Genomic DNA, 44,596 nt, shown 5'->3' with positions numbered 1-44,596 from the left:
ACCGTGGAGTAATATTAAGTGTTCGTTATTCTTACTCCTCAATTACACACGTAACATTCACAATATCAGTTACCACCACCAAACTTTGGGAGTCAAATTATAGTGAATATCAACAGTATTTATTCAATCGAATTTGTGGGTATAAAGAGGATTTTCTTACCCCTATTGGGTACAGAAAGATATCTCAAATCTTCAATGGGGAGGGGTTAAAAACACCTCGTGGAAGTATCTTTTAAGAACAATCACGTTCATTCCATCTATAAGAAGGGTAAAATTAGTGAAGAAAGAATCAATAGAGAGGATATCGTGGAGGTATCCCAACCGATTATAGAGATTCTCAACTAACTATATTCTCTGATTTCTTTTTTGTTTGGTTGTTTCTCTTCTAGTTTTTGAAGGAGAAAAACTCAAAATTTTTACTAATTGGTCTAAAAAGTTTGTTGAAACTTTTGAGGGTCTATTTTTGGAAATCATAATTCAATATAACAAAATTATTTTTAAGTAGAATGTAACAAACAAAATCCTGATATTTACAAAAAGAATGAATCTAGATGTGGGAAAGTAGTTAGGGGTCATAAATCTTACTCCACAAGATTATTCCATTACTGTTGAATAAGTTAACATGAAGCCTAATCAATCAAATAATAGTTCCAAAAAAATTCAAATTGAAAAAATGTTTGACTCAATTTCCGTTGAATATGATTTATTAAATAGAATCTTAACATTTGGGAGTGATATTAGATGGAGGAAAAAAATAGTTTCAATTGCAAGAACAAGTAATCCAAAACATATTTTAGATATAGCGACAGGCACTGCTGATATCGCATTAGAACTTTCTAAGATCAATGATTCTAAAATAACAGGTGTTGATATTTCTAGAAAAATGCTTGAGGTAGGAAGAACTAAAATTAAATTAAGAAAATTATCAAATCAAATTGTTTTAGAGTCTGGAGATGCAGAATGCCTTAATTATTCTGATGAAAGTTTTGATTTAGTAACTATTGGTTTTGGTGTGAGAAACTTTCAAAATTTAGAAAAAGGATTAAAGGAAAGCAATAGAGTCCTCAAAAAAGGTGGTGTAATAATAATTCTTGAAACATCAATTCCTCAAAATTATATTATTAAATATTTTTATTTATTATTCACTAGGTCATTCATTCCATTAATAGGGTCAGTTTTTTCTAAAGATAAATCTGCATATAATTATTTACAAAAGTCAGCAGAAAAATTTCCTAGTGGTAAAGAATTTATTTCAATATTAAAAAAATGTGATTTTCAAAATATTGATATTAAACCTTTAATGTTAGGAGCTACATCAATATATTTAGCTAATAAATAGAGATATTAATTTATGATTTCAAATGCTAATTTTTTTTATAATTTAAATTTCTATTATAAAAATAACATTCCTTTTTCTTCATTTAGATTACCCAATAAATCAATTGTTGAATGTCATTCAGCTAACAACAAAGATATATCGAGGGGAAAAAAACCTCATGGATCTGGATTTATAATGATGCCATTCAACACAAACTCTGAAGGTTATTTAATCCCCTCAGATAATATAATTTCAACAAAATTTATAAATAAAAACAAACATAAAAACCCTATCTTATCAAAAATAATAACAGAATTAGATGTTTATAAAAATGAGTATTTAAATGACGTCTCTGATGTAATTAAACAGATTTTTAATTCAGATTTAGTTAAAACAGTTTATTCTAGAGCATTTGATTTTAGCTTAAATTCTTATAATATTTTTAATTATTTCAAAAAATTATTAAATCTCTATCCTACTGATTTTTGTTATCTTTTTTATCATCCTGATGAAGGTTTCTGGATGGGAGCAACACCTGAAACTCTTTTGAAAATGCAAAATCAAAGTCTCTCCACAATGGCTTTAGCTGGAACTAAAAAACTAGACAACTCTAATTGGGGGCACAAAGAATTAAATGAACAAAAGATTGTACAAGAAGAAATCAGAGAAAACTTAGCACCATTTTGTGATGATTTAAATTTTGAAAAGACAAGATCATCCAAAGCTGGGAATATCAAACATTTAAAAACTATTATTACGGGAAAATCATACAACTCTCCTAGAGAAATAATTAAAGCACTTCACCCTACTTCTGCAACTGCAGGAATCCCCAGAAAAAAAGCCTTATCATGTATTTACTCTAAAGAAAAACATAATAGATTTTTTTACTCAGGATATTTAGGTCTAATTGATGACCAAAACTGTGACCTGTATGTAAACCTCAGGTCAGTAAATATTAAAAACAACATAGCTAGAATATTTGTAGGAGGTGGAATAACAAAAGATAGTGAACCAAAAGATGAATGGGAAGAAATTTTACAAAAGTCAACAACAATGTTAAATGTTCTTTTTGATTAATAAATTAATTCATTTCTTACATTTGTTATTTAAATTATGTATCCAAAAATCCCATCAGCACAAACTGTTATACTTACATGTCTTGAGTTAGGAATTACAAATGTGGTTATATCACCTGGGTCAAGAAATATTCCACTAGCTGTTAGCTTTGCGTCTAATAAAAAGTTTAGTTGTTTCAGTATAGTAGATGAAAGGTCAGCAGGATTTTTTGCTTTAGGTATTTCACAACAAACAAATAAGCCAACTATTGTTTTATGCACATCCGGATCAGCATTATTAAATTACTCACCCGCAGTTTCAGAATCCTTTTACAGTGAAATTCCTTTAATCATAATTTCAGCAGACCGTCCAGCTTACAAAATTAACATTGGAGATGGCCAAACAATAAATCAAAATAATGTTTTTGGCAGTAATGTTTTATGTTCAAAGTCATTACTTCAGGATGTAGTACATGAAACTGATAAAATTCTTCTTAGTAACAAACAAAACTTGATTAAGAACAGTGAATTGAAAATAAAGTCAATTGAAAAAATTCAGTCAGATACTCAAAATTTTAATGAAGAAATAATTTTTAGTTTTTTTTCAAAATCAATCCAATTTAAAAAACCAGTTCATATAAATATTCCTCTAGAAGAGCCTCTTTATGAATTTACTAAAAGGCCTTCAATCAATCTCTCAAAAAAAATAATTAAGTATAAAAATGAAGAGCCTGATATTAATGAATTTAAAATTTTAATTAAAAAATCTCTCAAAATACTAGTCCTGGTTGGCTCTTTGGCCCCAGAGACACTTTTAAAAAAAACTGTCAGTAAATTATCAAAATATGAAAAAGTTGTAGTTTTAACAGAATCAACTTCTAATTTACATGATAAATCTTTTTTTGGAAATATTGATCAAATAATTGCTCCAATTGAGATTTCCAAAAACAGAGATTTGATTTTTAGTAGTCTTAAGCCAGAAATAATTATAACAATAGGCGGAATGATTATTTCAAAAAAAATAAAAGATTTTCTTAGAAATTGTTCTCCAATAAAACATTTTCATGTTGGGTTTAGCGACGCGAAAGATACCTTTTTTAAAGGTGTTGAACATATTAAATTAGATCCTAATTTCTTTTTCAAAGAGGTAATGATTAATGATATTAGGTCCGGCTACAATAATATATGGAGAGAATTATCAAACAATAGAAAAAGTTTACATAAACATTATATTAGAAATATTCCTTTCAGTGATTTATTAGTTTTTTCTATTTTATCGTCAAAAATATCCTCAGAATACCATATTCAAGTTGCTAATAGCTCACCAATCAGATACTTGCAACTATTTGAAATGAATAACTACACAATGTATAGCAACAGAGGCACTAGTGGAATAGACGGAAGTACTTCAACTGCAGTTGGATATTCAGTTTTCAGTAAAACTCCGACCCTGTTAATAACAGGAGATTTAAGTTTTCTCTATGACACTAATGGTCTATGGAATAATTATATTAATTCAAATTTCAGAATTATAATTATAAATAACGGAGGTGGAGGAATTTTCAGAATTTTACCTGGCTTTAAAGATAATTCTGTTTTTTCAAAATTTATTGAAACTCAACATAATTTAAGTGCTAAATATTTAGCAAAAATGTATGGGTTTATTTATCAAAAGAAAAGTTCGAAAATAGGTTTAAAATTAGCTTTAAAAAGCTTTTTTAAAAAATCGAATAAACCTAAAATACTAGAAGTGAAAACCTCATCAAAACTTAGTTCAAAAATTCTTAAAAGCTATTTTAAATATTTGTCCGAATCTTAAACATTAATTTAAAAACATAAAACATTATCTTTATTGCAAATAAATTATGACAAAAATAATGTGGGAAAATATTAAAAAATACTCTGATATTAAGTTTGAGATTTATACTGGTATTGCTAAAATTACCATAAATAGACCTGAAGTATATAATGCTTTTAGGCCTGAAACTAATATTCAAATGTTAGAAGCGTTTGATATTTGCCATGAAAGAAACGACATAGATGTTGTTGTTTTAACTGGAGAAGGAGATAAGGCTTTTTGTAGTGGTGGAGACCAAAATGTAAAAGGATCTGGAGGATATATTGGAGAGGATGGTGTTCCGAGGCTAAACGTTTTGGATTTACATAAAAAAATTAGAGAAATACCCAAACCCGTAATCGCTATGGTTAATGGCTATGCAATAGGAGGTGGTCATGTTTTACACGTAGTTTGTGACCTCACAATCGCTAGTGAAAATGCTATTTTTGGTCAAACCGGACCTAAAGTTGGTAGTTTTGATGGTGGATTTGGATCTTCCTATTTAGCAAGACATGTTGGGCAAAAAAAGGCTAGAGAGATTTGGTTTCTCTGTCAACAATATTCAGCAAATGATGCTTTGGATATGGGGATGGTAAACAAAGTAGTCCCTTTAGATAAACTAGAAGAAACTGTTCTCAACTGGTGTTCAATTATGCAGGAAAGAAGTCCACTTGCGCTAAGAATGATAAAAAGAAGTTTAAATGCAGAGTTAGATGGTCAACACGGATTAATGCAACTTGCAGGTGACGCTACTTTGTTATATTACTTGACAGAAGAAGCTCAGGAAGGAAAAAATGCTTTTATTGAAAAACGAAAACCTGACTTTAAAAAATTTCCTAAATTTCCATAAAAAATAACACATAGTTGATTAATAAAAACAGTTCAAAATTTAAATTGTGGTTCTCTGCGGCTAGATTAAGAACTTTACCACTTTCTGTCTCAGGTATTTTTGTTGGTTCTTTTGCTTCATTTACTGACAATAATTTTAATTCATCTATTTTCTTTCTTGCAATAGCAACTACTATTTCATATCAGGTTTTATCAAATTTTGCAAATGACTATGGAGATGGAGTTAAAGGAACTGATATAAACAGAGTTGGTCCTAAAAGAACAGTTCAGTCAGGTTTAATTACTTCAAAAGAAATGAAAATAATAATAATTGCAACCTCTATTATTTCCTTTTTATTAACTATTTCGCTAGTGTTTACTTCTTTTAAAAACAGTCCTTTTTATTTACTCTTATTTTTAATTTTAGGACTATTAGCAATAATTGCTGCTATAAAATATACAGTTGGAAATAACCCATATGGTTATATAGGTTTTGGAGACTTATTTGTTTTTATTTTTTTTGGTTTAATTAGTGTTTTGGGCTCCAATTTTCTTTTCACCTCAAAATTAAATCTATCACTTTTATATCCTGCATTAACCATTGGTCTTTTATCTGTAGGAGTATTAAATCTAAATAACATGAGAGATATTCAAAATGATAAATTGGTGGGTAAAAAAACTATGTCGGCAAGAATGGGTTTAGACAACTCCAAGTTTTATCATTTTTTGTTAATTTCAATTTCTATAATTTTAATGGTTTCATTCTTAATTAAAGAAAAAAGTTGTTCTTTAATATTAACCCTATTAACTTTTGTTAATATAATTTGGTTAGTTTATGATCTTTATAGAGTCTATAAAATTAAAGATCCAAAGGAATTTGATTTTTTTTTAAAACCTTTAGTTCTTGCAACAGTTTTTTACTCAATTAGTTTATCTATAAACTTTGCTTATTTAATTTAAAATATGAAAGCCTTCTATTTTAAGCATGTGTTAAAATTTAAAATCCCTGGAGGTACTTCTAGAGGCGTTTTAAAGAATAAAATAAGTTGGTTTATATTAATTAGGGATGGAGAAAATTATGGAATAGGTGAATGTAGTTTAATAAATGGTTTAAGTCCAGATCCTATTTTTTCATTTGAATCCAAGTTAAAAGAGGTTTGTGAAAATATCCATCTTGGATTTAATGAATTATCAAAAAAAATACAAGAATATCCTTCAATATTATTTGGACTTGAAACAGCATATTTATCATATAATAATTCAACTCCCTTTAACCTCTTTAAATCTAATTTCATGTCTGGAAAAGAATTTATACCTATAAACGGATTGATCTGGATGGGGGAAAAATCCTTTATGAAAAACCAAATTAAAGAAAAAATTGAAAATGGTTTTACTTGTATAAAAATTAAAATTGGGGCTTTAGATTTTTCTCTAGAATTAGATCTTTTAAAGTCGATCAGATCAGAGTACTCAGATAGAGATATAGAAATCAGACTTGATGCAAATGGATCTTTTGATTTTAAAATAGCTCTAAATAAACTTGATGAACTATCAAATTTTAAAATTCACTCAATTGAACAACCCATTGAAGTAAAACAGTGGGACAAAATGGCTGTAATTTGTAAAAAATCTCCTATTGATATTGCTCTTGACGAAGAGCTAATTGGAATAAATGACATAAAGGAAAAAAAACAATTACTTTCAGAAGTTAAGCCTTCATATATAATCTTAAAACCCAGTTTAATTGGAGGTTTAAAAAAATCAGACATATGGATTGAGTTAGCAAATTCTCAAGGAATAAAATGGTGGTCAACTAGTGCTCTAGAAAGTAATATTGGTTTAAATTCCATTTCACAATGGCTTTTCAATAAAAACACGTCATTAAGACAAGGTTTAGGGACAGGGATGCTCTATTCCAATAATATTAGCTCTCCTCACTATATAGAAAATGGTTATTTAAAATATAATCCCAAGCTTCAATGGGAAACCAAATTGTTTGACAAGTATATAAATTAAATAATGTTTAAAAAAGAGTTTAATATTAATTCCAGATTTAAGTTAAATGGTAAGCATTATACTAAAAACGAACTCATAAGTTTTTGCAAAAACAAGTCTTCTAAAAACAATGAAGTTTATAGTTTTATTATCGACTTGCTAAGTAATAAGAGGACAATTAAAGTTCAAACATCTGGATCTACAGGTAATCCTAAAACTTACTCTATAAAAAAAAGTAAAATGATTTCTTCAGCAAAAAAAACAAAAAAGTTTTTTAATCTCAAGCAAGGAGACAAGGCTTTATTATGCTTGCCTATTAGTTTTATTGCAGGGAAAATGATGGTAGTTAGAGCCTTGACAATAGGGCTTGATTTAGTTATAAAAAAACCTTGTGACAAACCTCTAGAAAAATTAAATCAAAATTTTGATTTTGCGGCAATGACTGTTCATCAATTAAATAATTCAATTAAAAATATTAATAAAATTAAATGCTTAATTGTTGGAGGAAGCCCTGTAAATGAAAGTTTAAAAGAAAAAATTACTTATAAAACCAAGGGGGTTTATGAAACTTATGGAATGACTGAAACATTGAGTCATGTTGCACTCAAAAATTTAAGTAAAGGTGAAAAAGAATTTAGTTCATTGCCGGGAGTAGAATTCAGTTCAAGAAATGGGGTTTTAGTAATTAACGCTTCATATATTTCAAAAAGACCTATTATAACAAATGATATAGTCGAATTGATCTCTGAGACAAGATTTGTTTGGATTGGAAGAAAAGATTATGTTATTAATTCTGGTGGAATTAAAACTAATCCAGAAATAATTGAAAAAAAGTTAAATCCATTTTATTCAAGTAAATTTATAATATGTGGGATTCCTCATGAAAAACTTGGTGAACAAATAGTTTTAGTTTTTGAAAATAAAATACCTTCAAATCACACCTTATGTTTTAATGAATTGGGGCTATATGAAAAGCCTAAAGAAGTCTTTTGTTTAAAATCTTTCAAATATCTTAATGGAAAAATTGAAAGAAAATATATTCAAAATGAAATTATAAAAATGAAAAATGAAAAAAGTAATTAATTTAAAAAATAAGCTAAATCTGTTTTCAGATTATTGGTCGCCTAGGGTAATTGCTGAAATGAACGATTATCAATTTAAACTTGTTAAGATTAAGGGAGATTTCATCCCCCATAAACACGATAACACAGATGAAGTGTTTATTGTTTTAGAAGGAGTTTTAAAAATTGAATTTAATGACAAGATAATAGAAATAAATAGCGGAGAAATGATAGTCGTTCCTAAAAATGAAATACATAAACCATATTCAGATAAAGAATGTAAAATAATGCTAATTGAACCTAAAAACATAGTTAACACTGGAGATGCTGGAGGAAGTCTTACTGCACTAAACAATCAATGGATATAACTTTAATCTGAAAACTTAAAAAATCATGCTTGGAATAGAACCCAATTTCTAGTAGCTGAAAGAATCAAATAAATCAGTATAATTAAAGGAAAACCAGCGCCTTGATATAAATAAATAATTAATACTGAAATTAAAAAAAGAATTAATGGAAAAATAAAAGCCTTAATTCCTAATTTAAAGTTTGTTTTTAAAGAAAACAATCTCCAACTACTATTCATCATAAAAACAGATAATAGAATCAAGAAAATTAAAAAATAAGCTGATTTAAAAAAAGAGGCAATAAAAGAAAATGATGGATGAGCAATCATTAATGGAAGACTACAGAAAAATAATGCATTTGCTGGAGTTGGTAATCCAAAAAAGTCTAGGGATTTGGTTTTAAGTAAATTGAATTTTGCTAATCTAAATGCTGCACCAACTGGGAGAAGAAAAGCTATCAATGCTAAGGGAGCAATTGAAAAAACAATAGCTTCAGAAAAGAAATTTAATTTAAAATCAGTAACAAGAACTCCACTTCTTATAAACAGCTGGTAAACTACAATTCCAGGAGTGAAACCACTTGTGATAACATCAGCAAGAGAGTCAAGCTGTAAGCCTAAATCACTGGTCACATTTAATACCCTAGCAATCATTCCATCAAATAAATCAAAAGTTATTCCCAACAAAACAGTCCAAAAAGCAGCTTCAAATTGATTTAGACCAGCAAAAACACATGCCAAACAACCGCATAAGAGGTTGGCACTTGTAATTAAATTAGGGATTTGCTTTATAACTTTTTGCATTTAACAGTAAAAAAACAAATATTTATGGTAATTAGAGCTAAAAAGTATAAAAAAAATTAACTTTCACTTTTATATGATTAAAATAAAAAGTCCCTGGTCTCTTTCTCTTATTTCAGCACTACTTTTTTTAGTTGGCTGGCCTGTATGGGGGCATCCAGTTTTATTGTTTTTCATATTTATTCCTTTGTTTTTTATAGAAAAAAAGATCAATTTAAGTTCTGATAGAAATAAAGCTTTAAAAATATGGGCGTTTAGCTATTTAACCTTTTTACTATGGAATCTAGTCTCAACATGGTGGCTTATTAATGCTTCATTTTCAGGAATGCTAATAGCAAATATTTTTAATTCACTGTTTTTTAGTATCCTTTTTTTATCATTTCACTGGAGTAAAAAAAGACTTCCTATTAGAGGAGCATATGTTTTTTTTATAAGTATTTGGATCTCTTTTGAAAAACTACACCTAAGCTGGGATATTTCATGGCCTTGGCTGACACTAGGTAATGGATTTTCAGAACAGATATATTGGATTCAATGGTATGAATTTACAGGTGTTTTTGGTGGATCATTATGGATTTTAATTATAAACATCGGTCTTTTCGAAGTGTTTAAAAAAATACAAGTTGATTATAAATTTACTGATGTCTTAAAAAAATCTATAAAGTGGATTTTTTCAATTGTAATACCTATTTTAATTTCATTAATAATTTATATTAACATTGATGAATCCCAAGAAAAAATTAAAGTACTGTCAATACAACCAAATATAGATCCTTACGAGGAAAAATACCTTTATTCAAATATTCAGTTTCTTGAAATGCTTATTGAACAAATTAAAGATTACAAAGACCAAGAAATCGACTACATAATTTCACCAGAAACTTATTTTGCTAATGGTTTTGGAGAAAGGCTTAATAACTTTGAGCAAAGTCAATTAAATATTGAAATCAAAAAGAAATTAATTGGATTTGAAAAAACACAACTTATATCTGGAATTCAATTTTATAACACTTACTCTAATTTAAAACGCACCAAAACTTCAAATAAAATTAAACAAAATCTATGGGCTGATTTTTATAACTCCGCAATTTCAGTGTCAATTAATGAAGCAACTGAGTTCTATCATAAATCAAAGTTGGTTGTGGGAGTTGAAAATCTTCCTTATAGTGATTTAATAATGCCAATCTTTGGAAAATTTATGATTGACTTGGGAGGAACAGTGTCAAATAGAGTTGTTCAAAACAATAGATCAATTTTTCAACATCCATATAAAGAAATAAAAGCTGCTCCGGTAATTTGTTATGAGTCAATTTATGGAGATTTCAGCACTGAATATGTTCGTTTAGGCGCTGATTTTTTTGCAGTCATATCCAATGATGCCTGGTGGGGGGAAACTCCTGGTCATGAACAATTATTAAGTATAACTAGGTTAAGAGCGATAGAGAATAGGAGAGCAATTGCAAGAAGCGCAAATACTGGGATCTCTGCGTTAGTAAATGAAAAAGGTGAATATGTTAAAACTCTTAAATATGGATCTAAAGGAGCTATTTTAGGAGAAATACCAATAGTTAAAAAAATAACATTTTATACTAAATATGGAGATTTTATAGCCAGAATATGCATTTTAACATTAATTCTATATTTTTTAATGGCCATAAGTGGTAGGTATAAATCTAAGTAATGATCAATTTCTTTAATTATATAAAGTTTTGTTATAAATCAACCTCCAATCACGGTGTTCATTCACCTTTTGTTTATGATTTAATTACGTTTTGTTTTTTCAATAAAAAGTGGAAAAAAGAAAGAAATTTTTTTTGTATAAAAAAACACCTACAGAGTAATTCAATATTTTTTATTGAGGGTTTGAAAAAATATTTATTGAATTACAATAAGAATAATCTATCAGATCAATTTTTTTTGAAAGTACAGTCAAAGGATAATCTTATTGAATTAATAAATAAATTAAATATAAAATATTCTCAATTTGTTTTATTCATTGATAATAGTCATTGTTTAAAACCTATAATTAAAACTATAGAAAACATAAAGATGTATATAGTAATTGATTTTTATTTCTGGGCTATTATCGTAAAAAAGCAAGGAAATCAATCACAAAATTATAAAATAAGAGTTTTCTAGTGAAAGCATTAAAAAGAGATTTTAAATTAAATATTTTGTAAAAAGATCATTAAAAAGTTGTTCAGTTTAATAAAGATTCTATTTTTGCAAAAAAATATTATCAATGTATTGGACTTTAGAACTTGCATCTTATTTAAGTGATGCCCCGTGGCCAGCGACAAAAGACGAATTAATAGACTTTTCTATTCGTACAGGAGCACCTCTTGAAGTTGTTGAAAATCTCCAGTCTGTGGAAGATGAAGGTGACATATACGAGTCTATACAAGAAATATGGCCGGATTTCCCAACAGAGGACGATTATCTTTGGAATGAAGATGAGTATTAATATTCATTTCAAATCACAAAAAAGTCTCGTTTGAGGCTTTTTTTTTGTGTATATTTGAGTGTTAAAAATTAAATTTTAATGAGTTTTTTAAATCGTATTTTAAAAACATTTTTGGGTGATAAAGCTCAAAAAGATGTATCAATTATTCAACCTTTAGTCCTGGAAATAAATCAAATTCAAAAAGAATTTGAGAATATTAGTAATGACGAGCTAAGAAGTAAAACTTCTAGCTTAAAAAGGAAAATTAAAGACGGCAGGTCTCAAATTGACAAAGAAATTCATGATATAGAAATTGATATTGAAACTACTAAAAGTTATGAAACGAAAGAACAATTGTATTTAAAAATTGATTCTTTAGAGGAAAAGGCATATGAAGACATTCAAAATATTCTTAATATTATTCTTCCAGAAGCTTTTGCAATTATAAAGGAAACAGCAAGAAGATTTAAACTAAACTCTTCACTTGAAGTTTCAGCCAAAAATTTTGATCTTATTTTATCTTCAAAACACGACTATGTTGAACTAAAAGATGATAAAGCCATTTGGAAAAATCATTGGGATGCTGCAGGAAAACCTATCACTTGGGACATGGTTCATTATGATGTTCAACTCATTGGAGGCATAGCCCTTCACCAGGGAAAAATTGCTGAAATGCAGACTGGAGAAGGAAAAACCCTTGTAGCTACGCTTCCTATGTTTCTTAATGCTTTAACTGGAAAAGGAGTTCACTTGGTTACAGTAAATGATTATTTAGCAAAAAGAGATAGTGCTTGGATGGCTCCAATTTTTCAGTTTCATGGACTTACAATTGACTGTATAGACTACCATAAACCTAACAGTCCTGAAAGACGTCAGGCATATTTGGCAGATATAACTTATGGAACAAATAATGAATTTGGATTTGATTATTTGAGGGATAATATGGCTCATACACCGCAGGATTTAGTTCAGCGAAAACATCATTTTTCAATTGTAGATGAAGTTGATTCTGTATTAGTTGATGACGCTAGAACTCCTCTAATTATTTCTGGTCCAACTCCAGAAGGAGATCGACATGAGTTCAATCAACTAAAACCTCAAGTTTCAGACCTAGTATTAAAACAAAAAAATCTTTTAAATGATCTTCTCGATGAAGCAAAAAATAAAATAAAAGAAGGAGATAGGGAAGAAGGAGGGAAATTATTATATAGGGTTTTCAGAGGGCTTCCTAAAAACAAAGCTCTTATTAAATTTTTGAGTGAAGAAGGAATTAAGCAGTTACTGCAGAAAAATGAAAATTTTTATATGCAAGACAATAATCGCAACATGCATTTAATTGATGAAGATTTATTTTTTGTAATTGATGAAAAAAACAATCAAATTGATCTTACAGAAAAAGGTACAGAATTACTTTCAAGTAAAAGTAATGACCCAAATCTTTTTGTTCTACCAGATATTGGTTCAGAGATAGCAAATATTGAATCTAAGGGGATAAAGCCTGAAGATGAAGCAAAAGAAAAAGAAATGCTTTTTAAAGATTTCAATATAAAAAGTGAAAGAATTCATTCAATGAATCAATTATTAAAAGCATATACATTATTCGAAAAAGATATAGAATATGTAGTAATGGATAACAAGGTTATGATAGTTGACGAGCAAACAGGAAGAATAATGGACGGAAGAAGGTATTCAGATGGACTTCACCAGTCTATTGAAGCTAAAGAGAATGTAAAAATTGAAGCTGCAACTCAAACTTTTGCAACAGTCACGCTTCAAAATTATTTTAGAATGTATCAGAAATTATCTGGAATGACTGGTACTGCTGTTACTGAAGCTGGAGAATTTTGGGAAATCTATAAATTAGATGTCATTGAAATACCAACAAATCGTCCAATAGTCAGAAATGATGATAATGATTTGATCTACAAAACAAAACGAGAAAAGTATAATGCTGTAATTGAAGAAGTAACAAAACTAGCAAACAATGGAAGACCTGTACTTATAGGAACAACGTCAGTAGAAATTTCTGAATTGCTGAGTAAAACTTTAACAATAAGAAAAATAAAACACAACGTCCTAAATGCGAAGTTACATAAGAAAGAAGCTGATATCGTTGCTGAGGCAGGAAATCCAGGAATAGTAACTATTGCAACAAATATGGCTGGAAGAGGAACTGATATTAAACTCTCTGAAATCGTAAAGGAATCTGGAGGTTTGGCAATAATTGGAACAGAAAGACATGATTCAAGAAGAGTTGATAGACAATTAAGAGGTCGATCAGGAAGACAAGGAGATCCTGGAAGCTCTCAGTTTTTTGTTTCACTTGAAGATAACCTCATGAGGTTGTTTGGATCTGAAAGAGTTGCTAAAGTTATGGATAGAATGGGTCTTGAAGATGGTGAAGTTATTCAGCATTCGATGATGACAAAATCTATTGAGAGAGCACAAAAAAAAGTTGAAGAAAATAATTTTGGCATAAGAAAAAGGTTACTTGAATATGATGATGTAATGAATTCTCAGAGGGAAGTGATATATAAACGAAGAAAAAATGCATTAAGTGGAGATAGGTTAAAGCTAGACATAGCTAATATGCTTTATGACACTTGTGAAGATATCATTATTAGAAATAAAACCTCAAATGATTATAAAAACTTTGAATTTGAGGTTATAAGTAATTTTTCTATTACTGCTTCAACTGATTTGGAACAATTTGAAAATTCTAGTGAAGAGATTTTAATTAATGAATTATATCAGTTTTTATTAAAGTATTATGATGATAAAACCAATTCAAATGCAAAATTAGCCTATAAAGTAATCAAAAACGTATATGAGCGCCCTGGAAATAAATTTGAAAGAATTGTTGTCCCATTTTCAGATGGTGTTAAATCAATAAATGTTGTAACTGATTTAAAAAAAGCATATGATTCGAGTGGTAAAAAATTAGTTGATGATTTTGAACGTAATATTTCTCTGGCATTTATAGATGATGTATGGAAGACACATCTTAGAAAAATGGATGAACTAAAACAATCAGTACAACTAGCAGTTCATGAACAAAAAGATCCGCTATTGATTTACAAATTTGAATCTTTTGAATTATTTAAAGAGATGATAAACTTATTAAACAGAGATACTTTGTCATTTCTCATAAAAGGTAGTTTACCTTCTCAAAATGACTCAATACAAGAGGCGAAAAACACTCCAGTTAAGCAAAGCTATGCAACCAAAAAAGACGAAGTCTTAAACACTGACCAGAGAGCGGCTCAAAACAGATCTGTTGGAGCTAACGCTAGTGGACAAAAGCAACAAATAGAAACGATAGTTAGACAAAAGCCTAAAATTGGAAGGAATGAAAGGGTTACTATTAAACATTTAGTTAATGGAAGCTCTAAAACATTAAAATATAAACAAGCTGAACCTTTAGTTAATAAAGGAGAATGGATTATAATAGATAATTAGAATATTTTACTTTTGTAAATAAAATAAATAAAAATGGAAGCATATATCAACGCTCTTTTAGTTGCAATTCCTAGTTTTAGCCTATTAGTGCTTTTAGAAATAGCTTATGGACATTTTAAAGGCTTTCAAACATATAGTTTCAATGATACCTTAACTAGTATGACTTCTGGAATAACTCAAACAATAAAAAATTCTCTTGGATTGATTTTTATATTGATATCTTATCCATTTTTATTTGAAAAAATATCAATGATTAGCCTACCCAATACTTTTTGGTTATGGATTGTTGCTTTTATTTGTATTGACTTTGCACAATATTGGATACATCGTTTAAAACATAAAGTTAATATATTTTGGAATATACATGTTATTCACCATAGTAGTGAAGAATTTAATTTAGCTTGTGCATTAAGGCAAAGTATTTCAAACTTAATTGGATTTACAGCTGTATTTCTAATTCCTGCAGCTATAGTAGGTATACCCTATAAAATAATATCTATTTTGACTCCACTTCATCTATTTGGTCAATTTTGGTATCATACAAGACATATAGGTAAGTTAGGTGTTTTGGAGTACATTATTGTAACTCCATCACAACATAGGGTTCATCATGCAATCAATCCAGAGTATATAGATAAAAACCTTTCATCAATATTTTGTGTCTGGGATCGGATATTTGGAACTTTTCAAGAAGAATTAGATGAAGTAGAGCCTGTTTATGGAGTATTAAAACCAGTACAAACATGGAATCCTTTTTGGATTAATTTTCAACATTTATGGAGACTTTCAAAAGATGCATTTTATACAAAGGATTGGAAAGCTAAATTTTATATTTGGTTTAAGCCAACTGGATGGAGGCCTGAAGATGTAAAAGAAAAATATCCTATAGACATCATAAAAGATGTGTATTCACAAAAAAAATATGTAACAAAAGAGGGATTTGAAAATAAATTATGGGCAATCTTTCAATTTATTGGTATAAATATTACCCTATATTATTTTTTAACTTTTTTTTCTGATTTAAACCCTGTAAATCGAATAGAAATTGGAGTTGTAATCATGTTGAATATTTTTGGATTTACTACTGTAATGGATGGCCATAGATGGTCAAAATTATTTGAAATCTTAAGATGCACTTCAGCTCTAATATATTTTACTCTTCCATTTCAATGGAATCTATATGTTGACTTTTCTCAAATATTTCTCTATTTTATTTTAACATATTTAATTATAACATTAATAAGCGTGTTTTTTATTTCTCTTCCTAAAAAACTTATATATGCAGACGGTTGATTATTTATTAATAGGACCTGCACACCCATTCAGAGGAGGAATAGCTCAAACACAGAATGAATTAGCTTTAAGCTTGATTAGATTAGGTAAAACTGTACAATTATTCACTTTTAAAAAATTATACCCTAATTTCTTATTTCCAGGAGAAAGTCAGTATACTTCAGAAGCCAAACCCGATTTACTGGAAATTAAAATTGATTTACACAGTTATAATCCTTTTAATTGGATTAAAACAGCAAAAAAAATTAACACAATTAACCCCAAGGTTGTTGTTTTCAGATACTACAATCCACTTTTAGCTTTTTGTTACTCTGGAATAATTAATAATTTAAATGACAGAATTAAAAAGGTTGCATTAGTTGATAATTGGATTCATCATGAGTCCAAGTTTTATGATGAAATTTTAAATAAATTATTTTCAAAAAAAATAGACAGTTTCATTACTTTATCTGATAATGTTGCGCTAGAGTTAAAAAAACAAATAAATTCAAATATCTTTTCAGGTTTTCATCCCATTAGTAATAACCTACCAAAAATAATATCTAAATCAAAAGCAAGAAAAAAACTAGGCTGGGATAACAACTCCCCAGTCGTTCTTTTTTATGGCTTAATCAGGCCCTACAAAGGACTAGATGATCTTTTAAAAGCTTTTGCAAAACCTCCATTGAACTTGTCTAATGTTAAGCTAGCAATAACCGGAGAGTTTTATGAGTCGATAAACAAGTACCAAGCAATTATAAAAAAACTGAAGTTAGAAGATAAAATATATCTAATTCCAAAATTTTCAGATACCAAATCAACTCAACTTTATTTTTCATCAGCAGATGTGGTTGCTTTAACATATAAGTCAGCAACACAAAGTGGTGTAATTTCACTTGCATATCATTTTGAAACTCCAATTCTAGTTACAAACTTATTAGGACTAAAAACTCCGATTGTAAATGATAACACCGGTTTGGTTTGTTCCCATGAACCAGAGGATATTTCAATAAAGCTGATGGAAATGTTGAAATTGGATAGAAACATCATTTACATTAGAAACATTAAAAGATCCCTTAAAAAATATTCCTGGGAAGAATATTCAAAACACATAATTAACTTCATAGAAAAAATCAATTAATTTACATGAAAAACAAAATCATTTTACTTTCAATTTTCCTTTCATTTCAATCATGTTTTGGAAAAGAAAAAAAAATTAAAAATTATATGGATGAATCTCAATCAAAAAATTTAACACAATATCAAAATAATAAAAGAGCTTATTTTGCATCTGGCTGTTTTTGGTGTGTTGAGGCAATTTTTGAGAGTATTAAAGGCGTTGAAGAAGTTTATTCAGGATATTCTGGAGGAAACACTCCTAATCCAACTTATAATAAAATAGGAACTGGAAGAACTGGCCACGCAGAGGCTGTAGAAGTGATTTATGACCCTTCTATTGTCTCATACGAGACGCTCGTTGATGTTTTTTTCGGCTCTCATGATCCAACAACACTAAACAGGCAAGGGCCAGATAGAGGTACTCAATATAGGTCTATTGCCTTTTATAAAAATAGTAAGGAAAAAATAATCATTGAAAAACAAATTCAAAAACTTCAGCAAAATAAAATTTTCAAGAATTCTATTGTTACAGAAGTTAAAAAATTAGAAAAATTTTTTTACGCTGAAGACTATCATCAAGATTATGAAAAGCTCAATCCTAACAATTCATATGTTAGAAATGTATCCATTCCAAGGTTAAAGAAATTTAAAGCTAAATTTTCTCGATTATTAAAATACAATCACTAAAGAGTACTTATTTATTCTCTAACGAATCATTATATATAAATTTATTCCATAAAGAGTAACCTATATACCCTGAAAAAGATCCAACTATTACTCCTGATAAAACATCTAATGGATAATGAACTCCTATGTATATTCTACTATATGAGACTAAAAAAGCAAATAAAATTAATGAAACAGGTAGCCATTTTATTTTAAATAATAATCTTGAAAAGAAAAAAGCTAAAGCAAAAGAGTTTGAAGCATGTCCTGAAAAATACCCATAAGCTCCACCACAACTTTCCTTAACTAATCTAATTAGTCCTTGAAAATCTTCCTCATGACAAGGCCTAGGTCTTGAAACCGTGTATTTAATTAAGTTAGTGAATTGATCTGTGAATAAAATTAATACAGAAACTGATAATAAAAGAAAAGAGAAGTGTTTTAAATTTGTTTTATTAAAAAAAAATAAAGCCAAAATAAAATAAATTATTGCGTTTAAAATTTTATTTGTTATGACGAGCCAAAATATATCAAATACTGGGTCACCCAACCCATTTAAAAAAAGAAATAATGATCTATCTAATTCTAATAGGTTTTCTATCATTATTCAAAGCTTTTAATTTCAGAATCGTAAAACCTTAAAGCGTTATCAATCCAAGCTTCTGAGTTGTCTGAAACCTCAATTTCATCCTCCTTATTAAATTCTTCAAGCCAGCATATATCATCGTTTGAAACATTTAAAATAAAACGAGGATACTCAGTATGAACTATATAAAGACTATTAGGGTGTTTTGAATTATCAGCAATTAAATATTTCGGAAATAATTCTTCGTTAACTTTTGACATTTTTATTTATTAATTTTTTGGTAAGGTATTGAAATCGTAAAAATAAAAGAATAGATGAGGTGGTCAACCCTGAAAGTAAACCTATCCAAATACCCATAACATTATATTCAAGTTTAATCCCTAAAATATATGAAATGGGCAATCCAATTAAACCATATGAAAAGAAAGCAATTAAAGCAGGGATATTAACATCTTGCAACCCTCTTAAAGCTCCAAGAACAACAGCCTGTAACCCATCTGATATTTGAAAAAAGCCAGAAATTATTAATAAACTAGCTGATAAACTAACTACTTGATATATATCTGATACATTAGAAGAGCTTTCAAGATCTAAATAAAGCCAGGGTAATTGATCATTAAAAACCAAAAATAATGCACAAAAAATAATGTCAAATAAAAAAATTAATAAAAACATTGAAAGAGCAACTCGACGAAGTTCCATATAATTTTTTTTTCCTTTTTGGTTACCCACTCTTATCATAGCAGCTACACCAAAGCCCATTGCAAACATAAAAGTAACAGTTGATAGGTTTAGTGCAATTTGATTAGCAGCTTGAGGATTTTTCCCTAAAAGTCCAGATAACCAAACTGCACATGTAAAAAAAGTAACTTCAAAAAACATAATTGCAGCACTGGGAAACCCAAGTTTAAATATTTTAATAAAAAGTAATTTATCTAAACCTCTTCTAGTTATATTTCTTACGTAGGGAGAGAATTTTTTATCTATAAATAAGTATGAAATCATAAAAAATAAGGCTAATACTCTGGAAATAAGTGTACCTATAGCAGCGCCTTCAATACCCATAGCTGGAGCTCCCCAATTCCCAAAAATTAACATGTAGTTTAATATTACATTAAAAATATTTGCCAATAAACTGGCATACATTGAAGGCTTAGTGTATGAAAGGCCATCTGAAAATTGTTTAAATGCTTGAAAAATTAATAATGGAACTAAAGAAATTCCAACCCAAAATAAATATTTATAGGCAAAATCAACTACTTGTTCAGGTTGACCCATTTCATATAAAAGTGGCTGAGCTAACAAAACAGATATAGATAAAATTATACCTAAAAAAGTACAGGAAAGTAATCCGTGAATAAGGACTTTCCTTCCTTTTTCAGTATTTCCTTGTCCATCAGTTTCAGCAATTAGCGGTGTGATTGCTGTTGAAAACCCAATCCCTATTGACATGGCCACCCAAAAGAAACTATTCCCCAATGATATGGCTGCCAACGATGCAGTTCCTAGTTGACCAACCATAATGTTATCAACTAATTGAACAAAAGTATGTCCAAGAAGAGCTGTAATTACGGGTATTGCAAGTTTTAAATTATAATCAAACTCCTTAGTGTAGGCGGTAAGAAAGCCCATGAAATTTTTTTGGCTAATCTACACCTTAAAAACCGAAAATATCAACTAAATATATTAAACTGCTCATTGAGGCAGCACCTATTTCAAGTTCTCTTTTATTTATAGCGTCAAAAGTATCTTGTGAAGAATGATGATAATCAAAATATCTTTGAGAATCTGGTCTTAACCCTGACAAAATAGTTCCTGTTGATTTAAGAGGTCCAATATCAGCTCCTCCTCCACCTTGAGTAAATTCATTTATAAGATACGGTTTGAAGTATTTTTTCCATGATTTTATTTTATCAAATTCAGAATCTGAAGAATCAAAAGAAAAACCCCTTGGTGTAAATCCACCTGCATCTGATTCTAATGCAAAAAGATGATCTTCTCTTTTTTTATTTGCAATATTAGCATATTTACTACCTCCACGTAGACCATTTTCCTCGTTCATAAATAGAACAACTCTCAATGTGTGCCTTGGTTTTACTCCTAATGATTTGAATTGATTTAAAACTTCCATAGACTGAACAACACCAGCTCCATCATCGTGAGACCCATCACCTAAATCCCAAGAATCAAGATGACCTCCAACTAAAATAATTTTGTTTGGAAATTCACTTCCCTTTATCTCTCCTATTACATTATAAGATAAAACATCTGGGTAATTTTGACAATTTTGTTTAATAAAAAATTTAAGCTTGGGGTCTAGCTTTAGCATTGAACTTAAAAGATTTGCCCCATTTGTACTTATAGCTGCAGCAGGAATTCTATCTTTTAACTTTACTGATCCGTAATACATTGATCCTGTGTGAGGAAAATCATCATTACTTAAGTTCATAGATCTAACAAGAACAGCTTTAGCGCCAAGTTTTATTGCTTCCTCTGCCCCTTCTGTTCTTTGATTTACTGCTCCTGAATAAGATGAAAATGTGTTTATTTTAGTAGGGTCCATTGGACGATTAAAAAAAACTATTTTTCCAGCTATTTTATCTACACCTAACTTTTTTAATTCAACAAAAGATTTAACCTCTATTACCTCAGCTCGAATACCTCTATTGGGAGTAGCAACAGATCCACCAAGTGCACAGATAGAGACATTGATTGAATTACCTGTTGAGCTTTCTATACTAGCATATTCAAAATTCCCTCTTACCCATTTAGGAACCATGACTGGCTGAAGCCATACTTTATCTAACCCAAGACTCTCTAATTCTTCTTTACTCCATTGAACTGCTCTCTCTGCATTAAGAGAGCCTGATAATCGTCCTCCAATTTGATTAGATAAATGCTCTAGCCACTCATAACTTTTACCACTAGTTAAAGAGTGGTCATAAAAAGACTTTATTTGAGATTCGATATTTTGACTATCCTGTGAATAAGAAAATAAGGAAATTGACAATAAGAAATAAAAGAAACGAAACATACTTAAAATTTATTTTGGAGCAAATTGATTTATATTTTCTGAAGTTATTGGATTATTGCCTAATATCATAAGTCTTTCTATAACATTTCTCAGCTCCCTAATGTTTCCAGACCATGGATAATTTTTTAATAATTCAACAGCATTTGAATCAAATCTTTTAATTTCAAGACCTTGATCTTTTGAAAGAGTATTAACAAAATGCTCAACCAATAAGCCTATATCATCTTTACGACTCTTTAGAGTTGGAACCTCGATTAATATAACAGCTAATCTATGAAAGAGATCTTCTCTGAAATTACCATTTTTAATTTCTAAATTTAAGTCTTTATTGGTTGCTGCAATAACTCTAACATTAACAGAAATATCTTTATTTCCTCCAACTCTTTGAACTTTATTTTCTTCGAGTGCCCTTAAAACTTTTGCCTGTGCGGCAAGACTCATATCGGCAATTTCATCCAAAAATAAAGTTCCATTATTAGCGGATTCAAACTTACCTGACCTGTCTTTAATAGCAGATGTAAAAGCTCCCTTAATATGACCGAAAAGCTCACTCTCAATAAGTTCTGATGGGATTGCAGCACAATTGACTTCGACAAAGGGAGATTTTGATCTTTGACTTTTTTGATGCAAGTTATGAGCAACCAATTCTTTTCCAGTCCCATTTTCTCCAGTAATGAGAACTCTAGCTTCTGTTGGTGCAACTTTGTCTATTAGGTCATGAATAGCTTTAATTGCTTTGGACTCACCAATAATATGATATTTTCTAGCAACCTGCTTTTTTAAAATAATATTTTCACTTACCAAGTTTTTATTCTCCAGAGCATGTCTCACAGAATTCAATAATCTATTTAAATCTGGTGGTTTAGAAATAAAATCATAAGCGCCAAGCTTCATGGCTTCAACAGCAGTTGAAACATTACCGTGGCCAGTTAACATAATAAATGGCAAAGTTTTATTTGAAACTTTGATGCTTTCAAGAACTTCAATACCATCCATTCCAGGCATCTTTATGTCACACAAAATAAGGTCATAATTGTTATTGTTAATTTTTTTAAGACCGTCTTTACCATCGAAAGCCTCATGAACTTCATATGAAGAATCTTCTTCCGTAAGAATACGAAGCAACACCCTTCTAATAGGCTCTTCATCTTCAATAATTAAAATTTTTATCATGATTATTTTTCAATTGGATTTATAAAACTAATTGTACGTTGAGGATAAGGAATTTCAACACCTTTCTCTTTAAATAGTTTATTCATTGAAAAGCGCAAATCACTTTTTACTTTATACAAGTTAAAACTATTCGACATAGAGAAAACTATAGTGAATTTTAATGCATTATCTCCAAAGTCTTCGAATAAAACAATCGGCTTATTTTCTTTATGTATTAATGGGTGGTTTAAAGCTAATTCAATAAGGTGTTTTTGTAAAAGTTCAGTATCAGTATCATATGCAACTCCAACAGAAACAGATTCCCTAATTAATGCACCATTTTCTGTCCAATTGTATAATATTTTAGTTAAAAATATATGATTAGGAATTATTAAAACTTTATTATCTCTTGTAACTGCTCTAGTTGTTCTTAATGTAATATTTTCAACTTTACCTATTTGTCCATCTATTTGAATTATATCTCCAACATGAACTGCCTGATCTGCAATTATAAAAACACCAGAAATAATATCTTGAATAAATGTTTGAAGGGCCAATCCAAATCCAACTAGCAAAGCAGCTGATGCAGCAAAAAAACCAGTTAAATCGATACCTAAGGTATCAATCGTAACTAGAGAAACAATAGTATATATGAAATAGTTAAAAAAAGAAAAAATACTTTTAAACTTTATTTTGGCTTCATTAGATAATGCTCTATGAATAATTTTTTTAAAGGTTTTAAGAACTAGCCAAGTAATAAAAAAGGCAAATAAAATAATCAATATTGATCTTGGAGTAATCACTATAGTACTACCTAAAGGGATCTCTAAATTTAAGAATTTTATAAACGGGTTTTGCGTTAAATTCATCTTCTAATATACTACAAAAATTAAAACATTATTTTTAATTTAAAAGAAAGAAGTTAGACATGAAAAGGCTAAAAACAAAAGCATTGTAAAACTAAGCAAACATGTCTTTAACCTTTTCGAAAAATGATTTATCAGATTTATCTGGTCTTGGTTCAAAGTTGTCATCATCAATCATGCTCTGAAAAAATTTCTTTTGATCCCTGTTTAATACTTTTGGTGTCCATACATTTATATGAACTAACAAGTCTCCACTTGAATATCCATTAATATCAGAAAGCCCCTTACTTCTTAATCTTAAAGTTTTTCCAGACTGAATTCCTGGATCAAGTTTTATTCTTACTTTTCCATTCAAAAGCTGAATGTCTTTTGATACGCCTAAAACTGCTTCTGAAATACTTATGTAGACATCTAAATGAAGGTTTTGACCTTCTCTTATGAATAACTCATGAGGTTTTTCCTCAATTAGAACTAGTAGGTCTCCGGATACGCCATTTGATAATGCAGCGTTACCTTTTCCAGAAACTTTCAACTGCATTCCCTCTTCCACCCCTGGCGGTATTTTTATAGATACTGTTTCTTCCTCATTAATCATACCTTGAGAATCAGAACCTGGAGGACGATTTTCAATTGATTGCCCTGCCCCACCGCATGAACTACAAGGAGCAGATGTTTGCATTCTGCCCAAAATTGTATTTGTAATCTTATTTACTTGGCCAGAGCCGTTACAATTATTACATCTTGTATATGAAAGTCCTGGTGATTGAACTTTCCTTATAACTTTAACTTTTTTCTCAACACCTAAAAGTATTTCTTCAAGAGATAATGAAACTTTTATCCTAAGATTACTCCCTCTTCTCTGGGTTGATCCTTGTTGACCAAAGCCTCCTCCGAAACCCCCAAAAGCACTGCCAAACACATCTCCAAATTGACTAAAGATATCATCCATATTCATTCCGCCACCACCTCCGAAACCTCCATTTTCAAATGCTGCATGTCCATATTGATCATACTTAGCCTTTTTGTTTTGATCTCCAAGAACTTCATAGGCTTGAGCTGCCTTTTTAAAGTTAGCTTCAGCTCTATCATCTCCTGGATTTTTATCAGGATGAAATTCAATTGCTTTTTTCCTGTAAGCTTTCTTTATTTCTCCAGCAGAAGCCCCCTTTGAAACTCCTAAAATATTGTAATAATCTTCTTTCATAAAATATATTTATTTACCAACTACAACTTTAGGAAATCTAATTATTTTTTCTCCTAATTGATATCCTTTTTCAAGAACATCCATAACCTTTCCTTTTTGAGACTCGTCTTGGGCTGGAATTTGAGTTATTGCCTCATGAATTTCAGAATCAAAAATATCACCAACTGAAATTTCTACTTCATTTAAACCATTAATTTTTAGAGTTTCATTCATTTTATTAAAAATTAATAAAAGACCTTTTATTTCATCAGTAGAATTTTCATTATTAATTTGAGATTTTGCTCTGTCATAATCATCCATTATTGGAATTAAAGCTGACATTACTTCTTTATTTGCAGTTTTAAATAATTCGATACGTTCTCTAGATGTTCTTTTCTTGAAATTTTCAAATTCAGCAAAAAGGCGTAAATACTTTTCTTTTTCATTTTGCAAGTCTTCCTTAAGAATAGCTGTAGGACTACTTTTCTTTGAATTAGTCTTTTTCTTTTTAACCTCAGCAAGTTTAGATTTAAATTCATCTTTATCAATTTTTATCTTAGCCTTAGTCATAATTTTATTTTTTTATTAAATGAATGCAAAGGTATTGCCATTTTATAATAAATGTCAAAATGTCATCTAATTAAGTTTTAAATTTATAATTGCTTGATCAAATTTTTCATAAATAAAACTAAATCTAGATTTTAAAACTTTATCAGCACTTACTCTATGACTATCAAGAACCAATTGACTTCTATCCCCTAAAATAATCTTAACCATTTCTTTTGGAATGTTAGGAATAAAAACGGGCCTATTAAGTCTTTTTCCTAAACTTTTTATTAGTTCATTTTGAGTTATTGAATTTGGAGCAACAGCATTATAAACTCCATTAAAACTATTTTCAATACTATATATAATTAAATTAGAAAGATCGTCGATATGAATCCAAGATTGCCATTGGTTTCCAGACCCAAAAGAGGAGCCTAGACCAAGTTTAATTAGAATTAAAAGTTTTGATAAAAAACCTCCTTTATCAGACAAAACAAGACCAATTCTCAGTTTTGTAATATTTTTGGAATGTATTTCTAATTCATCATTAGAATTTTCCCATTTTTTCACGACTTCTTGAAGAAAATTTTCTGAATTAAATTTATCAGATTCTTGATGTAATCTATCTAATGAACTTGGGTAACATCCTATTGCTGATGCTGAAACAACACCCTCAAGTTTGTAATTAAGGTCAACTAAGGAATTATATAATATCTGAGATGAAAGAACTCTACTTTCAATAATTTTAGCCTTATAATTCTTAGTCCAGGGCTTTGAAATAGATGCACCTGCAAGATTAATTAAGTATGAAATATTTTCAAAAGCATTCAAATCTATCTCACCCTTGTAAGGGTTCCAATAAAAACCTTTACACTTATCTATTGAATCAATTTTATCTCTTTGAGTTGTAAGAAAATTGACGGAATAGCCTTTACCAAGTGCTTTGTTAATCAAATTCCTACCAACTAACCCAGTAGCTCCAGTAATAAGTATTTTCATCTTTAGGTTAAAAATAATAGATTAGTTTTTTATAGCACGTAACATTTCTCTTTTTCCTGGTGGGCCAGAAATTCTTTCAACACAAAGACCGAGTCTTTCTAAAATTCTTCTAACCTCACCTTTAGCACAATAACTAACCCAAACCCCATTTTTTTTTAAAAGATTTGTTGATATTTTTAATGCCTTTTCACTCCACATATATGGCTGGGCATGGTAAGCAAAAGGATCATAAAAAATCACATCATAAAAATCTTTATTTATAATATTAAAAAAATCATCATGTATTTTATGTATTTTAAAAAATGGAGATATTTCATGTATTTCATTCCATAAGGAATTTAATATTTTGTTTTCATTTGGAGAAAGATCTTTAAGACTGACTGTTTTTATTTGATCGAAACTCAAAGGGAATTTTTCAATACTAGAATAGCTTATTGTTTTTTTGTTTACTTCTGAAAATCTTTTTGTCAATACTGCGTTAAGACCGGTTCCAAAACCCATTTCAAAAACTTTACATAATTCTAATTTCTGGTTTAGATTGATCCAATAATCAAGACCTTTAGATATATATACATGCAATGACTCGGTTAATGCCCCATTTTTTGAATGGTATGTCTCTTTTATAACAGAATCGTAAAAGGAACAACTTCCATCTTGAGTAGTTATTTTTTTTAACATTATCTAAAGGAAGTCTTTTTTTATTATTTTATCATTTATAAGTAAAATTTTTGCGAAAAAATGTAAACATTATTTATAAATTAATTTAATTTTAATTGTTATTATTACAATAAATTAATAGTTGTGAAAATTGAAATAAATAAAAAAACTAAAATTGATCGAATTGACTTCAATAATTTAGATTTTGGAGAAACCTTTACTGACCACATGTTTGTTTGTGACTATTCAAATGGTAAATGGAACACTCCTGAAATTATTCCTTATCAATCTATTTCTTTAGACCCCTCCGCGAGTGCTCTTCATTATGGACAAGCCGTTTTTGAAGGAATGAAAGCATATAAAGATGTTAATGGAAAAGTATGGATGTTTAGACCAAAGGAAAATTGGTTGAGGTTAAATAAATCCTGTGAACGCATGATGATTCCTGGTTTTCCTGAAGATTACTTTATGAAAGGGTTGAAAAAATTAATTTCTATAGATTCTGAATGGGTAAAACCAGGAGACGGAAATTCACTTTATTTAAGACCATTTATTTTTGCAAGTCAACCTTCTGTTCAGGCATCTCCATCAAAAGAGTATAAATTTATGATTATTTGTTCACCAGCAAAATCTTATTATAGTAACTCTGTATTTAATGTTTTAATAGCAGAAAAATACAGTAGAGCAGCTGATGGGGGTGTTGGATACGCAAAAGCAGCAGGAAATTATGGAGCACAATTTTATCCTACTTCTCTTGCACAAGAGCAAGGATATCAACAGGTGGTTTGGACTGATGCTAATGAGCATAAATTCATTGAAGAGGCTGGAACAATGAATATTTTTGTCAGAATTGGTGATACACTTGTAACAGCTCCAACAAATAACAGAATACTTGATGGTATAACTCGAAAAAGTGCTATTCAGATAGCAAAAGATATGGGGATAAATGTTGAGATTCGATCAATAACCATTGATGAAATTATTGAAGCACTAAAAAATAGGATGTTAAAAGAAATTTTTGGAGCAGGTACTGCGGTTGTAATAATTCCAATTACTGGCTTTGGATATCAAAATACAGATTATAAACTTCAATCTATCAAAGATTCGTATGCAATAAGATTAAAAAAAGCAATTACAGAAATTCAATATAATATTTCAGAAGACCCATACAACTGGAGAATTGAAGTATGAACATTAATCATTTAAAAAACTTTTTAATATCAGGTTTAAAATAATTTGGGCCCTTTAAAACCTTCCCGTCTTCTCTATAAATAGGTTTTCCATTTACATCTAGCTTACTCATATTACTTTGTTGAATTGCATCAAAGACCTCCTCAATTTTGTATTGCATACCATGAGTTAAAATTGTTCCACATAATATATATAACATATCACCCAATGCATCGGCTACTTCTACTATATCGTTGTCTTTAGCTGCAATAAGATACTCTTGGTTTTCTTCCTGCATAAGTTTAAATCTTAATTGTATTTTTTCTAATGATAAATTAACTGTAGGAGAATTAGCAACTTCTATATTAAAAGCATCATGAAATTGTTTAACAGAATCAATAGGTTTTTGTATCATAATATTTTTATTACAAAATAACACAAAACATTAAAATTTATTATCATTTGTTCGGCTTTCATTACTTTAGTAAAAAATAATTTATGTTTAGTACAGGACAATTGATTTTTGCTGCTTGCTTTGTTGTTGTATTTACTTTTATAATTATCTATTCATACAGAAAAGATCGAAAAGATCAAAAAGAATATTTTAAAGGAAGCTTTAAAATAATTTTATTTATGATTGGATTGATTTTTTCACTTTTTTTAATTAAAGTTTATACTCAAAAGTGATTAAGAAATTAATTAAAAATTTAAATTATAGTTTTCAAGAACTTATTATAACATCTCTAATTATTCTAACTATTATTTTAATTGCATTTAATCAATCAAAATTTAAGAGTACAAATGAGTACAAAGGAATGCAGCTCCATCAAGGAGGTTTTTATATTGGAAAGATTTTATCAACTCCAACTCTAGTTTTTGATAAAACACAAAAGCTAGAGTTTAAAAAACTTAACAAGTATATAATAAGTAAAAAATTATCTAAGAATGGTTTTCCCTTTATAATTTATACATCTAAAAATGAAGAATCAACACAATATATAATTGCTATTCCTATAGAGAATTGTAACGAAATAGATTTGCCACTAAAATTTGTTTGTAATTATTTTCCTAAACAAGACGTTTTGACAGTTGTCCATGAAGGATACCTTAATGATAGAAATGAAGCTTGGGAAATATTAGACAAAGAGATAACTAAACAAAATAAAAAAATATTTAATGCACCTTTTGAAGTTTTTTGGAAGGGACTTGAGCAGAGCAGAGACTCAACAGCCTGGATTACTGGGTTATATTATCCAATAAAATGAATTTGATCAAAGAGATAGTTTTAGTTTTTATAGGTGGCGGAATTGGATGCAGTATACGATTCATAATTAGTAAAATAAATCCTGTTAATTCAAATGACTTTCCCTGGGGAACATTTTTAGCAAATTTATTAGGTTGTTTTCTTCTTGGAATATTCATGAGCTGGGCTATTAAAAATTTTAGATCAGACTGGGTAATATTTTTAACAGTCGGCATTTGTGGGGGTCTCACAACTTTTTCTACATTTAGTCATGAATCATTTTTCATGCTAAAAAATGAAAATTGGATAATGTTCTTTACTTATGCAATATCTAGTTTTGTTATTGGATTACTAATGATTCGGTTAGGTTATGGCCTACTGAATCAATTTAATTAAACACACCCCCTCCTTTTTTTACATATATATCAAAAATTAATGCATTTATTTTAATTATACCCTAAAAAAAATAGGGTATAATTAAAATATTAATAATTATTTACATCTATACCCCTTTTTTATGGGGGGTGTTGTAAATAATATAATACTTTTGAAGAATTAAAAAAATCATATAACTATGAAAAAAATTGAAGCAATAATTAGAAAATCAAAATTCCACGATGTTAAAAAAGCTCTACATAATGTAGAGGTAAACTTTTTTAGCTATTGGGATGTTACTGGTGTAGGTAACGAAAAACAAGGACATGTTTATCGTGGTATTTCATATAGTACTGCAGAGATTCAAAGAAGATTCTTATCGATTGTAGTAAATGATGATTTTGTCCAACCCACTATTGAAGCAATTATAGAATCTGGAGCAACTGATAAAGTTGGAGACGGAAAGATATTTATTCTGCCTGTTGAAGAAGCTTACAGAATTAGAACTGGGGAAAAAGGTGGAAACTCACTAAACTAAAAAAAATATATATTAAAATTATTAATCAATGGAAATAACAATTTTAACTGTAAATAACGTATGGATGATGGTCTGTACCGCCTTAGTCTTTTTTATGCACTTAGGCTTTTCTTTTCTTGAAATAGGTCTGACTCAAAAAAAAAATACAGTAAACATACTATTTAAAAACTTTTTTGTTATCACAGCAGGCCTCCTAATGTACGCATTAGGCGGTTTCAACTTAATGTATCCAGGATTTGAAGAAGGATCCGCTGGAATTTTAAAATTTGCTGGATTTGGAATTACAGCTCCTGAAGGAGGAATGGGTTTTGGATATGCTGATGGTGGATACACATGGTGGACAGATTTCCTTTTTCAAGGAATGTTTGCTGCAACTGCTGCCACAATTGTGTCGGGTGCAGTAGCTGGTAGAATCAAATTAACATCGTTTATGCTTTTCACTATACTCTATGTGGGCTTAGCCTATCCAATTGTAGGATCATGGAAATGGGGAGGTGGATTCCTAGATACTATGGGTTTTTATGATTTTGCCGGATCAACATTAGTTCATTCTGTTGGCGGATGGGGAGCATTAGTAGGTATTTATCTACTTGGCGCCCGAATAGGGAAATTTGATGAAAACGGAAAACCAAGAGTTCTACCTGCTTCCAATATTCCACTTGCAGCATCAGGAGTATTAATACTTTGGTTAGGTTGGTTTGGATTCAATGGTGGATCTGTTTTATCAGCCGACCCGACTCTAACATCCCTTACACTTGTAACCACATGTATAGCTGCTGCTGCAGGAGGAATTTCATCTGCAATATTTGCTAACATTTTATATAAAAAATACGACCTAACCATGTACATGAATGGAATATTAGGAGGTTTAGTAGGAATTACTGCTGGTGCTGACCAAATGAGCCCAACAGATGCTGTATGGATTGGATTAATTGCAGGAATAATCATTGTACTTAGTGTAGCTTTTATTGATAAATTAAAACTAGATGACCCCGTTGGAGCTGTTTCTGTTCACTTGATTTGCGGAATCTGGGGAACACTTGCAGTTGGAATATTTGGTGAAATAGCAGGATTAGGGCAGTTTATGATTCAATTAAAATCTATATTAATTGTAGCTGTATTCTGTATAATATCTGCTTTCATAATCTTTTTTACAATTAAATCAACTATCGGCTTAAGGGTTGAAAAAGAAGAAGAAGCAAAAGGCCTAGATCTTTCAGAACACGGAATGCAAGCCTACGAATAATTAAAAAATCAAAATATAAATTACAATTATGAAAAATCTTAAAAAAATAATTCAAATTTTATTAATATTAGCTATGTTTAACTATAGCTATGCTCAAGAGATCGAGGAAGAAGAAACTCCTACATTTAGTGTTTCAGGTTCAGTTGACACATACATGCGTCACAATTTCTCAAATAATTTTGATGCAGCTCCAGGAACATCTTTTGCTAACCTCCCTGGATTTTCCCTAGGTATGGCAAATATTATTCTTGCATATGAAGGAGAAAAGTCTGGTTTTGTTGCAGATCTAGTATATGGTCCTAGAGGAACAGATGCTGTTTTTGGGTCTGTCGAAAATTCAAGCAGTATAATCAATCAAATGTATGCTTATTTAAATGTTGGTGAAAAAACAACAATTACTATGGGTAATTTTAATACTTTTTTAGGGTATGAAGTAATCTCTCCTGTTTATAATTTTAATTATTCTACTTCATATATGTTCTCTTATGGGCCATTTTCTCACACAGGTATTAAAGCAGATTTTACTCTATCAGAAAACAGCTCTTTAATGATAGGTGTTTTAAATCCTACAGATGCTACTGAAAGTAATCCAGATGACACATACATGCTAGGAGTTCAATTTAGTTTTAGTGGCCAATATATCAACTATCTAGGCGGTAAAGGATATAGCCAAATTGATTATACAGGTGGATTTAAATTATCTGAATCTTTCTTTTTTGGAATCAATGCTACTTCAGCATCCAATGACACTCCGGATGGAGGTTTTTCAGGAATAGCGCTATACCCTCAATTAATATTATCTGACTCATTCAGTCTTGGATTAAGAGGTGAAATATTCTCTGACAAAAAAGATTTTACAGGGGTTTTTGGAAATGCTTCAGGAGATGCTGATAACACTTCAATAACTCTAACCGGAAGTTATACATCTGGCAATATGATACTCAAGCCAGAAATAAGAATTGATAGTGCCTCTGAAAAAATATTCGCAGACACCTCAGGTGCATCTGATAATTTAGCCTCATTTATTATTGCAGCAATTTATTCTTTCTAAGCTGCTATAGAAGTATAAGGTTATTTGTTTGGTTTTTGACCCTCAGTTTGGTATCTGAGGGTTTTTTCTATCTTTAAAAGAAAAAACTAAATGAAAAAGCTCCTATTTCTTTTTTTATTAATATTTAGCTCAACCTATCTATCATCTCAAGAATTGTCCGAAGGACCATTCTCACAACTAATAATTAGAGGAGTAACTCTTATAAATGGAAATGGGGCTCCTCCAATTGGCCCTGTAGATATTGTTGTTGAAAAAGATATAATTGTTCAAATAAAAACGGTAGGTTATCCTGGAATTGATATAAAAACCAGCAGACGTCCAAAGTTAAAAAAAGGAGGTAAAGAAATTGACGCATCAGGAATGTATTTAATGCCAGGATTCATCGATATGCATGGACATATTGGAGGAACTTCACAAGGAACTGATTGGGATTATGTTTTCAAACTCTGGCTAGCTCATGGAGTAACTACCGTAAGAGAGCCTAGCGGAAGAGGGCTTGATTACACCTTAAATTTGAAGAGAAAAGCAGAAAAAAATGAAATAATAGCCCCTAGAATAATAGCCTACACGTCTTTTGGACAAGGGAGTGAAAAAGGGATTAATTCGTCACAAGAAGCCATAGATTGGGTTCAACAAAATAAAAAAAATGGTGCTGATGGAATCAAATTTTTTGGAGCAGATCCAAAAATAATGAAAGCAGCTTTAGCTGAAAACAAAAAACTTGGCCTTGGTTCTGCATGTCATCACACTCAGATGAGTGTTGCAAGATGGAATGTACTACATTCGGCAAGAGCTGGTTTAACTTCAATGGAGCATTGGTATGGACTTCCAGAAGCGTTATTTGAAGACAGAACAGTTCAAAACTATCCTTTAGATTATAATTACCAAAATGAACAACATAGATTTGAAGAAGCAGGAAAACTTTGGGAACAAGCTGCTGCACCCTACTCAGATCACTGGAATAATGTAATGAATGAATTAATAGATTTAGATTTTACTCTAGACCCTACATTTAATATATATGAAGCTAGCAGGGATTTACATCGAGCAAGAAGAGCAGAATGGCATGAAAAATATACTCTTCCTTCATTATGGAAATTTTATGAGCCAAGTAAAATTTCACACGGATCATATTGGCATTTCTGGGGGACTGAACAAGAAGTTGCTTGGAAAAATAATTTCCGATTGTGGATGACCTTTATTAATGAATATAAAAATCGAGGTGGAAGAGTAACTACAGGGTCAGATTCGGGGTTTATCTATCAACTTTACGGCTTCGCATATATCAGGGAGCTTGAGCTGCTTCGCGAAGCAGGGTTTCATCCTCTTGAAGTAATTAGATCAGCAACACTTAATGGAGCTGAAGCTCTAGGAATGGATCAAAAAATTGGATCTATTGAAATTGGAAAACAAGCAGACATGATTCTTGTGGAAGAAAATCCATTAAAAAACCTTAAGGTTTTATATGGCACAGGGGCTATAAAAATTAATGAAGAGAATAAAATAGTAAGAGTTGGAGGTGTGAAATATACAATTAGCAATGGTGTGGTTTACAATTCTAAACTTCTATTAAAGGAGGTTAAAAACATGGTTGATGCAGCCAAAGAAAAAAGTTTATTTACAATCAAACAACCAGGAAACTAGATTTACTTAAATCCCATCATCAATAAATGACAACATGCCTTTATTAAATAATTCTGGTCTTTCAATATTTACTACATGACCACACTCAGGCAAAACAATAAGTTTTGAATAGCTATGCTGAGAAACAAGTTTTCTAACTGGTGTTAGAAATAAATAATCTTGGGCACCCATTATATATAAAGTAGGTATTTTAACTTCAATTTTTCTAAATATTTTAAGTAAAGGGATAATTTCAGTTGTTAACTTATACCATCTTAGAAATTCTTTTCTGTAAAGCTTCCTCGCTTCTCTAACAAATAATAAACGTGACTCTTTATGGTTTGAATTTGGCATTACAATCCAAGCAAACATCTTGTAAATCAACATATATGGTAAAAAAGATTTTGTTAAGTTTCCAAAATACATCATTAATCTGGATCGAAAATTTAATTTTATAATTGCTCCCGCCATTATCATCGAAACAACTCTTTCAGGTGAAGTTTCAGCTATTTTTCTTATTAAAATTGTTCCTAATGAAATTCCAACAAAATGAGATTTTATTATTTTTTCATTATCTAAAACTCCTATTATGTCCTCTGTAACAACTTTGAAAGTATATTTCGGCTGAAAAGGGTTAACCATTAAACTCTTAGAATTACCGTGACCTCTTAAGTCAATTAACAATAAATTAAAATATTTTGAAAAATATCTTATTTGTTTAAACCAAATTGATGAACTACCTCCAGCTCCATGAATAAAAGTTATCCATGATGATTTTTTTTTATTATTTCTATAAACAGTGTAATGAAGCATTTATATAATTCCCTTTTTTATCAATTCTTGTTCCATAATTTTTTGAAGTTTTCTAGCCTCTTCTCTCGCAGAAACATCAAAACTCAATCCTCCGTTAGCGTATAAAATTTGTCGAGATGAATTAACGATTAAGCCACACTGTTCATTCATTCCAGTTGAGGCAACATCTCTTAAACTTCCACCTTGTACTCCTACCCCTGGAATCAAAAGAAATGAATCAGGAACAATCTTTCTAATCTTTTTTAAATAATCTGCTTTTGTGGCTCCAACTACATACATGATTCTTTCAGAATTCTTCCATTTTTTAGAAACCTGAATTACTCTTTCATATAAGGCTGTTTTATCACTAGTGAAAAACTGAAAATCATCAGCACCATCGTTAGATGTTAAGGCTAAAATAATAGCATATTTATTCTTAAAATTAAGAAATGGCTCTACAGAGTCTTTACCCATATAAGGAGAAACTGTTATTGAATCAAATGAAAGATTTTTAAAAAAAGCTTCGGCATATCGAGATGCAGTGTTACCTATATCAGCTCTTTTTGCATCTGCAATTGTAAAAACATTTGGATAATTAGTGGAAAGATAATTACTTACTTTTTCTAAAGACTCCCACCCTTTTGATCCGTAAGATTCAAAAAATGCAATGTTAGGTTTATAGGCTATTGCATATTTGGAAGTAGAATCAATAATCGCCTTACAAAAAGAAAAAATAGGGTCTGCTTCTGACAAAAGATGCTTGGGTATCTTTTTTAAATCAACATCTAGGCCAACGCACAAAAAGGAGCGTTTTTCTTTAATTTGATCAAAAATGATTTTTTGGTTCATATAAGTTCTGCCGATGATTTTAATTTTTCAGTTTTTTGATGAAGCTGAAGTTCATTAATAAGTTTTGAAACATCTCCATTAATTATATTTTGAAGATCATATAATGTTAGACCTATTCTATGGTCAGTTACTCTTCCTTGAGGATAGTTATAAGTTCTGATCTTAGCTGATCTATCTCCAGAAGAAACTAAACTATTTCTTTTTTCGGAATCTGCCTCTAATTTTTTACTTAACTCCATTTCATAAAGCCTTGATCTTAAAACTTTTAAAGCCTTATCTTTATTTTTATGTTGAGACTTTTGATCTTGACATTGAGCTACTATACCAGTTGGCTCATGAGTTAATCTTACTGCAGAATATGTAGTATTAACTGACTGACCTCCCGGACCTGATGAACAGAAATAATCAACTCTTACTTCATTCATATCAACTTGGACATCAAATTCTTCAGCCTCAGGTAAAACCATAACTGTAGAAGCAGACGTATGAACTCTTCCTTGGGTTTCAGTTTGAGGCACTCTTTGAACCCTATGAACTCCTGATTCATATTTCAAAGTACCATAAACTTCTTGTCCTGACACTTCAAAAATGATCTCTTTAAAACCACCTGCAGTCCCCTCACTTGAGTCAACCAGACTAGTCTTCCAACCTTTATCCTGACAGTATTTTAAATACATACGGTATAAATCTCCAGCAAAAATACTAGCTTCATCTCCTCCAGTCCCAGCTCGAATCTCAATTACAACGTTTTTAGAATCTTCGGGGTCTTTAGGTATCAATAAAACCTTAATTTTTTCTTCTAGTTCTGGAATTTGAATTTTAGCTTCTTCAATTTGAGTTTTAGCCATTTCTATCATTTCAGAATCAGTCTCTTCTTTTAATATTATTTCAGCCTCATCTATATTAGCAAATAAAGACAAGTATATTTCACTTTGATCCATAATTGCCTTAAGGTCTTTATATTCCTTATTTATTTGAATATATTTTTTTTGATCAGATATAACATCTGGTTGGATTATTAGATCTGAAACCTCATCAAACCTTTGCTTAATAATATTTAACTTGTCTATCATTTTAGAAACTATTAATATAAAATTACGATATAATTAATATATAAAAACACCTTGTGATGTTTTAAGAGTAAGTTTTTTAGCATTTGCAGACTCTACTCTACCTATAATCTGAGCTTTAACATTGAAGTTTTTTGATACTGATATAATATCATCTGCAATAGAATGATCTACATAAAACTCTAGCCTATGACCCATATTAAAAACCTGATACATTTCTTTACCGGAAGTTCCTGATTCATTTTGAATTATTTTAAATAGAGGTGGAACAGGAAGAAAATTATCTTTTATAACATGAAGTTTATCAATAAAATGAAGAATTTTAGTTTGAGCTCCTCCACTGCAATGAATCATACCATGAATATTATTTCTACCAATTTCTTCAAAAACCTGCTGAACAATTGGAGCATATGTTCTAGTAGGAGACAAAACTAATTTTCCAACATCTAAATCAAGTCCTTCAACAGGGTCAGTTAATTTTTTTTTACCAGAATACACCAAGGAAGAAGGTAAGTTAATATCATAAGTTTCAGGATATTTATCAGCTAAATATTTTGCAAAAACATCGTGTCTGGCAGATGTTAAACCATTACTACCCATACCTCCATTATAACTGTTTTCATATGTAGCTTTACCGTATGATTCTAAGCCTACTATTACATCGCCAGATCGAATATTAGAATTATCAATAACATCTTCTTTTTTCATTCGAGCAGTTATTGTTGAATCTACTATTATGGTTTTAACTAAATCCCCAACATCAGCTGTCTCTCCCCCAGTTGAAAAAATATTAATATTATATTTTCTAAGATCTTCTATTAGCTCCTGAGTTCCATTAATGATTGCTGAAATGACCTCGCTAGGAATTAAATTTTTATTTCTTCCAATGGTTGATGAAAGTAAAATATTGTCGGTTGCACCAACACATATTAAGTCATCAATATTCATTATTAGAGAGTCTTGAGCTATACCCTTCCAAACTGACAAATCACCAGTTTCTTTCCAATATAAATAAGCTAATGATGATTTTGTTCCGGCTCCATCTGCATGCATAACAATGCAATGGTCTTTACTGTTTGTTAAATAATCAGGTATAATCTTGCAAAAGGCATTTGGAAACAAACCTTTATCTATATTTTTAATAGCGTTATGCACATCCTCTTTTTGAGCTGAAACACCACGAAGACTATATCTGTTAATTGACATAAAACCTAAAATTATAACAAAAATACTTTAAGTATTCAAAATCACCCCATATTATGGAGTCTATTTTTGACTTCAAAGAATTTGTTAAATTAATTAACAACTAAACAACAACTCCCTGTACTTTGCAAGTGGCCAAAGGGTATTATCTACTAATAGTTCAAGTTTATCACAATGATATCTTATGGGGTCCATTTTCGTAAGAACTTGCTTTGAGTACTCCATAGCTTTATTTTGATGATCACTGATTTCATTTGCTTTTTTTCTAGAATCAATCATAGAATTTACTCCAGAATTAATAGCGGAAACATGTCCAGATATTCTTTCAATTATTAACATTTGCTCTTTTGCGTATTTTTTAAAATCATTTCCATAGATCTCCTTAAGACCTCTAACATTTTCAATTAAAGTATTTTGATAATTTATTGCAGTAGGAATAATATGATTACGAGATATATCTCCTAAAGTCCTGGCTTCAATCTGAATCCTCATAGTATACTCTTCAAGGTCTACTATATACCTCGCTTCAATCTCCCTTTGGGATAAAATATTTAAAGATGAAAAAAGGCTGACACTCTTTTCAAATAAATATGCAGACAAAGCCTCTGGAGTGGATTTGTTATGACTCAAGTTTCTCTTTTTTGCTTCTTTAACCCAAATATCAGAATAACCATCTCCCTCGAATAAAATTGGTTTTATTTCTTTGATTTGATCTCTTAAAATATTAAATATAGCATCATCTTTTTTCATGTTTTTTCCATCTACAAGACTATCAACTTTTATCTTAAAAGATATTAGTTTTTCTGCAACCATAGCATTTAAAAATGTCATAGGCTTGGCACAGTTTGCTTTGGAGCCTACGGCTCTAAATTCAAATTTATTTCCAGTAAAAGCAAATGGTGAGGTTCTATTTCTATCTGTGTTATCCAGTAAAATCTCAGGAATTTTTCCAATCACATTTAATTTAAGGTCTGTTTTTTCTTCTGGAGAGAGTTTTCCTTTTGAAACATTTTCTAAATCTTCTATTACTTTAGTTAATTGCTCACCTATAAAAACAGATAAAATGGCAGGAGGAGCTTCATTTGCACCCAACCTTAGATCATTACTTGCGCTAGAAGTTGCCGCTATCAATAGCTCTTCATGGTCTAATACTGCAGAAACAGTGTTTATGAAAAATGTTAAAAACTGTAAATTACTCATAGGAGTTTTGCCAGGACTAAGAAGATTAACACCTGTATTTGTTGCTAAAGACCAATTATTATGTTTTCCTGATCCATTAATTCCATTAAATGGTTTTTCATGGAACAGAACTTCTAAATCATGTTTATATGCAACCTTATGCATAATATCCATCAACAAAGAATTATGATCAACTGACAAGTTAACTTCTTCAAAAATTGGAGCTAATTCAAACTGACTTGGTGCCACCTCATTATGTCTTGTTTTAACTGGAATTCCAAGTCTTAAACATTCAAATTCAAGTTCTTTCATGAACTCTAAAACACGATTTGGGATTGACCCAAAATAATGATCACTCAATTGTTGCCCCTTAGAAGATCCATGACCTAAAAGAGTTCTTCCAGTCATTTTTAAGTCAGGCCTAGAGTCTATTAATGATTTGTCAATTAAAAAGTATTCCTGTTCCCAACCTAAAGTTGGATATACTTTGGATACATTTTTATCAAAATATTTACATACTGATGTTGCGGCTTGGTCAAGAGATGCAATTGATTTCAGTAAAGGAGTTTTATAGTCCAAAGCCTCCCCTGTATAAGAAACGAAAATTGTTGGTATGCACAATGTGGTGTCAAAAATAAATGCAGGAGAAGTAGGGTCCCACGCAGTATAACCCCTAGCTTCAAAAGTATTTCTAATTCCACCACTTGGAAAACTTGAAGCATCTGGCTCTTGTTGGACTAACTCTGCGCCATCAAATTTTTCAAGAGGGAAACCATCAACAGTAATATCAAAAAATGCATCATGTTTTTCAGCAGTAGCTCCTGTTAGAGGCTGAAACCAATGTGAATAATGAGTAGCTCCTTTTGAAAGAGCCCAAGATTTCATGGCTGCTGCTATTTGGTCTGCTAATGCTCGAGACATCTTATTTCCTTTATCTATTACCTCAATTAAACTATTGAAGGATTCCTTATTCAAGTATTGCTTAAAATTATTTTCATTAAAAACGCTAGCGCCGAAAATCTCAGAGTGTTTCAAAGTGTTTAAATTTAATTAATATAAAAATCAAATATAAAGTTTTTTTAAAATCAAGAGAGCAAAACACCTTAGCTATTAACAAATTGACATTTTAACCCCATAAAAACATGGGTATTCACAAAAATTTATTCACATATAACAATTTACCCCCTTATAAAAGGGGTGTAACTTTAATAAATTATTAATTTTAATTTTTTAATATAAATTTATAAAATGAGCAAATCAAAACTTGAATATATATGGCTTGATGGTTATTTACCAACAGCTAATCTAAGAAGTAAAACCAAAGTGATAGAAAATTTTAATGGTAAATTATCAGACTGTCCTATGTGGTCTTTTGACGGATCCTCAACCCTTCAAGCAGAAGGAGGTTCTTCAGATCGCTTATTAAAACCTGTCGCAATCTACCCTGACCCAATGAGAGTAAATGGATTTTTAGTAATGACTGAAGTTTTAAATGCAGACGGATCAGCTCATGAATCTAATGCAAGAGCAACAATTGATGATGATGATAATGATTTTTGGTTTGGTTTTGAGCAAGAATATTTTATAATGGACACTGACACACAACTTCCTTTAGGTTTTCCCGTAGGAGGCTATCCTGGACCTCAGGGTTTATATTACTGTTCAGTTGGAGGGAGAAACACACACGGAAGAGATTTTGTTGAAGAGCATGCTGATCTTTGTATCGATGCAGGATTAAATTTTGAAGGAATAAATCAAGAAGTTGCTAGTGGTCAATGGGAGTTTCAATTATTTGCTAAAGGAGCCAAAAAAGCTGGAGATGAAATATGGATAGCTAGATACATTCTAGATCGACTTACAGAACAATATGGATATTACATAGAGTACCACCCTAAACCAGTCAAGGGGGATTGGAATGGATCTGGAATGCATGCGAACTTTTCAAATGAGATTCTTAGAACATGTGGAAATCAAGCAACCTATGAAAAAATATGTGAAGCATTTAGACCTCTCACAAAAGAACACATTGCAGTATATGGTCAAGACAATGACCAAAGACTAACTGGTCTTCATGAAACAGCTTCTATAAATGACTTCAGTTATGGAGTTTCTGACAGAGGCGCATCTATTCGCATCCCAATTGCAACTGTCGAGAATGGATGGAAGGGCTGGCTAGAGGATAGACGCCCAGCATCAAACGGAGATCCATACAAAATTGCTTCAAGAATTATTAAAACTGTTAAATCAGCAAAAATATAATTTAATTTGTGTTTTTAATTTACACCCTAAATTTTATTGTTTAGGGTGTTTTTTTATTTAGAGATTAAAGGATATATGAAGGATATGTAAACAGATAATAATATTACTCCTTCAATTTTACTTAATTGATTCCTTTTAAAAAAGAACACCAGAGGTAAAATCAAAAAAGAAATTCCTATCATCCACCATAAATCATTATCTAGAAGTCCCATATCAACAACACTAACTGGAGCAATAATTGATGTAATCCCAAGAACAGCTAATAAATTAAATATGTTCGACCCTATTAAGTTCCCAATTGAAATCGCTTTTTCTTTATTAATTACTGCTATAATTGAAGCTGAAAGTTCAGGAATACTGGTGCCTATAGAGATTATACTTACACTAATTATTCTTTCTGAAACTCCATTATCCAAGGCTAATGCAACAGCACCTTTGATCAGTGTTTCCGAACCCAACCATAGACTGAATCCCCCTGCAAGTAAATAATAAGAGATCTGGGTTATACTTAAAACATCTTTGTTTTCAGAAATTTCATCAACCGTTTCTTTTTGAAAAAAAATTAAATAAAAAAGAAAAGAGATTAATAAAACAAACATTATAAGTCCTTCAATTGAAGTCAATTTATGATCAAAAAAAATAAATAGAAAAAACAATATAGTAGCTGAAATCATCATTGGCCAATCAGTCTTGTAAAAATTAGAATTTACATTTATTGGAGATATAATTATTGTTATTGCCAAAACAAGACCAAGGTTAGCAATATTGGAACCAATAACATTGCCAAGAGCTAGGTCTGGGTGCCCTAATAAAGCTGACCTAATACTTACAATCAACTCAGGTGCAGAAGTTGCAAAGGAAACAACCGTCATTCCAATAACTATTTTAGGAATGTTAAGCTTTAAAGACATAGAAACAGCAGAACGCATTAACCAATCACCACCCTTTATAAGTAATACAATCCCTACTATAATTGCAATAAACGCCATTAGATAATTTTTGTCAAATATATGATTTTAAGGTCTTGATAAAAACTTTAATTATATTTTCAATTTCATCTCTAATAAATTAGGCTCAAAACCATAATTAAGATATGCGGATTTTGCATTTATATTTTTATCATAAACACTTAGCCTAACCTCTGAAAGGCCTCTGTTTTTTGACCATTTAATTAATCCATTTAAGATTAGTTTATTTACACCTTTAGACCTATAGTTTTCTTTAACATAAAAAAAACCAAGACTAATGAAATAGTCATGTTTTAAAAACGGTTTTGATTTAACTATATCAGCAAATCCAGAACCCACTATCTCATTATCACTTTCTACTAATAAAACATAAGAGTTTTCATCTTCAATTCTTTTTGAAATATCATAATAACTAATTACACCTTTTTTTAATGTTGGATCAAAAGGTCTCTCAAACTTGATCAATTCTTGCTCAAATTTTAATAATACATTAATGTCCTCTTGTTTTGCAGGCCTAATTTTCATTTTTAACTTCTTATCCATTTCATGTATATCTGCTCAAACATACGAATTTGATTTCATAATAGTCTTTGAATCTATTGTGACCGGAGGAATCGAAAGATTTAGAATTATTGCAATTACTGAAAATATAGAATGTGTTGCTGGATCAACAATAAGAAAAAAATGGTGAAAAAATTAAAAAGTAATTCAAAAATAAATGATATTGTAGCCTATATATTTAAGGAAACAAAACTATTAAATCTTTATAAGGTTGCAGAAATAAGATTTAATAATATTTCAACAAATGATACTATAGTTAAATCTAAATTAAATAAAATGTATGAATTAGGATGGACTTTATTTGCTATTTCCTCTGCAGTAGGATCATCAGGACATAAAGACCCTAATAGAGTTTTTTTTAACTAGACACCTTTTTAGAAGATTAAAAAAATAATTTAGCAATGATCAATCAACATAAAGAATTAATTAAATGGTTTCAAAAAGAATTTGGGGTTTCAGATTATGGACTACTTTGGGTTTGTTTTATGGAGGGGTTTATTTTCGGTGGGTTAATAATTTATTTTATTCTATGAAAAAAAGCACTCCTTTATTCAATTATTTATAAGCACTCTCAAGTCCAAAATGATAAATGCATTTAAAATACTTTATTTGATTCTGCTTGTTTTTTAATCCCTTTAATCGCTTTTCGCATCATACCTTTTAGTTGAATCTTCACAAATAGCCAATTTATAGGATGACACAAAATATTTTTTGAATAATAGGAATACTTATAAACTACGGAAATTTTATCTGAAAGTATTTCATTCACTTCCCATTCTCCAACTGCTTTATATGCAAAAAATAAATAAATTGAAGTGAAGTTACTTAATTCCCACTTCCAATTTTTGTTTTCATTCCTTTCTATTATTTTATCTGTAAAAATTCTGTGCGACTTAACTATACTATTTCCTTTAATAACAGGGACTCTTTTACCATTTATGTTACCCCAATTTTCAACATCATCAAATCCAATGATTGGTGGTTGAAATAGGTAACCGTTTAAAAACTTAGTAGCGTCTCCCAATATAGGTGCCTTAAATGCTCTTTCTATATTACAATTGAATATAGATTTTAATTTTATAGATACTTTCAAGTATTTCTTTTTTATACAATATAATAAATGTAGATCACAGGAACAATCTCTTGAGTTTAAGTCCGAGCAATTCTTGTGATATTAGTCACGCAGCAAACGGGCAAGGCTTGATTAAATGAACCGATCAGTTGACATGAAATATTTAACCGCCAT

General features: G+C 30.1%; 45 protein-coding genes. 25 read left to right on the top strand and 20 right to left on the bottom strand.

Annotated features, from left to right (window positions below; all coding sequences use genetic code 11):
• The 9 genes from AC34EU_RS06505 to AC34EU_RS06465 form a co-directional block, all read left to right on the top strand.
• Nucleotides 1-236, top strand: a 236-nt coding sequence (locus AC34EU_RS06505) for a hypothetical protein (protein WP_489696114.1), incomplete at its 5' end; no start/stop codon positions are given.
• Between the two features lie 386 nt (nt 237-622).
• Entirely contained in the window at nt 623-1,339 is a 717-nt protein-coding gene (ubiE, locus tag AC34EU_RS06500; protein WP_487534282.1) for a bifunctional demethylmenaquinone methyltransferase/2-methoxy-6-polyprenyl-1,4-benzoquinol methylase UbiE, read from the top strand.
• 12 nt (nt 1,340-1,351) lie between these two features.
• Nucleotides 1,352-2,395 carry an isochorismate synthase gene (locus tag AC34EU_RS06495; protein WP_489696113.1) on the top strand — a complete coding sequence of 348 codons (1,044 nt, stop codon included), beginning with the start codon at nt 1,352-1,354 and terminating at the stop codon, nt 2,393-2,395.
• A 36-nt stretch (nt 2,396-2,431) separates the two neighbouring features.
• On the top strand, nt 2,432-4,192 hold the full coding sequence (gene menD, locus AC34EU_RS06490) for a 2-succinyl-5-enolpyruvyl-6-hydroxy-3-cyclohexene-1-carboxylic-acid synthase (protein ID WP_487534280.1): 1,761 nt from the start codon (nt 2,432-2,434) through the stop codon (nt 4,190-4,192).
• Nucleotides 4,193-4,238: 46 nt separating this feature from the next.
• Nucleotides 4,239-5,060 carry a 1,4-dihydroxy-2-naphthoyl-CoA synthase gene (menB, locus tag AC34EU_RS06485; protein WP_487534279.1) on the top strand — a complete coding sequence of 274 codons (822 nt, stop codon included), beginning with the start codon at nt 4,239-4,241 and terminating at the stop codon, nt 5,058-5,060.
• A 14-nt stretch (nt 5,061-5,074) separates the two neighbouring features.
• Entirely contained in the window at nt 5,075-5,998 is a 924-nt protein-coding gene (menA, locus tag AC34EU_RS06480) for a 1,4-dihydroxy-2-naphthoate octaprenyltransferase (RefSeq protein ID WP_489666934.1), read from the top strand.
• Nucleotides 5,999-6,001: 3 nt separating this feature from the next.
• Complete coding sequence (locus AC34EU_RS06475) at nt 6,002-7,054, top strand: o-succinylbenzoate synthase (protein ID WP_487534277.1); 1,053 nt, start codon at nt 6,002-6,004, stop codon at nt 7,052-7,054.
• A gap of 3 nt (nt 7,055-7,057) precedes the next feature.
• Nucleotides 7,058-8,116, top strand: a complete 1,059-nt coding sequence (locus AC34EU_RS06470) for an AMP-binding protein (protein WP_487534276.1) — start codon at nt 7,058-7,060, stop codon at nt 8,114-8,116.
• Complete coding sequence (locus tag AC34EU_RS06465) at nt 8,100-8,462, top strand: cupin domain-containing protein (protein ID WP_487534275.1); 363 nt, start codon at nt 8,100-8,102, stop codon at nt 8,460-8,462. The genes AC34EU_RS06470 and AC34EU_RS06465 overlap by 17 nt, the downstream gene beginning before the upstream one ends.
• 23 nt (nt 8,463-8,485) lie before the next feature.
• Here the strand turns inward: AC34EU_RS06465 and AC34EU_RS06460 are convergent, their stop codons facing one another.
• Nucleotides 8,486-9,244 (bottom strand): CDP-alcohol phosphatidyltransferase family protein, encoded by a 759-nt coding sequence (locus AC34EU_RS06460; RefSeq protein ID WP_487534274.1) that lies wholly within the window; start codon nt 9,242-9,244, stop codon nt 8,486-8,488.
• Between the two features lie 73 nt (nt 9,245-9,317).
• Here AC34EU_RS06460 and lnt point away from each other — a divergent pair, with 73 nt between their 5' ends.
• From lnt to msrA, 6 genes are all read left to right on the top strand, one after another.
• Nucleotides 9,318-10,922, top strand: a complete 1,605-nt coding sequence (gene lnt, locus AC34EU_RS06455; RefSeq protein WP_487534273.1) for an apolipoprotein N-acyltransferase — start codon at nt 9,318-9,320, stop codon at nt 10,920-10,922.
• Between the two features lie 561 nt (nt 10,923-11,483).
• Nucleotides 11,484-11,705, top strand: a complete 222-nt coding sequence (locus tag AC34EU_RS06450; RefSeq protein ID WP_487534272.1) for a DUF2795 domain-containing protein — start codon at nt 11,484-11,486, stop codon at nt 11,703-11,705.
• A gap of 78 nt (nt 11,706-11,783) precedes the next feature.
• A complete protein-coding gene (gene secA, locus AC34EU_RS06445; RefSeq protein ID WP_487534271.1) occupies nt 11,784-15,143 on the top strand; it encodes a preprotein translocase subunit SecA in 3,360 nt (1,119 codons plus the stop codon).
• Nucleotides 15,144-15,176: 33 nt separating this feature from the next.
• Nucleotides 15,177-16,436, top strand: a complete 1,260-nt coding sequence (locus AC34EU_RS06440; RefSeq protein WP_487534270.1) for a sterol desaturase family protein — start codon at nt 15,177-15,179, stop codon at nt 16,434-16,436.
• Entirely contained in the window at nt 16,423-17,556 is a 1,134-nt protein-coding gene (locus AC34EU_RS06435; protein WP_487534269.1) for a glycosyltransferase, read from the top strand. Before AC34EU_RS06440 ends, AC34EU_RS06435 begins: the two co-directional genes overlap by 14 nt.
• A gap of 5 nt (nt 17,557-17,561) precedes the next feature.
• Complete coding sequence (msrA, locus tag AC34EU_RS06430; protein ID WP_487534268.1) at nt 17,562-18,221, top strand: peptide-methionine (S)-S-oxide reductase MsrA; 660 nt, start codon at nt 17,562-17,564, stop codon at nt 18,219-18,221.
• 7 nt (nt 18,222-18,228) lie between these two features.
• Here msrA and AC34EU_RS06425 read toward each other — a convergent pair whose 3' ends face one another.
• The 10 genes from AC34EU_RS06425 to mnmC2 form a co-directional block, all read right to left on the bottom strand.
• Nucleotides 18,229-18,804 (bottom strand): phosphatase PAP2 family protein, encoded by a 576-nt coding sequence (locus AC34EU_RS06425; RefSeq protein ID WP_487534267.1) that lies wholly within the window; start codon nt 18,802-18,804, stop codon nt 18,229-18,231.
• The gene (locus AC34EU_RS06420) at nt 18,804-19,046 is read right to left on the bottom strand and encodes a hypothetical protein (RefSeq protein WP_489696112.1); all 243 of its coding nucleotides are present in this window, start codon (nt 19,044-19,046) and stop codon (nt 18,804-18,806) included. The genes AC34EU_RS06425 and AC34EU_RS06420 overlap by 1 nt, the downstream gene beginning before the upstream one ends.
• The gene (locus AC34EU_RS06415) at nt 19,033-20,418 is read right to left on the bottom strand and encodes an MATE family efflux transporter (RefSeq protein WP_487534265.1); all 1,386 of its coding nucleotides are present in this window, start codon (nt 20,416-20,418) and stop codon (nt 19,033-19,035) included. Before AC34EU_RS06415 ends, AC34EU_RS06420 begins: the two co-directional genes overlap by 14 nt.
• 25 nt (nt 20,419-20,443) lie before the next feature.
• Entirely contained in the window at nt 20,444-21,820 is a 1,377-nt protein-coding gene (locus tag AC34EU_RS06410) for a M20/M25/M40 family metallo-hydrolase (protein WP_487534264.1), read from the bottom strand.
• 9 nt (nt 21,821-21,829) lie between these two features.
• Nucleotides 21,830-22,993 (bottom strand): sigma-54-dependent transcriptional regulator, encoded by a 1,164-nt coding sequence (locus tag AC34EU_RS06405; RefSeq protein ID WP_487534263.1) that lies wholly within the window; start codon nt 22,991-22,993, stop codon nt 21,830-21,832.
• A 2-nt stretch (nt 22,994-22,995) separates the two neighbouring features.
• Nucleotides 22,996-23,841: a mechanosensitive ion channel family protein gene (locus tag AC34EU_RS06400; RefSeq protein WP_487534262.1), complete on the bottom strand. Its 846-nt coding sequence runs from the start codon at nt 23,839-23,841 to the stop codon at nt 22,996-22,998.
• Nucleotides 23,842-23,932: 91 nt separating this feature from the next.
• Nucleotides 23,933-25,042 (bottom strand): molecular chaperone DnaJ, encoded by a 1,110-nt coding sequence (dnaJ, locus tag AC34EU_RS06395; RefSeq protein WP_487534261.1) that lies wholly within the window; start codon nt 25,040-25,042, stop codon nt 23,933-23,935.
• A 9-nt stretch (nt 25,043-25,051) separates the two neighbouring features.
• Complete coding sequence (locus AC34EU_RS06390) at nt 25,052-25,591, bottom strand: nucleotide exchange factor GrpE (RefSeq protein ID WP_487534260.1); 540 nt, start codon at nt 25,589-25,591, stop codon at nt 25,052-25,054.
• Between the two features lie 66 nt (nt 25,592-25,657).
• A complete protein-coding gene (locus AC34EU_RS06385; RefSeq protein WP_487534259.1) occupies nt 25,658-26,566 on the bottom strand; it encodes a TIGR01777 family oxidoreductase in 909 nt (302 codons plus the stop codon).
• A 21-nt stretch (nt 26,567-26,587) separates the two neighbouring features.
• Entirely contained in the window at nt 26,588-27,244 is a 657-nt protein-coding gene (mnmC2, locus tag AC34EU_RS06380; RefSeq protein WP_487534258.1) for a tRNA (5-methylaminomethyl-2-thiouridine)(34)-methyltransferase MnmC2, read from the bottom strand.
• A 123-nt stretch (nt 27,245-27,367) separates the two neighbouring features.
• Between mnmC2 and AC34EU_RS06375 the strand changes: the two genes are divergently transcribed.
• Nucleotides 27,368-28,414: a branched-chain amino acid aminotransferase gene (locus AC34EU_RS06375; protein ID WP_487534257.1), complete on the top strand. Its 1,047-nt coding sequence runs from the start codon at nt 27,368-27,370 to the stop codon at nt 28,412-28,414.
• 7 nt (nt 28,415-28,421) lie between these two features.
• On the opposite strand, the gene AC34EU_RS06370 is transcribed toward AC34EU_RS06375, so the two are convergent.
• Nucleotides 28,422-28,805 (bottom strand): pyrophosphohydrolase domain-containing protein, encoded by a 384-nt coding sequence (locus tag AC34EU_RS06370; RefSeq protein ID WP_487534283.1) that lies wholly within the window; start codon nt 28,803-28,805, stop codon nt 28,422-28,424.
• Between the two features lie 86 nt (nt 28,806-28,891).
• Between AC34EU_RS06370 and AC34EU_RS06365 the strand changes: the two genes are divergently transcribed.
• From AC34EU_RS06365 to AC34EU_RS06335, 7 genes are all read left to right on the top strand, one after another.
• The gene (locus AC34EU_RS06365; protein ID WP_487534256.1) at nt 28,892-29,080 is read left to right on the top strand and encodes a hypothetical protein; all 189 of its coding nucleotides are present in this window, start codon (nt 28,892-28,894) and stop codon (nt 29,078-29,080) included.
• Entirely contained in the window at nt 29,077-29,658 is a 582-nt protein-coding gene (locus AC34EU_RS06360; protein ID WP_487534255.1) for a GyrI-like domain-containing protein, read from the top strand. Before AC34EU_RS06365 ends, AC34EU_RS06360 begins: the two co-directional genes overlap by 4 nt.
• Nucleotides 29,655-30,032 (top strand): fluoride efflux transporter CrcB, encoded by a 378-nt coding sequence (crcB, locus tag AC34EU_RS06355; RefSeq protein WP_487534254.1) that lies wholly within the window; start codon nt 29,655-29,657, stop codon nt 30,030-30,032. The genes AC34EU_RS06360 and crcB overlap by 4 nt, the downstream gene beginning before the upstream one ends.
• Nucleotides 30,033-30,210: 178 nt before the next feature.
• Nucleotides 30,211-30,549, top strand: coding sequence for a P-II family nitrogen regulator (locus AC34EU_RS06350; RefSeq protein ID WP_487534253.1), 339 nt, complete (start codon nt 30,211-30,213; stop codon nt 30,547-30,549).
• 28 nt (nt 30,550-30,577) lie between these two features.
• Nucleotides 30,578-31,795, top strand: a complete 1,218-nt coding sequence (locus tag AC34EU_RS06345; RefSeq protein ID WP_487534252.1) for an ammonium transporter — start codon at nt 30,578-30,580, stop codon at nt 31,793-31,795.
• 28 nt (nt 31,796-31,823) lie between these two features.
• Nucleotides 31,824-32,846: an outer membrane beta-barrel protein gene (locus AC34EU_RS06340; protein ID WP_487534251.1), complete on the top strand. Its 1,023-nt coding sequence runs from the start codon at nt 31,824-31,826 to the stop codon at nt 32,844-32,846.
• 90 nt (nt 32,847-32,936) lie between these two features.
• Complete coding sequence (locus AC34EU_RS06335) at nt 32,937-34,490, top strand: amidohydrolase family protein (protein ID WP_487534250.1); 1,554 nt, start codon at nt 32,937-32,939, stop codon at nt 34,488-34,490.
• 6 nt (nt 34,491-34,496) lie between these two features.
• Here the strand turns inward: AC34EU_RS06335 and AC34EU_RS06330 are convergent, their stop codons facing one another.
• The 5 genes from AC34EU_RS06330 to AC34EU_RS06310 form a co-directional block, all read right to left on the bottom strand.
• Nucleotides 34,497-35,282, bottom strand: coding sequence for an alpha/beta fold hydrolase (locus AC34EU_RS06330; RefSeq protein ID WP_487534249.1), 786 nt, complete (start codon nt 35,280-35,282; stop codon nt 34,497-34,499).
• Complete coding sequence (gene pyrF, locus AC34EU_RS06325) at nt 35,283-36,110, bottom strand: orotidine-5'-phosphate decarboxylase (RefSeq protein ID WP_487534248.1); 828 nt, start codon at nt 36,108-36,110, stop codon at nt 35,283-35,285.
• Entirely contained in the window at nt 36,107-37,183 is a 1,077-nt protein-coding gene (gene prfA / locus AC34EU_RS06320; RefSeq protein WP_489666803.1) for a peptide chain release factor 1, read from the bottom strand. The genes pyrF and prfA overlap by 4 nt, the downstream gene beginning before the upstream one ends.
• Nucleotides 37,184-37,216: 33 nt before the next feature.
• Nucleotides 37,217-38,386: an AIR synthase related protein gene (locus AC34EU_RS06315; protein WP_487534660.1), complete on the bottom strand. Its 1,170-nt coding sequence runs from the start codon at nt 38,384-38,386 to the stop codon at nt 37,217-37,219.
• A 93-nt stretch (nt 38,387-38,479) separates the two neighbouring features.
• On the bottom strand, nt 38,480-40,597 hold the full coding sequence (locus AC34EU_RS06310; protein WP_487534658.1) for a glutamine synthetase III family protein: 2,118 nt from the start codon (nt 40,595-40,597) through the stop codon (nt 38,480-38,482).
• 213 nt (nt 40,598-40,810) lie between these two features.
• Here AC34EU_RS06310 and AC34EU_RS06305 point away from each other — a divergent pair, with 213 nt between their 5' ends.
• Nucleotides 40,811-41,821 (top strand): glutamine synthetase beta-grasp domain-containing protein, encoded by a 1,011-nt coding sequence (locus tag AC34EU_RS06305; RefSeq protein WP_489666805.1) that lies wholly within the window; start codon nt 40,811-40,813, stop codon nt 41,819-41,821.
• A 53-nt stretch (nt 41,822-41,874) separates the two neighbouring features.
• Here the strand turns inward: AC34EU_RS06305 and AC34EU_RS06300 are convergent, their stop codons facing one another.
• Nucleotides 41,875-42,810: a calcium/sodium antiporter gene (locus AC34EU_RS06300; protein WP_487534676.1), complete on the bottom strand. Its 936-nt coding sequence runs from the start codon at nt 42,808-42,810 to the stop codon at nt 41,875-41,877.
• Nucleotides 42,811-42,861: 51 nt separating this feature from the next.
• Complete coding sequence (locus tag AC34EU_RS06295; protein WP_487534675.1) at nt 42,862-43,314, bottom strand: N-acetyltransferase family protein; 453 nt, start codon at nt 43,312-43,314, stop codon at nt 42,862-42,864.
• Between the two features lie 159 nt (nt 43,315-43,473).
• On the opposite strand from AC34EU_RS06295, the gene AC34EU_RS06290 reads away from it, so the two are divergent.
• Nucleotides 43,474-43,716: a hypothetical protein gene (locus AC34EU_RS06290; RefSeq protein WP_487534674.1), complete on the top strand. Its 243-nt coding sequence runs from the start codon at nt 43,474-43,476 to the stop codon at nt 43,714-43,716.
• 229 nt (nt 43,717-43,945) lie between these two features.
• Here the strand turns inward: AC34EU_RS06290 and AC34EU_RS06285 are convergent, their stop codons facing one another.
• A complete protein-coding gene (locus AC34EU_RS06285) occupies nt 43,946-44,443 on the bottom strand; it encodes a hypothetical protein (RefSeq protein WP_489666807.1) in 498 nt (165 codons plus the stop codon).
• Nucleotides 44,444-44,596 lie beyond the last annotated feature (153 nt).

The sequence above is a fragment of the Candidatus Marivariicella framensis genome (assembly GCF_982709265.1).
Note: the sequence above shows the minus strand (reverse complement) of the source record. Positions and strands in the feature narration are given on the sequence as shown.

Bases quoted from the DNA above. Each gene is read 5' to 3' on its own strand.
- AC34EU_RS06440 (WP_487534270.1), top strand. From the start codon at position 15,177: ATGGAAGCATATATCAACGCTCTTTTAGTTGCAATTCCTAGTTTTAGC.
- AC34EU_RS06450 (WP_487534272.1), top strand. From the start codon at position 11,484: ATGTATTGGACTTTAGAACTTGCATCTTATTTAAGTGATGCCCCGTGG.
- AC34EU_RS06410 (WP_487534264.1), bottom strand. From the start codon at position 21,820: ATGTTTCGTTTCTTTTATTTCTTATTGTCAATTTCCTTATTTTCTTAT.
- AC34EU_RS06420 (WP_489696112.1), bottom strand. From the start codon at position 19,046: ATGTCAAAAGTTAACGAAGAATTATTTCCGAAATATTTAATTGCTGAT.
- AC34EU_RS06335 (WP_487534250.1), top strand. From the start codon at position 32,937: ATGAAAAAGCTCCTATTTCTTTTTTTATTAATATTTAGCTCAACCTAT.
- secA (WP_487534271.1), top strand. From the start codon at position 11,784: ATGAGTTTTTTAAATCGTATTTTAAAAACATTTTTGGGTGATAAAGCT.
- AC34EU_RS06340 (WP_487534251.1), top strand. From the start codon at position 31,824: ATGAAAAATCTTAAAAAAATAATTCAAATTTTATTAATATTAGCTATG.
- msrA (WP_487534268.1), top strand. From the start codon at position 17,562: ATGAAAAACAAAATCATTTTACTTTCAATTTTCCTTTCATTTCAATCA.
- AC34EU_RS06400 (WP_487534262.1), bottom strand. From the start codon at position 23,841: ATGAATTTAACGCAAAACCCGTTTATAAAATTCTTAAATTTAGAGATC.
- AC34EU_RS06385 (WP_487534259.1), bottom strand. From the start codon at position 26,566: ATGAAAATACTTATTACTGGAGCTACTGGGTTAGTTGGTAGGAATTTG.
- AC34EU_RS06345 (WP_487534252.1), top strand. From the start codon at position 30,578: ATGGAAATAACAATTTTAACTGTAAATAACGTATGGATGATGGTCTGT.
- ubiE (WP_487534282.1), top strand. From the start codon at position 623: ATGAAGCCTAATCAATCAAATAATAGTTCCAAAAAAATTCAAATTGAA.
- AC34EU_RS06415 (WP_487534265.1), bottom strand. From the start codon at position 20,418: ATGGGCTTTCTTACCGCCTACACTAAGGAGTTTGATTATAATTTAAAA.
- mnmC2 (WP_487534258.1), bottom strand. From the start codon at position 27,244: ATGTTAAAAAAAATAACTACTCAAGATGGAAGTTGTTCCTTTTACGAT.
- AC34EU_RS06475 (WP_487534277.1), top strand. From the start codon at position 6,002: ATGAAAGCCTTCTATTTTAAGCATGTGTTAAAATTTAAAATCCCTGGA.
- menB (WP_487534279.1), top strand. From the start codon at position 4,239: ATGACAAAAATAATGTGGGAAAATATTAAAAAATACTCTGATATTAAG.
- prfA (WP_489666803.1), bottom strand. From the start codon at position 37,183: ATGATAGACAAGTTAAATATTATTAAGCAAAGGTTTGATGAGGTTTCA.
- menD (WP_487534280.1), top strand. From the start codon at position 2,432: ATGTATCCAAAAATCCCATCAGCACAAACTGTTATACTTACATGTCTT.
- AC34EU_RS06390 (WP_487534260.1), bottom strand. From the start codon at position 25,591: ATGACTAAGGCTAAGATAAAAATTGATAAAGATGAATTTAAATCTAAA.
- lnt (WP_487534273.1), top strand. From the start codon at position 9,318: ATGATTAAAATAAAAAGTCCCTGGTCTCTTTCTCTTATTTCAGCACTA.
- AC34EU_RS06330 (WP_487534249.1), bottom strand. From the start codon at position 35,282: ATGCTTCATTACACTGTTTATAGAAATAATAAAAAAAAATCATCATGG.
- AC34EU_RS06425 (WP_487534267.1), bottom strand. From the start codon at position 18,804: ATGATAGAAAACCTATTAGAATTAGATAGATCATTATTTCTTTTTTTA.
- AC34EU_RS06305 (WP_489666805.1), top strand. From the start codon at position 40,811: ATGAGCAAATCAAAACTTGAATATATATGGCTTGATGGTTATTTACCA.
- pyrF (WP_487534248.1), bottom strand. From the start codon at position 36,110: ATGAACCAAAAAATCATTTTTGATCAAATTAAAGAAAAACGCTCCTTT.
- AC34EU_RS06290 (WP_487534674.1), top strand. From the start codon at position 43,474: ATGGTGAAAAAATTAAAAAGTAATTCAAAAATAAATGATATTGTAGCC.
- AC34EU_RS06470 (WP_487534276.1), top strand. From the start codon at position 7,058: ATGTTTAAAAAAGAGTTTAATATTAATTCCAGATTTAAGTTAAATGGT.
- crcB (WP_487534254.1), top strand. From the start codon at position 29,655: ATGAATTTGATCAAAGAGATAGTTTTAGTTTTTATAGGTGGCGGAATT.
- AC34EU_RS06465 (WP_487534275.1), top strand. From the start codon at position 8,100: ATGAAAAAAGTAATTAATTTAAAAAATAAGCTAAATCTGTTTTCAGAT.
- AC34EU_RS06495 (WP_489696113.1), top strand. From the start codon at position 1,352: ATGATTTCAAATGCTAATTTTTTTTATAATTTAAATTTCTATTATAAA.
- AC34EU_RS06295 (WP_487534675.1), bottom strand. From the start codon at position 43,314: ATGAAAATTAGGCCTGCAAAACAAGAGGACATTAATGTATTATTAAAA.
- AC34EU_RS06460 (WP_487534274.1), bottom strand. From the start codon at position 9,244: ATGCAAAAAGTTATAAAGCAAATCCCTAATTTAATTACAAGTGCCAAC.
- dnaJ (WP_487534261.1), bottom strand. From the start codon at position 25,042: ATGAAAGAAGATTATTACAATATTTTAGGAGTTTCAAAGGGGGCTTCT.
- AC34EU_RS06405 (WP_487534263.1), bottom strand. From the start codon at position 22,993: ATGATAAAAATTTTAATTATTGAAGATGAAGAGCCTATTAGAAGGGTG.
- AC34EU_RS06435 (WP_487534269.1), top strand. From the start codon at position 16,423: ATGCAGACGGTTGATTATTTATTAATAGGACCTGCACACCCATTCAGA.
- AC34EU_RS06300 (WP_487534676.1), bottom strand. From the start codon at position 42,810: ATGGCGTTTATTGCAATTATAGTAGGGATTGTATTACTTATAAAGGGT.
- AC34EU_RS06365 (WP_487534256.1), top strand. From the start codon at position 28,892: ATGTTTAGTACAGGACAATTGATTTTTGCTGCTTGCTTTGTTGTTGTA.
- AC34EU_RS06350 (WP_487534253.1), top strand. From the start codon at position 30,211: ATGAAAAAAATTGAAGCAATAATTAGAAAATCAAAATTCCACGATGTT.
- AC34EU_RS06315 (WP_487534660.1), bottom strand. From the start codon at position 38,386: ATGTCAATTAACAGATATAGTCTTCGTGGTGTTTCAGCTCAAAAAGAG.